The 55,152-nt window shown below is 60.8% G+C and carries 55 protein-coding genes (2 of these 55 running past the window's edge); 30 read left to right on the top strand and 25 right to left on the bottom strand.

The genetic code is table 11. The features are described from left to right. From kdsA to ispD, 4 genes are all read left to right on the top strand, one after another. On the top strand, positions 1–222 hold the 3' end of the coding sequence (kdsA, locus tag IOD17_RS05715) for a 3-deoxy-8-phosphooctulonate synthase (protein WP_233684106.1). It extends 624 nt beyond the left edge of the window; only the last 222 of its 846 coding nucleotides appear in the window; its start codon lies beyond the left edge, outside the window; it ends in the stop codon at positions 220–222. Between the two features lie 145 nt (positions 223–367). After that, positions 368–1,657, top strand: coding sequence for a phosphopyruvate hydratase (gene eno / locus IOD17_RS05720; protein WP_233684107.1), 1,290 nt, complete (start codon positions 368–370; stop codon positions 1,655–1,657). A 65-nt stretch (positions 1,658–1,722) separates the two neighbouring features. Then, a complete protein-coding gene (gene ftsB / locus IOD17_RS05725; protein WP_090248365.1) occupies positions 1,723–2,004 on the top strand; it encodes a cell division protein FtsB in 282 nt (93 codons plus the stop codon). Next, a complete protein-coding gene (gene ispD / locus IOD17_RS05730) occupies positions 2,001–2,711 on the top strand; it encodes a 2-C-methyl-D-erythritol 4-phosphate cytidylyltransferase (RefSeq protein ID WP_233684108.1) in 711 nt (236 codons plus the stop codon). The genes ftsB and ispD overlap by 4 nt, the downstream gene beginning before the upstream one ends. Positions 2,712–2,763: 52 nt before the next feature. Here ispD and IOD17_RS05735 read toward each other — a convergent pair whose 3' ends face one another. Beyond that, positions 2,764–3,651, bottom strand: a complete 888-nt coding sequence (locus tag IOD17_RS05735; RefSeq protein ID WP_233684109.1) for a LysR substrate-binding domain-containing protein — start codon at positions 3,649–3,651, stop codon at positions 2,764–2,766. Positions 3,652–3,775: 124 nt separating this feature from the next. On the opposite strand from IOD17_RS05735, the gene IOD17_RS05740 reads away from it, so the two are divergent. The 9 genes from IOD17_RS05740 to rpoS all read left to right on the top strand — a co-directional run bounded on the left by IOD17_RS05740 (position 3,776) and on the right by rpoS (position 11,795). Next, complete coding sequence (locus tag IOD17_RS05740; protein ID WP_233684110.1) at positions 3,776–4,888, top strand: S-(hydroxymethyl)glutathione dehydrogenase/class III alcohol dehydrogenase; 1,113 nt, start codon at positions 3,776–3,778, stop codon at positions 4,886–4,888. A 40-nt stretch (positions 4,889–4,928) separates the two neighbouring features. Beyond that, the gene (gene fghA, locus IOD17_RS05745) at positions 4,929–5,774 is read left to right on the top strand and encodes an S-formylglutathione hydrolase (protein ID WP_233684111.1); all 846 of its coding nucleotides are present in this window, start codon (positions 4,929–4,931) and stop codon (positions 5,772–5,774) included. 89 nt (positions 5,775–5,863) lie between these two features. Next, positions 5,864–6,337, top strand: coding sequence for a 2-C-methyl-D-erythritol 2,4-cyclodiphosphate synthase (gene ispF / locus IOD17_RS05750; RefSeq protein WP_233684112.1), 474 nt, complete (start codon positions 5,864–5,866; stop codon positions 6,335–6,337). Next, positions 6,334–7,392 (top strand): tRNA pseudouridine(13) synthase TruD, encoded by a 1,059-nt coding sequence (gene truD, locus IOD17_RS05755; RefSeq protein WP_233684113.1) that lies wholly within the window; start codon positions 6,334–6,336, stop codon positions 7,390–7,392. The genes ispF and truD overlap by 4 nt, the downstream gene beginning before the upstream one ends. Then, positions 7,380–8,129, top strand: a complete 750-nt coding sequence (surE, locus tag IOD17_RS05760; RefSeq protein WP_233684114.1) for a 5'/3'-nucleotidase SurE — start codon at positions 7,380–7,382, stop codon at positions 8,127–8,129. Before truD ends, surE begins: the two co-directional genes overlap by 13 nt. A gap of 41 nt (positions 8,130–8,170) precedes the next feature. Continuing rightward, the gene (locus IOD17_RS05765; RefSeq protein ID WP_233684530.1) at positions 8,171–8,806 is read left to right on the top strand and encodes a protein-L-isoaspartate(D-aspartate) O-methyltransferase; all 636 of its coding nucleotides are present in this window, start codon (positions 8,171–8,173) and stop codon (positions 8,804–8,806) included. A 23-nt stretch (positions 8,807–8,829) separates the two neighbouring features. After that, positions 8,830–9,768 carry a DUF368 domain-containing protein gene (locus IOD17_RS05770; protein WP_233684115.1) on the top strand — a complete coding sequence of 313 codons (939 nt, stop codon included), beginning with the start codon at positions 8,830–8,832 and terminating at the stop codon, positions 9,766–9,768. A 50-nt stretch (positions 9,769–9,818) separates the two neighbouring features. Beyond that, the gene (locus IOD17_RS05775) at positions 9,819–10,679 is read left to right on the top strand and encodes a peptidoglycan DD-metalloendopeptidase family protein (RefSeq protein WP_233684116.1); all 861 of its coding nucleotides are present in this window, start codon (positions 9,819–9,821) and stop codon (positions 10,677–10,679) included. A gap of 105 nt (positions 10,680–10,784) precedes the next feature. Continuing rightward, entirely contained in the window at positions 10,785–11,795 is a 1,011-nt protein-coding gene (rpoS, locus tag IOD17_RS05780) for an RNA polymerase sigma factor RpoS (protein ID WP_233684117.1), read from the top strand. A 505-nt stretch (positions 11,796–12,300) separates the two neighbouring features. Here rpoS and fdxA read toward each other — a convergent pair. Both fdxA and mutS read right to left on the bottom strand, forming a co-directional pair. Continuing rightward, positions 12,301–12,624: a ferredoxin FdxA gene (gene fdxA, locus IOD17_RS05785; RefSeq protein WP_090248347.1), complete on the bottom strand. Its 324-nt coding sequence runs from the start codon at positions 12,622–12,624 to the stop codon at positions 12,301–12,303. A 138-nt stretch (positions 12,625–12,762) separates the two neighbouring features. Beyond that, positions 12,763–15,336 carry a DNA mismatch repair protein MutS gene (gene mutS, locus IOD17_RS05790; RefSeq protein ID WP_233684118.1) on the bottom strand — a complete coding sequence of 858 codons (2,574 nt, stop codon included), beginning with the start codon at positions 15,334–15,336 and terminating at the stop codon, positions 12,763–12,765. Between the two features lie 77 nt (positions 15,337–15,413). Between mutS and IOD17_RS05795 the strand changes: the two genes are divergently transcribed. From IOD17_RS05795 to recX, 3 genes are all read left to right on the top strand, one after another. Continuing rightward, entirely contained in the window at positions 15,414–15,926 is a 513-nt protein-coding gene (locus IOD17_RS05795) for a CinA family protein (protein ID WP_233684119.1), read from the top strand. Positions 15,927–16,016: 90 nt separating this feature from the next. Beyond that, positions 16,017–17,066, top strand: a complete 1,050-nt coding sequence (gene recA / locus IOD17_RS05800) for a recombinase RecA (protein WP_233684120.1) — start codon at positions 16,017–16,019, stop codon at positions 17,064–17,066. Positions 17,067–17,077: 11 nt separating this feature from the next. Then, the gene (gene recX, locus IOD17_RS05805; protein WP_233684121.1) at positions 17,078–17,542 is read left to right on the top strand and encodes a recombination regulator RecX; all 465 of its coding nucleotides are present in this window, start codon (positions 17,078–17,080) and stop codon (positions 17,540–17,542) included. 180 nt (positions 17,543–17,722) lie between these two features. Here the strand turns inward: recX and IOD17_RS05810 are convergent, their stop codons facing one another. Both IOD17_RS05810 and IOD17_RS05815 read right to left on the bottom strand, forming a co-directional pair. Next, positions 17,723–18,793 (bottom strand): LOG family protein, encoded by a 1,071-nt coding sequence (locus IOD17_RS05810; RefSeq protein WP_233684122.1) that lies wholly within the window; start codon positions 18,791–18,793, stop codon positions 17,723–17,725. Positions 18,794–18,925: 132 nt separating this feature from the next. After that, positions 18,926–20,329, bottom strand: a complete 1,404-nt coding sequence (locus tag IOD17_RS05815) for an MBL fold metallo-hydrolase RNA specificity domain-containing protein (RefSeq protein ID WP_233684123.1) — start codon at positions 20,327–20,329, stop codon at positions 18,926–18,928. Positions 20,330–20,458: 129 nt separating this feature from the next. Between IOD17_RS05815 and IOD17_RS05820 the strand changes: the two genes are divergently transcribed. After that, positions 20,459–22,861, top strand: a complete 2,403-nt coding sequence (locus tag IOD17_RS05820; RefSeq protein WP_233684124.1) for a xylulose 5-phosphate 3-epimerase — start codon at positions 20,459–20,461, stop codon at positions 22,859–22,861. 35 nt (positions 22,862–22,896) lie between these two features. Next, on the top strand, positions 22,897–23,097 hold the full coding sequence (locus tag IOD17_RS05825; RefSeq protein WP_233684125.1) for a hypothetical protein: 201 nt from the start codon (positions 22,897–22,899) through the stop codon (positions 23,095–23,097). Positions 23,098–23,105: 8 nt separating this feature from the next. Here IOD17_RS05825 and IOD17_RS05830 read toward each other — a convergent pair whose 3' ends face one another. Next, the gene (locus tag IOD17_RS05830; RefSeq protein WP_233684126.1) at positions 23,106–23,504 is read right to left on the bottom strand and encodes a quorum-sensing-regulated virulence factor family protein; all 399 of its coding nucleotides are present in this window, start codon (positions 23,502–23,504) and stop codon (positions 23,106–23,108) included. Between the two features lie 206 nt (positions 23,505–23,710). Here IOD17_RS05830 and IOD17_RS05835 point away from each other — a divergent pair, with 206 nt between their 5' ends. Further along, complete coding sequence (locus IOD17_RS05835; protein WP_233684127.1) at positions 23,711–24,421, top strand: tRNA-uridine aminocarboxypropyltransferase; 711 nt, start codon at positions 23,711–23,713, stop codon at positions 24,419–24,421. Positions 24,422–24,423: 2 nt separating this feature from the next. Here IOD17_RS05835 and IOD17_RS05840 read toward each other — a convergent pair whose 3' ends face one another. Then, positions 24,424–25,305, bottom strand: coding sequence for a DMT family transporter (locus tag IOD17_RS05840; protein WP_233684128.1), 882 nt, complete (start codon positions 25,303–25,305; stop codon positions 24,424–24,426). A 200-nt stretch (positions 25,306–25,505) separates the two neighbouring features. On the opposite strand from IOD17_RS05840, the gene erdR reads away from it, so the two are divergent. Both erdR and IOD17_RS05850 read left to right on the top strand, forming a co-directional pair. Further along, positions 25,506–26,165, top strand: coding sequence for a response regulator transcription factor ErdR (gene erdR / locus IOD17_RS05845; RefSeq protein ID WP_233684129.1), 660 nt, complete (start codon positions 25,506–25,508; stop codon positions 26,163–26,165). Positions 26,166–26,232: 67 nt separating this feature from the next. Further along, a complete protein-coding gene (locus IOD17_RS05850) occupies positions 26,233–26,598 on the top strand; it encodes a diacylglycerol kinase (protein ID WP_233684130.1) in 366 nt (121 codons plus the stop codon). Between the two features lie 8 nt (positions 26,599–26,606). Here IOD17_RS05850 and IOD17_RS05855 read toward each other — a convergent pair whose 3' ends face one another. After that, the gene (locus IOD17_RS05855) at positions 26,607–27,533 is read right to left on the bottom strand and encodes a LysR family transcriptional regulator (protein ID WP_233684131.1); all 927 of its coding nucleotides are present in this window, start codon (positions 27,531–27,533) and stop codon (positions 26,607–26,609) included. Between the two features lie 124 nt (positions 27,534–27,657). Here IOD17_RS05855 and fpr point away from each other — a divergent pair, with 124 nt between their 5' ends. Then, positions 27,658–28,437: a ferredoxin-NADP reductase gene (gene fpr / locus IOD17_RS05860; RefSeq protein WP_233684132.1), complete on the top strand. Its 780-nt coding sequence runs from the start codon at positions 27,658–27,660 to the stop codon at positions 28,435–28,437. A 50-nt stretch (positions 28,438–28,487) separates the two neighbouring features. On the opposite strand, the gene IOD17_RS05865 is transcribed toward fpr, so the two are convergent. From IOD17_RS05865 to IOD17_RS05915, 11 genes are all read right to left on the bottom strand, one after another. Then, positions 28,488–29,822 (bottom strand): GGDEF domain-containing protein, encoded by a 1,335-nt coding sequence (locus tag IOD17_RS05865; RefSeq protein ID WP_233684133.1) that lies wholly within the window; start codon positions 29,820–29,822, stop codon positions 28,488–28,490. Between the two features lie 141 nt (positions 29,823–29,963). Next, entirely contained in the window at positions 29,964–30,377 is a 414-nt protein-coding gene (locus IOD17_RS05870; protein ID WP_233684134.1) for a VOC family protein, read from the bottom strand. An 89-nt stretch (positions 30,378–30,466) separates the two neighbouring features. Beyond that, complete coding sequence (gene tsaA, locus IOD17_RS05875; protein ID WP_233684135.1) at positions 30,467–31,162, bottom strand: tRNA (N6-threonylcarbamoyladenosine(37)-N6)-methyltransferase TrmO; 696 nt, start codon at positions 31,160–31,162, stop codon at positions 30,467–30,469. A 39-nt stretch (positions 31,163–31,201) separates the two neighbouring features. Continuing rightward, positions 31,202–31,972: an SDR family oxidoreductase gene (locus IOD17_RS05880; protein ID WP_233684136.1), complete on the bottom strand. Its 771-nt coding sequence runs from the start codon at positions 31,970–31,972 to the stop codon at positions 31,202–31,204. Between the two features lie 120 nt (positions 31,973–32,092). After that, positions 32,093–32,554, bottom strand: a complete 462-nt coding sequence (locus IOD17_RS05885; protein WP_233684137.1) for a DUF1456 family protein — start codon at positions 32,552–32,554, stop codon at positions 32,093–32,095. A 50-nt stretch (positions 32,555–32,604) separates the two neighbouring features. Then, a complete protein-coding gene (locus tag IOD17_RS05890) occupies positions 32,605–33,315 on the bottom strand; it encodes an rRNA pseudouridine synthase (RefSeq protein ID WP_233684138.1) in 711 nt (236 codons plus the stop codon). A 154-nt stretch (positions 33,316–33,469) separates the two neighbouring features. Then, positions 33,470–34,171 (bottom strand): ABC transporter ATP-binding protein, encoded by a 702-nt coding sequence (locus tag IOD17_RS05895; RefSeq protein WP_233684139.1) that lies wholly within the window; start codon positions 34,169–34,171, stop codon positions 33,470–33,472. Then, a complete protein-coding gene (gene livG, locus IOD17_RS05900) occupies positions 34,171–34,938 on the bottom strand; it encodes a high-affinity branched-chain amino acid ABC transporter ATP-binding protein LivG (RefSeq protein ID WP_233684140.1) in 768 nt (255 codons plus the stop codon). The genes IOD17_RS05895 and livG overlap by 1 nt, the downstream gene beginning before the upstream one ends. Next, the gene (locus IOD17_RS05905; RefSeq protein ID WP_267925311.1) at positions 34,935–36,203 is read right to left on the bottom strand and encodes a high-affinity branched-chain amino acid ABC transporter permease LivM; all 1,269 of its coding nucleotides are present in this window, start codon (positions 36,201–36,203) and stop codon (positions 34,935–34,937) included. The genes livG and IOD17_RS05905 overlap by 4 nt, the downstream gene beginning before the upstream one ends. Then, positions 36,200–37,123 (bottom strand): high-affinity branched-chain amino acid ABC transporter permease LivH, encoded by a 924-nt coding sequence (livH, locus tag IOD17_RS05910; protein ID WP_233684141.1) that lies wholly within the window; start codon positions 37,121–37,123, stop codon positions 36,200–36,202. Before livH ends, IOD17_RS05905 begins: the two co-directional genes overlap by 4 nt. A gap of 117 nt (positions 37,124–37,240) precedes the next feature. Next, positions 37,241–38,362 (bottom strand): branched-chain amino acid ABC transporter substrate-binding protein, encoded by a 1,122-nt coding sequence (locus IOD17_RS05915; RefSeq protein ID WP_233684142.1) that lies wholly within the window; start codon positions 38,360–38,362, stop codon positions 37,241–37,243. A 310-nt stretch (positions 38,363–38,672) separates the two neighbouring features. On the opposite strand from IOD17_RS05915, the gene IOD17_RS05920 reads away from it, so the two are divergent. Beyond that, entirely contained in the window at positions 38,673–38,990 is a 318-nt protein-coding gene (locus IOD17_RS05920) for a DUF2288 domain-containing protein (protein WP_233684143.1), read from the top strand. Positions 38,991–39,063: 73 nt separating this feature from the next. After that, complete coding sequence (locus tag IOD17_RS05925) at positions 39,064–39,432, top strand: DUF5064 family protein (protein WP_233684144.1); 369 nt, start codon at positions 39,064–39,066, stop codon at positions 39,430–39,432. A 42-nt stretch (positions 39,433–39,474) separates the two neighbouring features. On the opposite strand, the gene IOD17_RS05930 is transcribed toward IOD17_RS05925, so the two are convergent. Then, positions 39,475–40,326 (bottom strand): putative selenate ABC transporter substrate-binding protein, encoded by an 852-nt coding sequence (locus tag IOD17_RS05930; RefSeq protein ID WP_233684145.1) that lies wholly within the window; start codon positions 40,324–40,326, stop codon positions 39,475–39,477. Positions 40,327–40,449: 123 nt separating this feature from the next. Here IOD17_RS05930 and IOD17_RS05935 point away from each other — a divergent pair, with 123 nt between their 5' ends. Beyond that, positions 40,450–41,355, top strand: a complete 906-nt coding sequence (locus IOD17_RS05935) for an NAD(P)-dependent oxidoreductase (RefSeq protein ID WP_233684146.1) — start codon at positions 40,450–40,452, stop codon at positions 41,353–41,355. Beyond that, on the top strand, positions 41,352–42,134 hold the full coding sequence (locus IOD17_RS05940; RefSeq protein ID WP_233684147.1) for a hydroxypyruvate isomerase family protein: 783 nt from the start codon (positions 41,352–41,354) through the stop codon (positions 42,132–42,134). Before IOD17_RS05935 ends, IOD17_RS05940 begins: the two co-directional genes overlap by 4 nt. Before the next feature lie 47 nt (positions 42,135–42,181). Here IOD17_RS05940 and IOD17_RS05945 read toward each other — a convergent pair whose 3' ends face one another. After that, on the bottom strand, positions 42,182–44,386 hold the full coding sequence (locus IOD17_RS05945; protein WP_233684148.1) for a hypothetical protein: 2,205 nt from the start codon (positions 44,384–44,386) through the stop codon (positions 42,182–42,184). 310 nt (positions 44,387–44,696) lie between these two features. Here IOD17_RS05945 and IOD17_RS05950 point away from each other — a divergent pair, with 310 nt between their 5' ends. After that, on the top strand, positions 44,697–46,025 hold the full coding sequence (locus IOD17_RS05950; protein ID WP_233684149.1) for a spinster family MFS transporter: 1,329 nt from the start codon (positions 44,697–44,699) through the stop codon (positions 46,023–46,025). Positions 46,026–46,134: 109 nt separating this feature from the next. Continuing rightward, positions 46,135–48,093 carry an HD domain-containing phosphohydrolase gene (locus IOD17_RS05955; RefSeq protein WP_233684150.1) on the top strand — a complete coding sequence of 653 codons (1,959 nt, stop codon included), beginning with the start codon at positions 46,135–46,137 and terminating at the stop codon, positions 48,091–48,093. A gap of 12 nt (positions 48,094–48,105) precedes the next feature. On the opposite strand, the gene IOD17_RS05960 is transcribed toward IOD17_RS05955, so the two are convergent. The 4 genes from IOD17_RS05960 to rapA all read right to left on the bottom strand — a co-directional run bounded on the left by IOD17_RS05960 (position 48,106) and on the right by rapA (position 54,373). Then, positions 48,106–48,996, bottom strand: a complete 891-nt coding sequence (locus tag IOD17_RS05960) for a M48 family metalloprotease (protein WP_233684151.1) — start codon at positions 48,994–48,996, stop codon at positions 48,106–48,108. Positions 48,997–49,011: 15 nt separating this feature from the next. After that, positions 49,012–49,515 carry an SH3 domain-containing protein gene (locus IOD17_RS05965; protein WP_233684152.1) on the bottom strand — a complete coding sequence of 168 codons (504 nt, stop codon included), beginning with the start codon at positions 49,513–49,515 and terminating at the stop codon, positions 49,012–49,014. Then, entirely contained in the window at positions 49,508–51,355 is a 1,848-nt protein-coding gene (locus IOD17_RS05970; protein WP_233684153.1) for a CHASE2 domain-containing protein, read from the bottom strand. Before IOD17_RS05970 ends, IOD17_RS05965 begins: the two co-directional genes overlap by 8 nt. 174 nt (positions 51,356–51,529) lie before the next feature. Next, complete coding sequence (rapA, locus tag IOD17_RS05975) at positions 51,530–54,373, bottom strand: RNA polymerase-associated protein RapA (protein ID WP_233684154.1); 2,844 nt, start codon at positions 54,371–54,373, stop codon at positions 51,530–51,532. A 173-nt stretch (positions 54,374–54,546) separates the two neighbouring features. Between rapA and IOD17_RS05980 the strand changes: the two genes are divergently transcribed. After that, a complete protein-coding gene (locus IOD17_RS05980; RefSeq protein WP_090248302.1) occupies positions 54,547–54,846 on the top strand; it encodes an aspartate-semialdehyde dehydrogenase in 300 nt (99 codons plus the stop codon). A gap of 41 nt (positions 54,847–54,887) precedes the next feature. Next, positions 54,888–55,152, top strand: the 5' end (the start) of a protein-coding gene (locus tag IOD17_RS05985; RefSeq protein ID WP_233684155.1) for an alpha-ketoglutarate-dependent dioxygenase AlkB family protein. The gene runs 338 nt beyond the window's last position; only the first 265 of its 603 coding nucleotides appear in the window; its start codon is at positions 54,888–54,890; its stop codon lies off the right edge, out of view.

Genomic DNA, 55,152 nt, shown 5'->3' on the forward strand with positions numbered 1-55,152 from the left:
GCCGACTCCGCAGGTGGTCGCCGTGCTCAGGTTACCGACCTGGCCAAGGCGGGTATGAGCCAGGGCCTGGCTGGTCTGTTCCTCGAAGCCCATCCGGACCCGGACAGCGCCAAGTGCGACGGCCCTTGCGCCTTGCGCCTGGACAAGCTGGAGCCGTTCCTCACCCAGCTCAAGCAGCTGGATGATTTGATCAAGAGTTTTGCGCCGATTGAGACTGCCTGAAACGGCAAATCTTCGGTAAAGTGCTGCTTGTATACAATCTGACTAAATAGTCAGTACATGTTGTGCGCTGGAGTCACTGCCAGTGCGTAATGAGTGTGCAACTCGGTACTACCCTTTTCGTCAATTTTTTGGAGTGCTACACGCAATGGCAAAGATCGTCGACATCAAAGGCCGTGAGGTTCTCGATTCCCGTGGTAACCCGACTGTGGAAGCCGATGTAATTCTCGACGGCGGCATCATCGGCAGCGCCTGTGCGCCGTCCGGTGCCTCCACCGGTTCGCGCGAAGCGCTGGAACTGCGTGATGGCGACAAGAGCCGTTACCTGGGCAAGGGTGTGCTGAAGGCCGTGGCCAACATCAATGGCCCGATTCGCGACCTGCTGCTGGGTAAAGATGCTGCCGATCAGCAAGCTCTTGACCAGGCGATGATTGCCCTTGATGGCACTGAAAACAAAGCCACCCTGGGCGCCAACGCCATCCTCGCTGTATCCCTGGCTGCGGCCAAGGCTGCTGCGCAGGCCAAGGGCGTGCCGCTGTACGCACACATTGCCGACCTGAACGGCACACCTGGCGTTTACTCGATGCCAGTACCGATGATGAACATCATCAACGGCGGCGAGCACGCTGATAACAACGTCGATATTCAGGAGTTCATGGTTCAGCCGGTTGGCGCCAAGACCTTCGCCGACGCATTGCGCATGGGCACCGAGATTTTCCACCACCTCAAGGCTGTGCTGAAGGCCCGTGGTCTAAGCACCTCCGTGGGTGACGAGGGTGGCTTCGCGCCGAACCTGGCTTCCAACGAAGATGCGCTGGCCGCTATCGCCGAAGCCGTGGCCAATGCCGGCTACAAACTGGGTGATGACGTGACCCTGGCACTGGACTGCGCTTCCAGCGAGTTCTTCAAGGACGGTCAGTATGACCTGGCTGGCGAAGGAAAGGTGTTCAGCGCCGAAGGTTTTGCCGACTACCTGGCGGGCCTGACCCAGCGTTACCCGATCATCTCCATCGAAGATGGCATGGATGAGTCCGATTGGGCTGGCTGGAAAGTGCTGACCGACAAGATCGGCGAAAAGGTGCAATTGGTAGGTGATGACCTGTTCGTCACCAACACCAAGATCCTCAAGCGCGGCATTGATGAGTCGATCGGCAACTCGATCCTGATCAAGTTCAACCAGATCGGCACCCTGACCGAAACCCTGCAAGCCATCCAGATGGCCAAGGCTGCCGGTTACACCGCCGTGATTTCGCACCGTTCGGGTGAAACCGAAGACAGCACCATTGCTGATCTGGCGGTCGGTACTGCTGCTGGCCAGATCAAGACTGGCTCGCTGTGCCGCTCGGACCGCGTGTCCAAGTACAACCAACTGCTGCGTATTGAAGAGCAGCTGGCGGGTAAGGCACCGTACAACGGCCGCGCCGAGTTCCGTGGTTGAACCCAGGCATGGTAAAAGAGGGGCGGCGCGAGTCGCCCCTTTTTCGTTCGGAAGCTTTCTACGCTATGCGCAATAACTTTTACTGGGTATTTATCGTGCTGATTGCCGTGTTGGCAGGCCTGCAGTATCGCCTGTGGGTCGGCGATGGCAGCCTGGCGCAGGTGGCCCAGTTGCAGCAGCAGATCGCCGATCAACAGGGCGAAAACCAGCAGCTGCAAGAGCGCAATCGGATTCTTGAAGCCGAAGTGCTGGAGCTGAAAAGCGGGATGGAAACCGTCGAAGAGCGTGCGCGCCATGAGCTGGGCATGCTTAAAGAGGGCGAAACCCTCTATCAGTTGGCTGAATGAATACGTCCGTATTACCCCCTTTCTGGGCGTTGATCCCTGCTGCCGGTATTGGCAGCCGGATGCGCGCCGACCGGCCCAAGCAGTACCTGCAACTGGCCGGCAAAAGCATTATCGAACATACCCTGGCGTGCTTTCTTGAGCATCCGCAGCTGCGGGCCGTGGTGGTCAGTCTGGCGACGGATGATCCCTACTGGCTGACCCTGAGTTGTGCCCATGATCCGCGCATCCATCGTGCCGATGGTGGTGCCGAGCGCGCTGATTCGGTGCTTAGCGGCCTGCTGCGCCTCACTGAACTGGGTGCTCAAGAGCAGGATTGGGTGCTGGTGCACGATGCGGCGCGGCCCAACCTGGCGCGCAGCGATCTTGACTTGCTGCTCAGCGAACTGGCCGATGACCCGGTCGGCGGCCTGTTGGCCGTGCCGGCGCGCGATACGCTCAAGCGTGCTGGTGCTGATGGCCGGGTGCAGGCTACGGTGGATCGCTCAACCATCTGGCAGGCTTTTACCCCGCAGATGTTCCGCCTTGGCGAGTTGCAGCGTGCCTTGGCTGATGCCTTGATTGCCGGTGTGGCGATTACCGATGAGGCCTCCGCTATCGAGTGGTCCGGACAGGCACCGCGCCTGATCGAGGGGCGTGCGGATAACCTGAAAGTCACTCGCCCGGAAGACTTGCGCAGTCTGGCCAGTCTTTGGCACCTCAAGAGCTAAGAGCCTGTTTTTAACGCAGCAGGGCCGACGCGTAGCAGATCGTAAACAGGTTCTAGCGATACTCGCTGCGCTGAGCCAACCCCTGCTTAAGAAACTCCACCAGCTGGCGTACCTTGGGCGACAGGTGACGTTGCTGTGGATACAGCGCCCACACCGCAGTATCCGGCGGTTGTTGGTTATCCAGTAATGAGACCAGTGCGCCGCTGCGCAAATGTTCCAGCACGTAATAGTCCGGCAGTTGGCACAGGCCAATGCCGCGCAGCGCCGCTTCCAGCACCGCCTGGCCGCTGTTGCAGCGCCAGTTGCCTTGCACCCGCAGGCTTGAATCGCGGCCGCTGGCCTGAAAACTCCAGAGATCCGAACTGCCGATCAGGCAGTTGTGCCGCGCCAGTTCCGACAGCGAATGCGGCCTGCCATAGCGTTGCAGGTACGCCGGTGCAGCGCACAAGTACATCTGCCGTGGCGCCAGACGTGTGGCTACCAGGCGCGAGTCCTGCAAGCGACCGAGGCGGATGGCCAGGTCGAGGCCTTCATGCAGCAGATCCAGGGTGCGATTACTCAGCTCGATGTCCACCCGCAACTGAGGGTGCAGCACCATAAAGTCGGTGACCAGCGGCACGATAAAGCGCTCGCCATAGGCCACGGCGCAGGTCATGCGCAGCAGCCCCTTGGGCTCACTACCCAGATCGCCGACGGCGCGTAGGGCTTCCTCGCGGGCATCCTGCAGGCGCTGACAGTGCTGCAGAAAGGTTTGCCCTGCCTCGGTCAGCGCCACGCGGCGGGTGCTGCGGTAGAACAGGCGGGTTTGCAGGCGCTCCTCCAGTCGCGCTATCTGCCGGCTGACCTGGGAGGATGACAGGCTCAGGCGTTCGGCGGCAGCGGTGAACTGGCCGCATTCAGCGACCGCGACAAATTCATCAAGGCCTTCCCAGCGATTCATGGCAGATGTCCTGTTGCGAATTGATTGTCCCTGTATAGCAAGAATGTTTTGTTTTTTGTTCGATTATCTATCTGCATCACTGATCTACACTCTGCGCCACCGTCGAATCTGCTGGAGAGCGATCATGATCAAGTCCCGTGCTGCCGTAGCCTTTGCCCCCAATCAGCCGCTGCAAATCGTCGAGGTCGACGTAGCGCCGCCCAAGGCCGGTGAAGTGCTAGTGCGCATTGTCGCCACCGGCGTGTGCCACACCGATGCCTACACCCTGTCGGGGGAGGATTCCGAAGGGGTATTCCCGGCGATTCTCGGTCATGAAGGCGGTGGCATCGTCGAGGCCATCGGTGAGGGTGTGACCTCGGTCAAGGTGGGTGACCACGTGATTCCGCTGTACACCGCCGAGTGTCGTGCCTGCAAGTTCTGCAAGTCCGGCAAAACCAACCTGTGCAACTCGGTACGCGCTACTCAGGGCAAGGGCCTGATGCCGGATGGCACCAGCCGCTTCAGCTACAACGGCGAGCCGATTTACCACTACATGGGCTGCTCGACGTTCTCCGAATACACCGTGTTGCCGGAAGTTTCCCTGGCGGTGATCCCCAAGGAGGCGCCGCTGGAGAAGGTCTGCTTGCTCGGTTGTGGCGTGACCACCGGGATTGGTGCCGTGCTCAACACCGCCAAGGTGGAAGAGGGCGCTACTGTGGCGATCTTCGGTCTCGGCGGTATCGGTTTGGCCGCGATCATCGGCGCGAAGATGGCCAAGGCCTCACGCATCATTGCCATCGACATCAACCCGGCCAAGTTCGAGGTGGCCCGTGAGCTGGGCGCGACCGATTTCGTTAACCCCAAGGATTTCGCCAAGCCGATTCAGGACGTGATTATCGAGATGACTGACGGCGGCGTGGATTATTCCTTCGAGTGCGTGGGCAATGTGCAGCTGATGCGCGCCGCGCTGGAGTGCGCGCACAAGGGCTGGGGGGAGTCGGTGATTATCGGCGTGGCCGGTGCCGGTCAGGAAATCAGTACCCGTCCGTTCCAGCTGGTGACCGGCCGCGTCTGGCGCGGTTCAGCCTTCGGTGGCGTCAAGGGCCGCACCGAACTGCCGAGCTATGTGGAAAAGGCGCAAAAGGGTGAAATTCCGCTGGATACCTTTATCACCCACAACATGCCGCTGGACGACATCAACAAGGCCTTCGATCTGATGCATGAAGGCAAGAGCATCCGCACGGTTATCCACTTCTGATCACGCTGGGCGGCTGTGATGGCCGCCCACTGGAGGCCTTATGACCTTGGAAAATATTTCCTGCCAGAAGAGTGCCGGTGGTTGGCACAAGCGCTATCGCCATCGTTCGGCGGTGCTGGGTTGCGACATGGTGTTTGCTGTGTATCTGCCGCCGCAGGCTGAGCAGGGCGGCACATTGCCGGTGCTGTACTGGCTGAGCGGGCTGACCTGCACCGATGAGAACTTTATGCAGAAGGCCGGCGCGCACAAGCTGGCGGCCGAGCAGGGGTTGATCATCGTTGCGCCGGATACCAGCCCACGTGGTCCCGATGTGCCGGATGATCCGGACAAGGCCTGGGATTTCGGTCTGGGTGCCGGCTTCTACCTGAACGCCACCCAAGAGCCCTGGGCGCGGCATTACCGCATGTACGACTACGTGGTGCAGGAACTGCCGGCGCTGATCGAGGCGAACTTTCCCGTATCCGACAAGCGCGGTATCAGCGGCCACTCCATGGGCGGGCACGGTGCATTGGTCTGCGCCTTGCGCAATCCGGGGCGCTATCAGTCGTTGTCGGCCTTTGCGCCGATCAGCAACCCGAGCAACTGTCCCTGGGGTGAGAAGGCGTTTTCGCGCTATCTCGGCGATGAACGTTCGCGCTGGCGCGAATGGGACGCCTGCGTCTTGCTCAGCGAAGCCACGGAAAAGCTGCCGATTCTGGTCGATCAGGGTGATCGTGATGACTTCCTGGAAAACCAGCTCAAGCCGGATGCGCTGAAGGCTGCGGCGCAGGCCGCAGGTCATCCGCTGACTCTGCGTCTGCAGCCGGGCTACGACCACAGCTACTACTTTATCGCCAGCTTTATCGATGACCACCTGCGTCATCACGCCAAGGCGTTGTTGGGCTGAACCGCTACTGACCGACGGCCAGCTAGCCGGGTTGATCCTGTAGCTTTCAGTTAGAATCACGCCCTGACTTTTTCAGGGCGTTGTTTCTTATGCGTATTGGCCACGGCTACGATGTGCACCGCTTCGGTGAGGGCGACTTCATCACCCTGGGCGGCGTGCAGATTCCCCATAAATTCGGCCTGCTGGCTCACTCCGATGGTGACGTGCTGCTGCATGCCCTGAGCGATGCTTTGCTCGGCGCGGCCGCGTTGGGTGATATCGGCAAACACTTCCCCGATACCGACCCGACCTTCAAGGGCGCCGACAGTCGCGTGCTGCTGCGCCATGTGCTCGGTCTGGTGCATGCCAAGGGCTGGCAGGTGGGCAATGTCGACGCCACCATCGTCGCCCAGGCGCCGAAGATGGCACCGCATATCGAGACCATGCGCGCGCGGATTGCCGAGGACCTGCAGGTGAGCCTGGATCAGGTCAACGTCAAGGCCACTACCACCGAGAAACTCGGCTTTACCGGGCGTGAAGAAGGCATTGCCGTGTATGCTGTCGCGCTGTTGGTCGCTCGATGAATGAACTCGAATTGCTCGGCCCGCGCGCCTATGGCGAACCTTGTGGCACGGCGGTGCTCAAGGCTGTGGCGGAAGATTTTCAGGTCGATGAAGTACTGGATATTCCCCTGGCAGGCGAGGGTGAGCACCTTTGGCTATGGGTGGAAAAGCGCGAGCTGAACACCGAGGAAGCGGCCAAGCGTATTGCCCGCGCGGCCGGCGTGCCGTTGAAGTTGATCAGCTACGCCGGGCTCAAGGATCGTCAGGCGCTGACCCGTCAGTGGTTCAGCCTGCACTTGCCGGGCAAGGTCGATCCCGACCTGAGCGCCGCCGAAGATGCCAGCTTGAGCATCCTCAAGCAGGTGCGGCATACCCGCAAACTGCAGCGCGGCGCTCACGCGGCCAATGGTTTTACCCTGCGCCTGACCCAGCTGGCTGCGGATCGCGAGGCGCTGGATCAGCGTCTGACCCAGATCGCCGCTCAGGGCATTCCCAATTATTACGGCTTGCAGCGTTTCGGCCATGAAGGCGGCAATGTCGCCCATGCCCGGCACTTTGCGGCGAACAAGAGCCTGCCGGAGAAGCGCAATGTGCGTTCGCGGGTGCTCTCGGCAGCACGCAGTTATCTGTTCAATCAGGTGCTGGCTGAGCGGGTCGCCGCCGGCACCTGGAATCAGGCGCTGCTGGGGGATCTGCTGGCCTTTACCGACAGCCGCAGCTTCTTTTCGGCCGGCGAGGCGGAGTGCAGCGATCCGCGTCTGGCGATTCTCGATCTGCACCCAACGGGCCCGCTTTGGGGCGCAGGCGTCTCTGGCGCTGCGGGTATCGCGCAAGCGCTGGAGCAGGATCTGGCCGCACGCGAAAGCGTCTTGGTCGACTGGTTGGCAGAAGCAGACATGACGCACGAACGGCGTATCCTGCGCCTCCCCATTGGCGGCCTGTCGTGGCATTATCCCGAGCCTGACATTCTGCAACTGGAATTCGTCCTGCCGGCTGGATGCTTTGCCACCGTTTTGGTGCGTGAGCTCGTCGATCTGTTGCCTGCAGGGCAGACGGACAACCCATGCGTATTCTGATTTCCAATGATGACGGCGTTGCTGCGCCAGGCCTGGCTGCGCTGCATGCGGCGTTGGCCGACTATGCCGAGTGCACGGTGATTGCCCCCGATCAGGACAAGAGCGGCGCGAGCAGCTCGCTCACCCTCGATCGCCCGCTGCACCCGACCACGCTGCCTAATGGCTATATCAGCCTTAACGGTACGCCGACCGATTGCGTGCACCTGGGCCTTAACGGCCTGCTGCCGCAAGTCGCGGATCTGGTGGTGTCCGGCATCAACCTGGGCGCCAATCTGGGCGACGACGTGCTGTATTCCGGCACCGTTGCTGCAGCTCTCGAAGGGCGCTTTCTGACGCGTCCGGCGTTTGCCTTCTCTCTGCTTTCACGCCTGCCGGATAACCTGCCGACTGCTGCCTATTTCGCCCGCAAGCTGGTCGAGGCGCATGAGCAGCTCGATCTGCCGCCGCGCACCGTACTCAATGTGAATATTCCCAACCTGCCGCTGGAGCATATCCGTGGCATCCAACTGACCCGCCTGGGACACCGCGCCCGCGCTGCGGCGCCGGTCAAAGTGGTCAATCCGCGCGGAAAAGAGGGTTACTGGATCTCGGTGGCCGGTGATGCCGAAGATGGCGGCCCCGGTACGGATTTCCATGCGGTAATGCAGGGCTATGTTTCGGTCACCCCGCTGCAGCTGGACCGTACTTTTGCTGATGGCTTCAACAGCCTGCAGCCCTGGCTGGAGGGGCTGCTGTGATCCGCCGGGAACAGGATGAGTTGCACCATCGCGGCATCGGCATGACCTCGCAGCGCACCCGCGAGCGGCTGATTCAGCGACTTTACGAGGAAGGGCTGTCCAACGCCCATGTGCTGGAAACTATTCGCCGCACGCCCCGTCATCTGTTTGTTGATGAAGCCCTTGCCCATCGCGCCTATGAAGACACCGCCCTGCCAATCGGCAACAACCAGACCATCTCGCAGCCCTATATGGTTGCGCGCATGAGCGAGCTGTTGCTGGCGGCAGGTCCTTTGGACAAGGTACTGGAGATCGGTACCGGCTCGGGCTATCAGACCGCGATTCTGGCGCAGCTGGTTGAGCGCGTATTCAGCGTCGAGCGCATCCAGGGCCTGCAGGAAAAAGCCAAGGAGCGCCTGGCCCAGCTCAATCTGCGCAATGTGGTATTTCGCTGGGGCGATGGCTGGGAGGGCTGGAATGCTCTGGGCCCATACAACGGCATCATCGTCACGGCAGCGGCGGCCAATGTGCCGCAAGCGTTGCTCGACCAGCTGGCTCCAGGTGGGCGTCTGGTGATCCCGGTCGGTGCGGGAGATGTGCAGGAATTGTTGCTGATTGTCCGCGAGGACGACGGCTTCTCCCGGCATGTGCTCGATGCGGTGCGTTTTGTACCGCTGCTAAATGGGCCGCTGGCCTGATTCGATTGTTTACGGATGAACCCATGAAGAAGTATTTCCTGCTCTACGCCAAAGGCATTGCCATGGGCGCTGCTGACGTCGTGCCGGGTGTGTCGGGTGGCACTATCGCGTTTGTCAGTGGTATCTATGACGAACTGCTGCGTTCGATTGCCAGTGTGCCAATCGCTTTGGGTCTGCTGTTGCGCGGGCGTATTGCCGAGGCCTGGAAGGCCGCCAATGCAACATTTCTGCTGGTGCTGCTGCTGGGCATCATGACCAGTGTGTTGAGCCTGGCGCGCTTGATCACCTATTTATTGGCCGAACAGCCGATTCCGGTCTGGTCATTCTTTTTTGGCCTGATTCTGGTGTCCACCCACCTGGTGGTCAGGGAAATTCAGCGCTGGAACTGGACACGGGTGGTCAGTCTGCTGCTGGGTGTGGCGTTCGCCTACTGGATTACCGTTGCCGCTCCGTTGCAGTGGGGGCATGACCCGTTGAGCCTATTCCTGGCGGGTGCCATCGCCATCTGCGCGATGATTCTGCCAGGCATTTCCGGCAGCTTTTTGCTGGTACTGATGGGCCTTTACAGCTTTGTGTTGGGAGCGGTGAAGAGCCTGGACATCACTGTGTTGTTGATCTTCGCCAGCGGTTGCCTGGTGGGGATTGTCAGTTTTGCCGGTTTCCTGCGTTGGTTGCTGGCTCGCTGGCGTGACCTGACCCTGGCATTTCTGACTGGGCTGATGGTCGGCTCGCTGAACAAGATCTGGCCCTGGAAGGAAACCCTGAGCTGGCGTACTGACAGCCATGGTGCACAGGTGCCTGTATTGCAAAACAACCTCTGGCCTGAGCGTTTCGCAGAGGTCAGCGGGCAGGATCCACAGGTGCTGTTAGCCATTGTGTTGGCCGTTGCCGGTATTGCCCTGGTGTTGGGTCTGGAGTGGTTGGCAAGTCGTAGCCTGCAAAGCGCTGGTGATAACCCATAATTGCGGCACAATGCATGCCAGCAAGATGTAGTCAGTTTCGGGAGACGCAGGTGAGTTTCACAGCCATTCAATTGCCGAATCGCGTCAGCGGTGCCCGTAGCCTGTTGAGTGGCCTTGTCCTCAGTGCGCTGCTTAGCGCCTGCGCGAGCCCGCCACCGGGTGGGGTGAAAGTGGTTGATCGCAACCATGGAGGTGGTGCCAGTCAGGCGCCGCAGCGTCAGCCGGTCAGTAGTGGGCAATACCAAGTGCAGCGTGGCGATACCCTGTACTCCATCGCGTTCCGCTTTGGCTGGGACTGGAAAGCACTGGCGGCCCGTAACGGTATTGCGCCGCCTTATCTGATTCGGGTTGGCCAGGTCATTCGTTTTGACGGCCAGCCGGCCAGTCGACCGCCAGTTGTCGCGACTGCACCTGTGGTAGTTGCTCAGCCGTCCAGTCGTCCAAGCACACCGGTGCAGGGCCGGCCCGTACAGACCACGCCGCCAGCACCGGTGAAGACAACCCCAAGCGTGACTGCGCTGCCGCCAACTCAGCGTTCTGCTTCCGGATGGTTATGGCCCTCCAATGGCCCGGTTATCGGGCGATTTTCCTCAAACGGCAGTTTGAATAAAGGCATTGATATCGCCGGAGAATTGGGCCAGCCTGTTTTAGCTGCGTCTGATGGTTCAGTGGTCTACGCCGGGAGTGGTTTACGGGGCTACGGCGAATTGGTAATCATCAAACATAGCGATACCTACGTAAGCGCCTACGGTCATAACCGCAGGCTGTTGGTGCAGGAGGGGCAACAGGTCAAAGCCGGGCAGAAAATTGCCGAGATGGGTTCCACAGGAACCGACCGGGTGAAGCTGCATTTTGAAGTGCGCCGCCAGGGTAAACCTGTAGACCCGCTGCAATACCTGCCACGACGTTGATCTAGCGCTAGCCTGTCTCCACCACGTGGGAGGGACAGGCTTTGGTGTAACCAGGGACTTGGTCACGCTAGGGCTTGCTGTCGAACTCAGCAAGGAATAACAAAAATGGCTCTCAATAAAAAAGAAGCGCCGGAGTTTGACGTCGATGATGAAGTGCTCCTGATGGAGCCCGCTATTGTCCTTGACGATGATTCAGACGAAGAAGCGCAACCGCCACTTTCCCGCAGCAAAGCAAAAGCGTCCGCTACCAGCAGCAAGCAACACAAATATATCGATTACACCCGTGCACTCGACGCCACTCAGCTGTACCTCAATGAAATCGGCTTTTCCCCTCTCCTGACTCCTGAAGAAGAAGTGTTCTTCGCGCGCTTGGCGCAGAAGGGTGATCCCGCCGGCCGCAAGCGCATGATCGAAAGCAACCTGCGCCTGGTAGTGAAGATCGCCCGTCGTTACGTCAATCGCGGTTTGTCCCTGTTGGATCTGATTGAAGAGGGTAACCTCGGTCTGATTCGTGCGGTCGAGAAGTTCGACCCTGAGCGTGGTTTCCGTTTCTCGACCTATGCAACCTGGTGGATCCGTCAGACCATCGAACGGGCGATCATGAATCAGACCCGTACCATTCGTTTACCCATTCATGTGGTCAAAGAGCTCAACGTCTACCTGCGTGCTGCTCGCGAATTGACCCAGAAGCTCGACCATGAGCCCTCGGCAGAAGAAATTGCCAACCTGCTGGAAAAACCGGTGGGTGAAGTCAAACGTATGCTCGGCCTGAACGAGCGGGTTTCCTCGGTAGATGTCTCCCTAGGTCAGGACTCTGACAAAACCCTGCTCGATACCCTGACTGATGAACGTCCAACAGACCCCTGTGAGTTGCTGCAGGATGATGACCTGTCGCAGAGCATTGACCAGTGGCTGTCTGAGCTCACCGATAAGCAGCGCGAGGTGGTGATTCGCCGCTTCGGTCTGCGTGGCCATGAAAGCTGCACCTTGGAAGAAGTTGGCCAGGAAATCGGCCTGACCCGTGAACGGGTGCGGCAGATTCAGGTAGAGGCTCTCAAGCGGCTGCGGGAGATTCTGGAGAAGAATGGGCTTTCGAGTGATTCACTGTTCCAGTGAGTGTCAGGCGGTAACCTGAGAACCCGGCTTAGGCCGGGTTTTTTATGGCTTGCAGTTTGTTGGTGTAGGTGTGTTTTGTGAGTGCTTATGTAAGCCATTGCTTACAAGGGGCGTAAGCTATCGGTGCTTTAGTAGGGTAGAAAAGCGTCATTTAATTTTATAAGTATTTGTTTTAATTGATTTATTTTTATAGTCGTAAAGTCGGGAATGTCGCCGCCTGGGTATTTTCGCTGCTTGTTCAGGGCGTCGAAGTGGCTAGTATTACACCTGTGCTCAGGGACAAGCACAGGTTGTCAGGATGACAATCAGGACATCGCAGGACGCGATTCATCAGGACGATGAGCTGGGAAATACAGGGACTAGGGACAAAAGAGTGGGCGACGCGAGTCGCCCCTTTTTTTGCCTGCGTTTTATGCCCTGCGCCTGCTCTTGGCATTTTCTGGCAGCAGAAAAGTAAAAACCCGCGCAAGGCGGGTTTTTAGTGTGCAGCGCACAAATGTAGCGACTAGCGCTCCAGGTACTGCAGTTTGTCTTTCACGCCATCCCACTCTTCAGCGTCCGGCAGGGACTCTTTCTTCTCGGTGATGTTTGGCCAGACTTCGGCCAGATCAGCGTTCAGCTCAATGTATTCCTGCTGGTCTTCCGGCACCTCATCTTCGGAGAAGATGGCTTGTGCAGGGCACTCAGGCTCGCAGAGTGCGCAGTCGATGCACTCGTCCGGGTGAATCACCAGGAAGTTCGGGCCTTCGTAGAAGCAGTCCACCGGGCAGACTTCTACGCAGTCGGTGTATTTGCATTTGACGCAGTTGTCGGTAACGACGAAGGTCATCTCTGATTCTCTCCTCGGGCGCCAGCCTGCCCCGTTCTATGCGGGTTTCAGCAGGCTAGGGGTAATGGCCACGGCTCAGGCTTGAAGTCGGGCTGTCGTAAAAATGCGCGCGATTCTAACAGTTTGCGCGCAATAACGTTAGAAGCGTGTTTTCCATGTATATAACAGCTCCAGCGCTTTTCGCGGAGTCAGATCATCAGGATTGATCTTCTGCAATTCCTCCAGCAGTGGGTGCGGCAGGCTGGCGAACATATCGCTTTGCAGTGGCGCAGCGCTCTGGCCTGGCTGTGTTGGGGGGAGTTCGTGGGGCAGGCTGGTGGTTTCCAGACGCGCCAAGTGCTCGCGTGCACGCAGAATAACTTCGCTCGGCACCCCCGCCAGTTGTGCCACAGCCAGGCCATAACTCTGGCTGGCCGGGCCGGGCAGCACGTGGTGAAGGAACACGATGCGTTCATTATGCTCGGTAGCATTCAAATGCACGTTGGCCACGATAGGCTGGCTTTCCGGCAGTACCGTCAGCTCGAAATAGTGGGTGGCGAACAGGGTGTAGGCACGCAACTTGGCCAACTGCTCAGCAGCAGCCCAGGCCAGCGACAGGCCGTCGAAGGTGCTGGTGCCGCGGCCGACTTCATCCATCAGCACCAGGCTGCGCTCGCTGGCGTTGTGCAGGATGTTGGCGGTTTCGCTCATCTCCACCATAAAGGTCGAGCGGCCGCCCGCCAGGTCATCGCTTGAGCCGATACGGGTAAAGATGCGGTCAACCAGTGACAGCTCACAGCTTTTCGCCGGCACGAAGCTGCCGATATGCGCGAGCAGTACAATCAGTGCGGTCTGGCGCATATAGGTGGATTTACCACCCATGTTCGGCCCGGTAATGATCAGCATGCGCGTGTCATCGTCCAGGCTCAGGTCGTTGGCCACAAATGGCGTGGTCAAGACCTGCTCAACTACCGGGTGACGGCCCTGGTCGATACGCATGCAGGGCTCATCGACAAAGCGCGGGCGATTGAGATCCAGATTCAGCGCACGTTCTGCCAGGTTGCTCAGTACATCCAGCTCGGCCAGAGCGGCTGCGCTGTCCTGCAGTGGGCCGAGGTGACTGATCAGGCGCTCCAGCAACTCGTCATAGAGCATCTTCTCGCGGGCCAGGGCGCGGCTCTTGGCCGACAGCGCCTTGTCTTCGAACTCTTTCAGTTCGGGCGTGATAAAGCGCTCGGCGCCTTTCAGAGTCTGCCGGCGGATATAGTCGGCCGGCGCCGATTCGGCCTGCTTGCTCGGCAGCTCGATAAAGTAGCCGTGCACGCGGTTGTAACCGACCTTGAGGTTGGCCAGGCCGGTGCGGGCTTTCTCGCGCGCTTCCAGGTCCATCAGGTATTGGCCGGCGTTCTCGCTAAGCGATTGCAGCTCATCCAGCTCGGCGTCGTAACCGGTTTTCATCACACCGCCGTCGCGGATCACCGCTGGCGGGTTATCGATAATCGCCCGGGCCAGCAGCTCAGCCAGTTCTGGGTAGGTGCTGACCACACCCGCCAGCTCACTCAGGTGCGGCGCTTCCAGATTGGTCATGGCCATCTGCAGCGTGGGCAGGGCCGCGAGGGCATCACGCAGGCGCGCCAGGTCGCGCGGGCGCGCATTGCGCAGGCCGATACGGGCGAGGATGCGCTCCAGATCGCCAATTTCCTTGAGCTGCGGCTGCAGGGTTTCGAAGCGGTAGCGCTCCAGCAAGCAGGCAATTGACTCCTGACGCGCTTCGAGAATATTGCGGTCGCGCAGCGGGCGATTTAGCCAGCGGCTGAGCAGGCGGCTGCCCATGGCGGTTTGGCAGCGGTCGACTACCGACTGCAGGGTGTTGTCGCGTCCGCCGGCGAGGTTGATGTCCAGCTCCAGGTTGCGCCGGCTGGCACCATCGAGAATCACTGTGTCATCTAGGCGCTCATGGCGCAGGCTGCGCAAGTGCGGCAGAGCAGTGCGCTGGGTTTCCTTGGCGTAGGCCAGCAGGCAGCCGGCAGCGCCGATGGCCAGGGTCAGACTCTCGCAGCCAAAACCCTTGAGGTCCTGCGTGCCGAACTGTTGGCACAGGCTCTTATGTGCGGTATCGCGTTCGAAGTCCCAGGGCGCGCGACGGCGTGAGCCCCGGCGTTTTTCTGCTGGCAGATCCTGTGGCCAGTCATCGGGGATCAGCAGCTCAACCGGATTGAGGCGTTCAAGCTCGGCCAGCAGATTTTCCCAGCCTTTGATCTCCAACACGCTGAAGCGCCCGCTGGTGATATCCAGTACGGCCAGGCCGAACAAGCGCTCATCGCCCAGCACGGCAGCCAACAGGTTATCGCGGCGCTCATCGAGCAGGGCTTCGTCACTGATGGTGCCGGGGGTGATGATACGCACCACCTGGCGCTCCACCGGGCCTTTGCTGGTGGCCGGGTCGCCGACCTGCTCGCAGATCACCACCGACTCGCCCAGCTTGACCAGCTTGGCCAGGTAGCCTTCCAGAGAATGGAATGGGATTCCGCACATGGGGATCGCCTGGCCGGCAGACTGGCCACGGGCGGTCAGGGTGATGTCCAGCAGTTTGGCGGCCTTTTTTGCGTCCTCGTAGAAGATCTCGTAGAAGTCGCCCATGCGGTAGAACATCAGTTGTTCTGGATGCTGATTTTTCAGTTTCCAGTACTGCTGCATCATCGGCGTGTGAGAACTGAGGTCGCTTTGGCTCATCGTTTTAGCTGTCCGGCTGAATCGCAAAAGCGCCTAGTGTAGGGTATCCAGCTTGTCGGTTTCATCCCGGAGTGCAGATGACTGCGAATGAACAAGGCCTGACCCAGCTGGCCACTGATTTGGGTGCACAACTGAGTGCCGCAAAGTCTCAGGTAACCACTGCCGAGTCTTGTACCGGCGGTGGCATTGCAGAAGCGATTACCCGTGTTCCCGGTAGCTCGGCCTGGTTTGAAGCCGGGTATGTCACTTACTCCAATGCGCAGAAGAGCAAACAGCTCGGTGTGCCCGAGGGCCTTTTCGCTACTGTCGGGGCGGTCAGCCGGGAAGTGGTCGAGGCCATGGTGCGGGGCGCGCAGGCCCATAGCGGGGCGCGTTATGCAGTGGCGGTCAGCGGTGTGGCAGGACCCGATGGTGGCTCATTGGATAAACCGGTAGGCACGGTCTGGCTGGCTTGGGGCGATGGTGAGCAGCAGTACAGTGTGCGCCGACAGTTTGTCGGAGATCGCGCCGAAGTTCGCCGACAAACGGTTGAGGCCGCACTGGCGGGGCTGTTGCGCCTGCTTGCGCAAGAAAATCCAAACGCGGGGTAGGCGGGCGACTTGCCCTGTGGAATAATACTGTCTACTTATACAGTTGTTGGTGGCCGCTAGCTGGCCCTTCTTGATTACGTGAGGACTCAAATGGACGAGAATAAGAAGCGCGCCTTGGCGGCAGCCCTGGGCCAGATTGAAAAGCAATTCGGCAAGGGCGCGGTGATGCGCATGGGCGATCATGAACGCCAGGCGATTCCGGCCATTTCCACTGGTTCTCTGGGGCTGGACATTGCCCTGGGCATCGGCGGTCTGCCGAAAGGCCGCATCGTCGAAATCTACGGCCCTGAGTCCTCCGGTAAAACCACCCTGACCCTGTCGGTGATCGCCGAAGCACAAAAACTCGGTGCCACCTGTGCCTTCGTCGATGCCGAGCATGCGCTTGACCCAGATTACGCCGGCAAGCTCGGCGTCAACGTCGACGACTTGCTGGTATCGCAGCCTGACACCGGCGAGCAGGCCCTGGAAATCACCGACATGCTGGTGCGCTCCAACGCCATTGACGTGATCATTGTCGACTCCGTGGCGGCCCTGGTGCCGAAAGCGGAAATTGAAGGCGAGATGGGCGATATGCACGTGGGCCTGCAGGCCCGCCTGATGAGCCAGGCGCTGCGCAAGATCACCGGCAATATCAAGAACGCCAACTGTCTGGTGATCTTCATCAACCAGATTCGCATGAAGATCGGCGTGATGTTCGGCAGCCCGGAAACCACCACTGGTGGTAATGCGCTGAAGTTCTACGCCTCGGTACGTCTGGACATCCGCCGTACCGGTGCGGTGAAGGAAGGCGACGAAGTGGTTGGCAGCGAAACTCGCGTCAAAGTGGTGAAGAACAAGGTCGCACCGCCGTTCCGTCAGGCCGAGTTCCAGATCCTTTACGGCAAGGGCATCTACCGCAACGGCGAGATCATTGATCTCGGTGTGCAGCTTGGCTTGCTGGAAAAATCCGGCGCCTGGTACAGCTACCAGGGCAACAAGATCGGTCAGGGCAAGGCCAACTCGGCCAAGTACCTGGAAGACAACCCGGAAGTGGCACGTACCATCGAAGGTTTGATCCGCGAGAAACTGCTGGTCAGCAATGTGCCGGGCAAAACCAACGCGGCTGTTGACGAGCTGGCTGACGCCGAACTCGACGCCTGACCCACGCGCCCATGTCCATAGCTCTGGATAACCCCGTCGCGGTGCGGCGGGCGGCCATGGATCTGCTGGCCCGGCGTGAACATGGCCGGGTCGAGTTGACCCGCAAATTGCGCAGTCGCGGGGCGACAGATGAGTTGATCGAAGCCGCTCTTGATCGGCTGGCTGAAGAAGGGCTGTTGTCTGAGGCGCGTTACCTGGAAGCTTTTGTCAGTTATCGCGCGCGTGCCGGCTATGGGCCATTACGCATTCGTGAAGAGCTGACCCAGCGCGGTCTGGCCCGCAGTGATGTTGAGCAGGCCTTGCGCGACAGTGCTATCGACTGGCGTGAACGGCTGCAGGAAACCTGGCAACGCAAGTTTGCCGGTACGCTGCCCCATGATGCCCGCGAGCGGGCTCAGCAAGCACGTTTTCTCAGTTATCGGGGGTACCCCGCTGACCTGATTGGGCGATTGTTGCGTGGCGCGATGGACGACTAACCCGCCGTTGCTTACAGCTTCAAGGCGTTCACCTGCATTCACCATTCCCTGTTTTCTGAGCATGCGTTGATACTGCAGCAGTACCAGCGTGTGTTGCTGTCTGCCCTCGCTGTGTCGGTGGCGCGGTGCCATGCCGAACCGTGAGCGGATGGAGGACGTCGGCAGGTCTGCTCAAGTGTTCTATGCCCAGTTTTGCGGCTGATTGGTAAAGTCCAGCAACTCGCGCAAGCGCCCATGGCTACGGCCGTTGAAGGCAAAGGCCAGGCGCGTCATGTGGCACAGTTCGGGTTCATCAAGTTCTGAGTCGCAATGACCTTGCTGTTGGTAGTCGCCGTTTTTGCACAAATCGTGGAATTCACGGTTGAGCTGCTGCATGGCCTGTTCACTTAGCGCATGGTTGAGACGGATCACGTAGCGCTCGTTGAGCCAGCGACTGGAGTGGTAGTTGCGGTAGAACTGGGCAATTTCCTCGGCGGCTTCTTCGGCGCTGTGCACCAGGCGCATCAGGCGCATGTCGCTGGGCAGGATATAGCCGTTGTCCTGCAGTTGCTCCTGAAGAAAGGTCAGGGCGCTGGTCCAGAAGCTGCCACCGGGCTGGTCGAGCAGCACCACGGGCACCATCGGACTTTTGCCGGTCTGAATCAGGGTCAGCACTTCCAGTGCCTCATCCAGCGTGCCGAAACCGCCAGGGCAGAGTACCAGGCCGTCGGCTTCCTTGACGAAGAACAGCTTGCGCAGAAAGAAGAAGTGAAAGGACAGCAGGTTATTGCTGCCTTGCATGGTGGCATTGGCGTTCTGCTCGAAGGGCAGAGTGATATTGAACCCAAGGCTGTTTTCCTGGCCGGCACCGGCATGTGCGGCAGCCATGATGCCGCCGCCGGCACCGGTGATGACCATCAGGTTGTGCTTGGCCAGCGTGGCGCCGAGGTCATGGGCCAATTGATAGACCGGATGATCGGTCGGGGTGCGGGCCGAGCCGAAGACGGTGACCTTGCGCCGCCGTTTAAACTGTTCCAGCGTGCTGAAGGCATGCTCCATTTCACGCAGGGTTTGCAGCATGATCTTGGCATCCCAGCGGCTGCGATCCGCCTGGGCCATGTGGATCACAGTGCTGAGCATTTCTCGGTAGAGTTTGAGGTTGGGGCTGTCAGGTGGAGTGGCCAGGTTGCTCAATTCTTCCACTTTGCTGTTCAGGTCTATGCCATTGATCTGAAAATGCCGGGACAGGTAGTCGTCCGCTTCATGAGGCATACAACGTCTCCTTCTGGTTGCAGGCCGGGCAGTCTGTTGCTGCAACGGCCGTGTCCTGAGTATGGCCGGCAGCAGCGGATTTGTGCTGTGCGGGCTGCTACAGCCTAACCTGCTGCCAGGCTCAGGCCTGCATCAGAGGGCAATTTGTTCGCCAGGTTCAGGAATATTGGCGATCCAGTTCAGGCGCTCACGCAAGGCCAGTTGCAGGGCCTGCATCTTTTCCAGTTCGCCGTGCACCAGATACAGCTCGGGGTGATGCTCGAAGTGGCTGACCCAGTCGAGCAACTGGGATTGTCCGGCGTGTGCGGAAAAGCCGCCCAGGGTGTGGATCTTGGCTTTCACGGCAATGCGCTGATGGAGGATCTTCACGTACTCGGCACCGTCCACCAGGGTGCGGCCGAGAGTGCCTTTGGCCTGGAAGCCGGGGAAGATCAGGTGGCAGTCGTCACGCCACAGGTTGTGCTTGAAGTGATGGACGATGCGTCCGCCAGTGCACATGCCACTGCCCGCGATAATGATTGCGCCGCTTTTTATCCGGTTGATCACCATCGATTCCTCGGCGGTCGCGGTGCAGCGCAGGATCGGCAGCCAGTCCTCGATGCGCTTGCTACCGCGGGCTTGAAAGGCGGCACGGTCTTCGGCCGCAAACTGCTCTTGAAAGCGCGAGTAGATGGCGTTGGCGCGGATGGCCATGGGGCTGTCGAGAAATACGGCCTGCTGCGGCAGACGGCCTTCGTGATAAAAGCGCCCGAGGTAGTAGATCAGGTCCTGGGTACGGCCGACCGCGAAGGAAGGAATCAGTACGTTACCGCCGTCGCGATGGGCCTGTTGCAGGATGTTCGCCAGCTCTTCCAGGGTGTCTTCGCTGCAGCGGTGGTCACGGTCGCCATAGGTGGACTCCAGCAACACCACATCGGCCTGGTTCAGGGTGCTGGGGTCACGCAGCAGGGGTGAGCAGGTGTTGCCCAAGTCCCCGGAAAACACCAGACGGCGGGTCAGGTGGTGATCCTGCACCGCGATGTCGACAATCGCCGAGCCGAGGATGTGCCCAGCATCGTGAAAGGTGATCTGCACCCCTTTGGCCACCTCGCAGGCTTGCTGATAGGGCAGTGCGCGCCTCTGGCTGAGCGCCTGTTCGGCATCGGCAATGGTGTACAGCGGGCGGATTGCCGGTTTGCCCATGCGGGCGCGCCATTTGTTTTCCCACTCGGCGTCCTTCTCCTGGAGAAATGCGGCATCGAGCAGCATCAGCTCCATCAGTTCGCAACTGGCGTCAGTGGCAAAGATCGGCCCACGGTAGCCGGCCGCCGTGAGTTTGGGCAGCAGGCCGGTGTGGTCGATGTGCGCATGGGAGATCACCACGGCATCCAGGCTCTGCGGATCAAAGGCGAACGGCGCATGGTTACCGTCTTCCTCCTCGCGGCGGCCTTGGCGCATGCCGCAATCGAGCAGCACCCGAGCGCCATCACGGCTTTCGATCAGGTAACAGGAACCGGTGACTTGTTGAATCGCGCCGAGGAAATTGAGCAGGGCCATGGTGAGTCCTTGGTCGAGTAAAGGGGCACTTGTAAGGCTGGTCTATGGCGGGGGCGAGTGTCTTGATGCAGGTCAGCATCCACTTGTGTCTCGGCTTCTAGACTCGTTGCATCTCTATGGAGCAAGCCCATGACTCAGCTATTTCCCAGTGCCAGTGAGTTGGCTGAACACGCCCGGATACAGCCAGACTTTGCCGCCTGGCAGCGTGGCTATGGTCCGTTACAGCATAGTCAGCAGACCTGTGCGGCGGTGTACCGCTTGGCTCATCAACTGGTACAGGCTGGCCAGCAAACCGACCTGGCCACGGTCTATCGACACTTTTATGCACTGGACCGGCTGACCGCTGCCGGCCTGTGGCTGGTGGTGCACATGACCTATGCCCGGCGTGTGCGCCTCGACGGTGTGGCGCTGGCTGCCGAGGATTTCAAAATCACGCCTGAAGGCCATACCGGTGGCGCGTTGAACATGGTGCCGGCTTATGCCGGTTACCTGGCGTTGAACAACCTGAGCGGTGAAACCCGCGGCTGGCTGATGGGGCAGGGCCACTGCGTGGCGGCCATCGAGGCGCTCAACCTGCTGACCGCCAATCAGCAGCCGGAGCAGGCCGTCCGTTACACCTGTGACGAGGCCGGTATGAGCCAGCTGGTGGCGGATTTCTACAGCTATGCGCAGAACGCCGCTGGGCAGGTCAGTGCGCCGCTGGGCAGCCACGTCAACCCGCACACGGCGGGCGGGATTGCCGAAGGCGGTTACCTGGGCTTTGCCGAGTTGCAGTACGCCCACCTGCCACTCCCGGGTGAGACGCTGGTGGCTTTTCTCTCCGATGGCGCTGCCGAAGAGCAGCGCGGCAGTGACTGGATGCCGCGTTGGTGGCGGGCCGAGGACTGTGGCCTGGCCTTGCCGGTGATGATTGCCAACGGCCGACGTATCGAACAGCGCACGGAGCTGGCGACGCCGGCGGGGCTCGACAATTTTCGCGAGCATCTGCGCCAGTGTGGATTTGACCCTTTGAGTTTCGATGGCCGCGATCCGGCCGCGTTTGTCTGTGCCTTGTGGGAGATGGAACAGCGCCTGGGCCGGCGGGTGCAGGAGCTGCACGATGGCGTGCTGAACTACCCACTGCCGATGCCATACGGTATTGCCGAGACCGTCAAGGGCTTCGGTTTCTACGGGGCCGGCAGCAATGCAGCGCATAACTTGCCCTTGCCGGCTAGCCCACACAGCGATGCTGAGTCTCGCGCCCTGTTCAATCAACATGCGGCGCAGTTGTGGGTCGCCCCAGATGAGTTACGTGCGGCCTGTGCGCTGTTTGCCGACCGCGGTGACCGTCCTCTTGAGCGCGATAATTCCTTGGCGCAGTGCCGTCCGGTGTTGCCGCAATTGCCCGCGTTGCAGTATCAGAACCGCGCCTGCTCACCGATGCTGGCGCTGGATCGGTTTTTTGTCGATCTGGTGCAGGCCAACCCACACCTGCGTCCGCGCGTCGGCAACCCGGATGAACTGGCCAGCAACCGCCTGGGCGGAGTGCTCAATGCACTCAAACATCGCGTCAGCGCGCCGGAAAGCGCCTTGGAGGCTGTGGATGGCGCGATTATCACGGCCCTCAATGAAGAGGCGGTGGTGTCCGCCTGCCTGGCCAATCAGGGTGGCTTGAACCTTGTGGCAAGTTACGAAGCCTTCTGCGTGAAGATGCTTGGCGCTGTGCGCCAGCGCATCATCTTTGCCCGCCAGCAAAAGGAAGTGGGACGACCGGCCGGCTGGTTGGGCTGGCCGCTGGTGGCCACCTCGCACACCTGGGAAAACGGCAAGAACCAGCAGTCGCATCAAGACACTACGTTCTGCGAGGCCCTGCTTGGCGAGATGGGCGACATGCTGCGGGTATTGCTGCCGGCCGATCACAACTCGGCGCTGGCGCTGTTGCCGGGCATTTACCAGGCGCGCGGCCAACTGGCCTGTATGGTGATTGCCAAGCGTGAGCAGCCTTGCGTATTCAGCCCCGCACAGGCCGAGCAACTGGCCCGTGACGGTGCCCTGGTACTGGCCGAACACGCGGGCGAACAGCCTTTGCTGCTGATAGCCAGTGGCAGTTATCAGCTGGCGGCCATGCAGCGGGCGGCCGTTCGTCTGAGCGCGGCCGGATGTGCCTGGCGTCTGATTTACTTGCAGGAGCCCGGCCGTTTTCGCGCCCCGCGCGATGCCTGGGAAGAGGCCTCGGTCGCTACTGCCGCGCAGGTGGAACAGCTGTTCCCCAGCACCTGCCCGCGGCGTGTGTTGCTGACCCACATGCGCCCGGAAGTGGCGCGCGGGCACCTTTGGCCAATCCTCGGCGATGCGCGCAACAGCCGCGTGCTCGGCTACCGTAATCGGGGTGGCACGCTGGATGAGGCCGGCATGCTGTTCGCCAATCAGGCGAGCTGGGCGCATGTACTGCAGGCTGCCTCCGGGTTGCTGGACAAGCCCGTTGCGGCGCTGCTCAGCACTGAGGAACTGGCGGCTGTGCAGGGGCGGGGCGATCCGCGCTGCCTGCGTTAGCCACCGGCTGTGCACGCTGGAAGGGAGGGGCAGGTATGCCTAGGTTGATTCTGGAACTTGATGTGGAACTGTACCGTCTGCTGCAGCAGGCGGCTCACAGTAACCAGCTGAGTCTTGAAGAGGAGTGCTTGCGTCGGTTGGAGGGGGCGACAAGGCGTTCACAGTACATGCACGCCTTGCTGGCTGATCTACGTGCCGATGATGCACAACGCCGCGCCGATCAGGAGGGTGGCTGAGGGGCGGCTTACAGGCCGCAATCAGCCTTGCTGAAGCGCTCGGTGGTGACCGGGCGATTGCTCTTGTACTCGCTGAACTCGTAGCGCAGTGCTGCGCCACGGGCGAGCAACTGGCGGTAGCCAGGGTTACGGCAAACGCTATTGGCCAGTTGCACCCTTACCGCGTCCGGGTTGCCGCGCATCTGGGCGGCATGCCCGCTGCGCACGCTGAGGTGGTTGACCAACTCGCTGCCGTCGACGGTATAACCCTGATCGAGAATGTCTTCATTGATCGCCCGTGGCGTGCCGACGCTGCTTTCGCGGGCAACCTTTTCCAGCATCTTGTTCAGTTCGAAGTCTTTCAGCGTGGCGGCATGGGCAAATAGGGGCAGGCTCAGCGCCAGGGTCAGGCTGATAAAACGCAGCATGGGGTTCTCCAAAGTCGATTCGCTCCTCTGACCGGCAAGCCCTGGCAGAGGTTCAGTGGCGTTATCTTACTCGCCTGCCGGTGCTTGCGGCAGCTGCCCTGGGGACGCACGGTTGAATAACCCGCCGCAGGCTTTGTTAGACTGCCGCGCCTGCCGCCCCCTGGATAAGCCATGTCGTACGTTCGTTACCCTCAGGTGCATACCTGATGAGCCATGCTGTAGCACGGCTGCGCGCCGAGCGGATTGCCCGCAGTGCCAAACCCTTTCTTGCCCGTGGCAGTCGTGCCATACGCTGCAACGACTGTCGCTTAGCCCTCAGTCACTGCCTGTGCGCCTGGCGCCCACGGATTGAAGCGCGGTCCGCCATGTGCCTGCTGATGCACGATGTTGAAGCGCTCAAACCGAGCAACACTGGCTGGTTGATTGCCGATGTGGTGGCTGATACTTCGGCGTTTGGTTGGTCGCGGGTCACGGTTGATCCGGGCTTGCCGGCCTTGCTTCAGGATCCGCAGTGGCAGCCGTATCTGGTCTTCCCCGGTGAGTATGTGGCGGCTGAGCGAGTGGTCAGTGAGGTGATGCCGGCTGCGGGCAAGCGGCCGTTGTTCGTGTTGCTGGACGCGACCTGGAGCGAAGCGCGCAAGATGTTTCGCAAAAGCCCCTACCTCGACAGCCTGCCGGTACTCAGCCTGCAGGCCGAACAGCTGTCGCGCTACAAGTTGCGCCGTTCCAAGCGCGATGATCATTTCTGCACCGCAGAAGTCGCCGCGCTGTGCCTGGAACTGGCAGGTGATCAACGGGCCGCCGATGGGCTGAATGCCTATCTGGATGTCTTCAGCCAGCACTACCTGGCGGCCAAGGCCCCGCGCGCCGTGGCCCTGGATGACCCCTTGCATCAGCGGCTGCGCGAGTTTCTGTAAGGCTAGGCGAGCTTTTTTGGCCATAGCTGCGCGAGCAGCATGCCGGCGAACATCAGCGCGCAACCGAAGTAGCCGCGCAGCTCCAGCGATTCGCCGAGCAGCCAGGCACCGGCGATGGCGGCAAACACCGCCTCGAGGGACAGAATGATGGCGGCGTGGGAGGCGATGGCATCCTTCTGCGCCACTACCTGCAAGGTAAAGCCGACAGCTACACCAAAGATTCCGCCGTAGAGAATCGCCGGGCCCGCAGCGATGATCGACTGCAACTGAATTTCCTCGAAGATCACCGCCAGTACCAGGCTGATCACCGCGCAGGTGATGAACTGCACCAGGGCCAGGCGTAGCGGATCATGGCGGCCGGCGAAGAACCCCACCAGCAGCACATGCACGCCCCAGACAAAGGCCCCGGCCAGTTGCAGCCAGTCACCGGAGGCCACGGTAAAGCCTTCACCGACACTCAGCAGGAACATCCCCACCACCGCCAGGCAGGCGCCTAACCAGATGCCCAGGCCGGTCTTGTGGCCGATAAACAGGCCCAGCAGTGGCACGATGATCACGTACAGCCCGGTGATAAAGCCGGAGTTGGTCACGCTGGTAAACAGCAGGCCCACCTGTTGCAGGTTGATCCCCAGTGCCAGAGCCAGGCCCATCAGCACGCCACCGCGCAGCAACTGGCGATTCAGCGGTGCCACCGGCGCGCTGCTGCGGCCTTCCAGCAGATGCAGCACTGGAAGCAGAATCAGCGCCGCCAGGGCGAAGCGTAATCCGCTATAAAGAAAGGGGCCGATGGCATCCATGCCCAGGCGCTGTGCGACAAATGCCGACCCCCAGATCATGGCGGTCAATAGCATCAACAAATCGGCGCGCAGGGCGTGGCTTCGCATTTCTAGCTCTCGTCGGCAAAGGTGCGAACTGTGCCGCAAAGCATCGTGCTTGACCACCCCGTCAGCGCTCGGCATGCTGGGCCGCTTTTCGGCGTGGTCGGAGTCGTTGGGGTTTTCGTCCGGCTCACTGCGCGCGCTGCGTTACCGTGCCCTGGACACTGCCTATCGCAGGCATCCACATAACAAAAACAGGATTCACCATGGCCGCTTTTGAAATCCTTATTGCTGATGATCACCCGCTATTTCGCAGTGCCTTGCAACAGGCGCTGACGCTTGGTCTGGGGCCGGATGTACGGCTGGTTGAAGCGGCCAGCATCGCCGAGCTGGAAGCCCGTCTGGCCGAGAAAACCGACTGGGATCTGGTCCTACTCGACCTCAATATGCCAGGCGCCTACGGCTTCTCCGGGCTGGTGCTGCTGCGTGGGCAATACCCGCACGTGCCGGTGGTGATGATCTCGGCGCAGGAAGAGGCGGCCATCGTTGCCCGTTCGCGCGAGTTTGGTGCCAGTGGTTTTATCCCTAAATCCAGCGCTCTGGAAACCATCCAGCAGGCGGTGCGTCAGGTGCTCGATGGTGAGGTCTGGTGGCCGCAGCAGAGTCAGGAAGCGATTGCCCTGTCGGCCGAGGCCAAGGCTGCCAGTGCCGGGCTGGCCAGCCTGACGCCGCAGCAGTTCCGGGTGTTGACCATGGTCTGCGATGGCCTGCTGAACAAGCAGATTGCTTATGAGCTGAGTGTGTCCGAAGCCACGGTAAAAGCCCATGTGACGGCGATCTTCCGTAAGCTGGGCGTACGTACCCGCACTCAGGCGGCTTTGCTGCTGCAACAGCTGGAGTCGATTCCTGCGCAAACGGACGGTTAAGCCTGCGTTAATCTTTGCTCGGCAGACTTGCTGCGCTGTTTTCTCCCTCTTGTTGTGATGATCCCCAATGTCGCCATTCAAGGGCCAGACCGGCCTCAAACGTATTCTCAATGCCACAGGCTATTCGCTGGCTGGCCTGCGCGCGGCCTTCACTGGCGAAGCGGCATTTCGCCAACTGCTGCTGATCAATGTGCTGCTGGTGCCGCTGGCCTTCTACCTGGACGTCAGCCGTGTCGAACGCGCCCTGATGGTGGCAGTCTGTCTGCTGGCGCTGATCGTCGAGTTGCTCAACTCGGCGGTGGAAGCAGCGATTGACCGCATCTCCCTGGAGCTGCACCCACTGTCAAAAAATGCCAAGGACATGGGCAGTGCCGCGCAGTTCACCGCCCTGACGCTGATTGCCCTGGTATGGGCGATCATTCTGCTGGGCTGACACGTCGATCAGGCAATCGTCGGCAGGACGATCTGGTCACTGCGCGTCACGCCAGCGGTGAGGGCGCGACACAGTTCGATGAACTCGCGCATGGCTGCGGTCTGGTATTTCTGTTTGTGCCAGATGAAATAGAACTGCCGGCGCAGGTCCAGCTGCGGCGTTTCCACTGCCACCAGGCTGCCTCGGCGAAATGCATCGCGTAGCGCCAGGCGGGAAATACAGCCGATGCCCAGACCGGACTCCACTGCGCGTTTGATCGCCTCGGTATGCTCCAGCTCCAGGCGCACATTCAGGCTGCTGGGGTGATGGCGCATGGCCTGATCGAAGGTCAGCCGCGTACCTGAGCCTTGCTCACGCAGAATCCAGGCCTCGCGGGTCAACTCCTCCAGGCTCGCCTCGCCGCGTTGTGCCAGGGCGTGTTGCGGCGCGCAAAACACCACCAGTTCATCCTCGACCCAAGGTTGTACCTCGATATCCGGGTGCTGGCAGTCGCCTTCGATCATGCCCATGTCCAGCTCGTAGTGGGCTATTTGTTGCACCACATGGGCGGTGTTGTGCACCTGCAGTTTCACCCGACATTCCGGGTGGCGCTGCATAAAACTGCCAATCAGCAAGGTTGCCAGGTAGTTGCCCACTGTCAGCGTGGCGCCGACATTCAGCGAGCCGTAGCCGCTCTTGCCGCCGAGCAGGCGTTCGATTTCCTTGGCTTGGTCGAGCAGTGCCACGGCTTGCGGCAGCAGTTGCAGGCCGAGTGCGTTTAGGCTCAGGCGCTTGCCGGCACGGTCGAATAGCTGGCAGTCGGATTGGCGTTCCAGCTCGCTCAGTGAGGTACTGGTCGCCGACTGCGACAAAGCCAGGTAATCAGCGGCGCGGGAAACACTTTCCTGCTGAGCTACGGCCACAAACACCTGCAGTTGCCTAAGTGTAAATCGCATATCTATATAACCGATAACCCATATCTTGATAATCAAGTTAACAGATATTATGCCGCTCTTTACAATGTTGTCCAATTCGCGCGCCTGCGCACAGGACCTTACATTCGTCGGAGCCCCCGAGCACATGAGCAACCTCAATTCCGAGCGCATCCTCAGCGTCCACCACTGGAACGATACCCTGTTCAGTTTCAAGTGCACCCGCGATCCGGGTCTGCGCTTCGAGAATGGCCAGTTCGTGATGATCGGCCTACAGCAGGACACTGGTCGTCCGCTGATGCGTGCCTACTCCATCGCCAGCCCGAACTGGGAAGAGCACCTGGAGTTCTTCAGCATCAAAGTGCCGGACGGCCCGCTGACCTCGCAGCTGCAGCACCTCAAGGAAGGTGACGAGATCATCATCAGCAAGAAGCCTACCGGCACCCTGGTGCTCGATGACCTCAATCCGGGCAAGCATCTGTATCTGCTCAGCACTGGCACTGGCCTGGCGCCGTTTATGAGCGTGATTCAAGACCCGGAAACCTATGAGCGTTTCGAAAAGGTGATCCTGGTCCACGGCGTGCGTTATGTGAACGAAGTGGCTTACCGTGAGTTCATCACCGAGCATCTGCCGAAAAATGAATTCTTCGGCGATGCGTTGAAGAACAAGCTGATCTACTACCCGACCGTTACCCGCGAGCCGTTCGAGAATCAGGGCCGTCTGACCGACCTGATGCGCAGTGGCAAACTGTTCCAGGACATCGGTCTGCCGCCGATCAACCCACAGGACGACCGCGCGATGATCTGCGGCAGCCCGAGCATGCTCGATGAAACCAGCGAAGTGCTCAACGAGTTCGGCCTGAAGATTTCCCCGCGTATGCGTGAGCCGGGTGACTACCTGATCGAGCGCGCCTTCGTTGAGAAGTAAGCGTGACTGAATAAAAGAGCCCGCCAATCGGCGGGCTTTTTCATGTCTGGCTAGCTCTGCTCAGGCGCGCTGTGAAAGCGATTGCCGCCGTTCTGCTTGGCACGGTACATGGCGTTGTCGGCGTGCAGCAGTAACTGCTGTGCGTCCTGGGCATGTTGCGGGTAAAGGGCGATGCCGATGCTCGGCAGGATGGTCTGGTTCTGCCCGCACAGCTCGAAGGGCTGATTGAGGCTCTGGCGGATTTTTTCCGCCACCACGCTGGCGTGGTCGGCCGAGTGAAAGTCTTCCAGCAGTACGACGAATTCATCACCAGCAAAGCGCGCTACGGTATCGGCCTCGCGCAGGCACAGCTGAATACGCTGGGCGACGCCTTGCAGCAGCTGATCGCCAGCGGCGTGGCCGAGGTTGTCATTGACCTGCTTGAACTTGTCCAGATCGAGGAACAGCAGCGCCACTTGCGATTGCTCGCGACGCGCGCGGGCCAGGGCTGTATGCAGGCGATCGCGTAGCAGCTCGCGGTTGGGTAATTGGGTCAGTGAGTCGTACTGCGCCATGTACTGCAGGCGACTGAGCATCTGCTGACGCTCGATGGCGGCGGCCACCTGGGTCGAGACAAATTGCAGCAGCTCCTGATCACGCTCGCTGTAGCGCGTGGCGGCGCTGCTTTGCACCAGCAGCGCGCCGATAATTCCACGGTGCGAGCGCAGCGGTACGCCAAGCCAGCTATGTGGCGTTGCAGTTAGTGCCTGGCCGGCGTTGGGCAGCAGCAGGGTGTTGCCGCTACGAATCACCTGCGCGCTCAGCGTGGCGGCATTCAGTGGCGTTTCGACAGTCGTTGCTGGCGGCTGTTCGGCGGGGTAGGGGAAGCTCAGCTCGTCGTTCTGCTCATCGTACAGCGCTACTGAGAAACTGATGGTCGGCAACAGTTCGCCAATGATCTGGTGCACCTGCTGAAACAGCCCGAGCAGGTTCTTGGCCGAATGGGCCGCTTCGGAAATACCGTATAACGCGGCCTGCAGGGCTTCACTGCGTTTGCGCTCGCTGATGTCATGGGCCACGGCAATGCGCACCTGATCATCCTCGGACCAGCGCGCGGACCAGAGGATATGCACGGTGCTGCCATCCTTGCGCAGGTAACGGTTTTCGAAGTGCGGGTGAGCGATGCCAGCCATGATCTCCCTGGCTGCCTGCAGGGTTTTCGCGCGGTCTTCCGGGTGGACCATGTCGATCATGCGGCGGCCGATCATCTCATCGGCGCGGTAGCCGAAAATATGCTGGCAGGCGGCGCTGACAAATACGAAATAGCCTTGTTGGTCGACCACACAGATGGCATCGAGCAGCAGGTCGACGAGGTTCTCGGTCGGCGCGTAGGTGCTGGTTTGCATAGTTTCACTGGGTGTTGAGTCGTGAGGGAGCAGCGGCTGCTGGCTATTTGCAAGCATAGCCGCAGCTGCTCAGCTTACCCACATGATGATCAACAAAGAATGTTTGCCGCAGGCCGCCGGCAAACGGTTGCTCTAGGTGCGCTAATCGGCCTGGCTGAAGCGTTGCCCGGAAACCGCAGGGTGGTAAATCGGCTGCACCTTGTTGCCGGCAGGGTCGAGCAGGTGAAAGCTGTGCGCGCCGTCGCCATGGGCAAACGGGCGGTCGAGCAGGGTGACGCCTTGTGCCTTGAAGTAGGCATACCAGGCGTGCAACTCATCGATGCTGTCGACGATAAAACCGTAGTGATCCACCGCCTGCTCGCCGCTGCTGGGCACGCAGGCCCGGCCCAGCGAGAGGTTATCGTTACCACAGGTCAGGTAGACCAGGTCTTCATTGGCGCGGTGCAGCACCTGCATGCCAAGAATGTCCACATAGAAGCGCTCGCAGGCTTCCAGATTAGGGACCAGCAGGGCGATATGGCGTAAGCCGTTAAGGCGACCGGGGCGTTCAAGCATGGCTAGCATCCTATTTTGTATACATTTATCTGTTAAATATAAGACAAAATTGCTTGTCGGCCTATGCGTGCGAACGGGTGTGGCTCAGATCAAGTGGCCGGTACGACCTCCAGCACGCAGATGCTGCCGAGCTGCGGGTAGTGCCAGTGCACGTCGATATCCCAGAAGCGCACACCGTAACGGCGCTCAGGGCTGGGCTGCTGGTAGGCCGGGCGCGGGTCCTGGGCCAGGCACTGCTCGATCAATTCGACCAGCGGTTCATCCAGGCGCTGCCCGTGTTCGTTTGCCTGGATCAGTGCGCTGTCCTGCCAGCTGACGTCGATCCGCGCCGGTGCGTTGTCAGCAATGCGGTTGTAAGCATCGGCAACGCTGTCGGCATAGGGCACGTAGGGTTTGATATCCAGCACCGGGGTGCCATCGAGCAGGTCGATGCCAGAGAGCCACAGTTTGCCGGCTTCGACCCGCTCCAGCTTGACCACCGACTGGCCGATGCCATTGGGCCGGTGCGTGGCGCGGGTGCTGAACACGCCGACCGATTGATTGCCGCCCAGGCGTGGCGGGCGCACCTTGAGCCGTGGTTTGTCTTCCAGCGTCTGGTGAAACAGGAACAGCAGCCAGACATGGCTGACTTGCTCCAGCCCCTGCACGGCATCGCCGTTATCGAACGGAGCGACTAGCTCCAGCACGCCACGGGCCGCTGGGGCCAGTTGCGGCTGACGGGGAATGGCGAACTTCTCCTTGAAGCAGGAGCGGACAAAACCGATGGGCGAAACCGAGTAGGACATGGCGGCGTGATCGAGTGAAAACGCCGCCATAGTACGCGATTACAGGTGGAAACCGCCGTCGATCGGGATGATCGCACCGGTCATATAAGCCCCGGCGGTGCTCGCCAGGCTGATGGCCAGGGCGGCCATTTCTTCCTCGCGGCCCCAGCGCTGCATCGGGATCAGCGCACAGTCCTCGGCCATGGCCGCTTCATCCTGGGCAATAAACTGGGTCATCTTGCTTGGGAAGCGGCCCGGGGCGATGACGTTGACGTTGATGTGCTGGCCCACCAGCTCGCGGGCGAGCATGCGTGACAGCTGGTGCAGCGCCGCCTTGCTCGGGCCGTAGGCGTAGGCGTCTTCGCCGTGCGAGGTGATCCCGGCCACCGAACCGATATTGATCACCCGTGCCGGGTTGGCCGCGCTGCCGCCCTTGCGCAGCAGTGGCAGGAGTTTCTGGATGCAGCTGAACACTGACGTCACGTTAAGCTGCATGACCTTCTCCCAGCCCTTGGCCGGGTAGTTTTCCAGCGGGGCGCCCCAGGTGGTGCCGGCGTTGTTCACCAGAATATCCAGGCTGCCGATCTGCCCTGTCAGCTGCTCGGCCAGTACCTGCACACCGTCTTCGCTGGCCAGGTTGGCGGCAATACCGTGGCAGGTGCCGAAGGCCGATAACTCGGCGGCAGTTTGCGCGCAGGCCTCGCCATCACGGGCGCAGACGTAAACGGTGGCGCCGGCTTCGACAAAGGCTTTGGCGATCATCTTGCCGATACCGCGGGTGCCGCCGGTGACCAGGGCGGTGCGGCCTTGCAGACTGAAGTAGGGGTGCATGACTAATCCTTGTGGCGGATAAAGGTCATTACCCTAACGCGATGCCTGCTTGGCGGCAGGCACTATTGCCCGTGGAAATACGCTGCCATGCGGGCAGGCATGGCAGCGAGAGGGCGCGACTCAGCCGCGAACGCGCAGGGTTAGACCCTTGAGGAAATTACGCAGGAACTGATCACCGCAGGGGCGGTAGTTGCTGTGGCCGAACTTGCGGAACAGCGCGCTCATCTCCGGCTTGGACACCGGGAAGTCAACGCTTTGCATGATCGCGTGCATATCGTCTTCTTTCAGCTCGAAGGCCACGCGCAGCTTTTTCAGCACCATGTTGTTGGTGATCGGCAGTTCAAACGGCTGGGCCGGACGGCTGTCATCCTTGCCGCGTTTGAAATACACCAGGCCGTCGAGAAAGTGCGCCATCAGTTCGTCGTCGCAAGGGCTAAAGCCGTCTTCATCCTCTTTCTTGAGTATCGCGGCGAGGTCGTCGAGGGCGACCTGCTTGCCGCTGAGCTGGATGATCTCGAGCAATTCTGCGTCGCTGATGTCGAGGGTGTAGCGCAGGCTGCGCAGGATGTCGTTGTTAAGCATGGGGATGTCCTGAAGTGCGCAGCAGCCAAGGGCTGCCGCTGGAAAAATCGTTAGAAGCGTTCTTTTGCGGCCAGGTAGCGCCATTGTCCCGGTTGGACCTTGGCCATTGGCACGCCGCCGATACGGATGCGTTTCATGCTCAGCACCTTGAGGTCGACGCTGTTGCACATAAAGACGATCTGCCCGGGCAGTGGGTTCTTCAAGGCGAAGCGCAGGCGGGTTTCGTTCTGCCAGCTGACCTTGCAGGGCGGCAAGGCGACGCCGTTGAAGGTCAGGCCGTGGGCCAGCTGCTTGAGCTGACTGGCACTCAAGGTGCCGACGACTTCGACCACGTATTCCTGTTCAAGCTTGCTCAGGTCTTCCCTGAGCTTGCGTTCGATGCGCCAGTCCTGAGTCAGTACATGCAGGCCATCGGCACCGGCTTGCAGCGGGATGCAGGGCGTCAGTCGATTGAAGTGGCTTTTCAGTACGCGGATGGTCGAACCATCGTCAGCCCAATGAGTGGCTGGGCTGATGCTTTCAGCTGCGCGCTCCGGGTTGTGCCCGCTGGGTACGTGCAGCAGCAGAGTGACCGGTTCGATTGGCGCCAGAACTGCACCCGGCAGCAACTCGACACGCTGTTCGGCTACTTTGAATTGCGGCTCTTCCACCACCACGCCATCCACCGTGACCCAGCCGCCTTCGATATACAGCTCGGCCTCGCGGCGCGAACAGCCGATCACTTCGATCAGGCGTTTGGACAGGCGAATGGGATCGGTCATAGAAACGGTCATCGGCAAAAAAGGGCGGCCATTGTAACTGCCCGGGGCTGGCATGCACGGAACATCGGGCGAACGGTGGCGATAAAAATGACCGGTGATAAAAAAACCGCTCCTGGGAGCGGTTTCTATTAAGCATGGCCGAGCGCAGTAGTTTTTAGCCGCCCAGATAGGCGTCGCGCACCTTTGGATCATTCAGCAGCTGTTCGCCGCTGCCCTGCATAACGATCCTCCCGTTCTCCAGCACGTAACCGCGGTCTGCCAGCTTGAGCGCCTGGTTGGCGTTCTGCTCAACCAGGAACACCGTCACGCCATCCTTGCGCAGCTGTTCGATGATGTCGAAGATCTGCTGGATGATGATCGGCGCCAGGCCCAGCGACGGCTCATCGAGCAGCAGCAGGGTTGGCTTGCTCATCAGCGCGCGGCCGATGGCGAGCATCTGTTGTTCACCGCCGCTCATGGTGCCGGCGCGCTGGGCAAAGCGTTCCTTCAGGCGCGGGAACAGGTGCAGGACCTTGTCCATCTGCTCCTGATTGTCGGCTGTGCTACCAAAGAAGCCGCCCATCACCAGGTTCTCTTCCACCGTCAGGCGGGAGAATACGCGGCGGCCTTCCGGCACCACGGCGATGCTTTTGCGCATGATGCTCGGAGTGTCCTGGCCGATCAGCTCTTCACCCTGGTAACGGATGCTACCGCTGGCCGCCTGCGGGTTGCCGCACAGGGTCATCAGCAGCGTCGATTTACCGGCACCGTTGGCACCGATCAGGGTGACGATCTCGCCTTGCCGTACTTCGACGCTGACGTTATGCAGTGCCTGGATCTTGCCGTAGAAGGTGGAAACGTTCTCGAAATACAGCATCACGCTTCCCCCAGGTAGGCTTTGATCACGTCCGGGTTTTCGCGGATCTGCTCCGGTGTACCGTTCGCCAGGGGCGTGCCCTGGTTGATCACATAGATATGGTCGGAAATGCTCATGACCAGCTTCATGTCGTGCTCGATCAGCAATACGGTGACGTTGTGCTGATCGCGCAGTACGCCAATCAGCGCCTTGAGGTCGTCGGTTTCGCGCGGGTTTAGACCAGCAGCGGGCTCGTCGAGCATCAGAATTCGCGGGCGGGTCATCATGCAGCGGGCGATTTCCAGGCGGCGCTGCTGACCATAAGCCAGGGTACCGGCGGGGCGGTTGGCGAATTCGGTCAGGTTGACCTGATCCAGCCAGTGCGCGGCATATTCCATGGCTTCACGTTCGCTGCGGCGAAACGCCGGAGTTTTCAGCAGGCCGGAAAGGAAGTTGGTGTTGAGGTGGCGGTGTTGCGCTACCAGCAGGTTTTCCACCGCCGTCATGTCCTTGAACAGACGCACGTTCTGGAAGGTGCGCACCACGCCTTTGCGGGCGATCTTGTGGCCGGGCAGGCCTTCGATGCGCTCACCATCGAGGCTGATGCTGCCCGAGGTCGGCTGGTAGAAGCCGGTCAGACAGTTGAATACGGTGGTCTTGCCGGCGCCGTTCGGACCGATCATCGACACCACTTGTTTTTCATTGACGGACAAGCCCACCCCGTTGACGGCCAACAGGCCGCCGAAGCGCATGGACAGGCCGCTTACTTCTAGAATCGGGCGGCTCATTGTTTCAGCTCCAGGTGTGGGCGCTGCATGGGCAACAGGCCCTGCGGACGCCAGATCATCATCAGCACCATCAGGGCACCGAACATCAACATGCGGTACTCGCTGAATTCACGCATCAATTCCGGCAGCAGAATCATCACGATGGCCGCGAGGATGATGCCCAGCTGCGAGCCCATGCCACCCAGTACGACGATGGCGAGGATGATCGCCGACTCGATAAAGGTGAAGGATTCCGGTGTGACCAGGCCCTGGCGTGCGGCGAAGAAGCTGCCGGCAAAACCGGCGAAGGCGGCACCCAGGGTGAAGGCCGAAAGCTTGATCACGGTGGGGTTCATGCCCAGCGCGCGGCAGGCGATCTCGTCTTCGCGCAGGGCTTCCCAGGCACGGCCGATCGGCATGCGCAGCAGGCGGTTGATCACGAACAGGGTCAGCAACACCAGCAGTAGGGCGATCAGGTAGAGGAAGATCACCTTGTTGATGCCGTTATAGGCAATCCCGAAGTACTCGTGGAAGGTCTGCATGCCCTCGGCGGCGCGGCGCTCGAAGGACAGGCCGAACAGGCTTGGCTTCTCGATGTTGCTGATGCCGTTGGGGCCGCCAGTAATGTCGGTCATGTTGCGCAGCAGGATGCGGATGATCTCGCCGAAACCCAGGGTCACGATGGCCAGGTAGTCACCACGCAGACGCAGCACCGGGAAACCGAGGATAAAGCCGAAGAACGCTGCCATCAGGCCGGCAATCGGCAAGCAGATCCAGAAACCCAGGCCGTAGTAGTGCGACAGCAGCGCGTAGCTATAAGCGCCGACGGCGTAGAAGCCGACATAACCCAGGTCGAGCAGGCCCGCCAGGCCGACCACGATGTTCAGGCCGAGGCCGAGCATCACGTAGATCAGGATCAGCGTGGCAATGTCCACAGCGCCGCGGCTGCCGAAGAACGGCCAGGCCAGAGCAACCATGATCAGACCCAGGATTACCCAGCGCTGGGTGGAGGGCAGGGTGAGAAAGTTGCTGGCCTTGCTCGGTACGCTCGGCAGCTTCGGTGCGTGGCTCCAGGCGGCGCTCAACTGGCTACGGAACAGCTGCCAGAAGAACATGGCGATGGCGCAGCCGGCGATGGTCCAGAGGATGGCCGGGCTGGCGCCATGGACTTCCAGCTTGATGCCGACCGTGGTCAGCTTGAGACCCAGCACCGGGTAGGCCACGGCCAGCACCAGCAGGGCGCTGAAAATCGCGGTCTTGAGATTTTTCGTAATGGCAGTACTCATACTTTTTCAACCTCCGGACGACCCAGAATGCCCGTCGGACGGAACAGCAGAACCAGGATCAACAGGCTGAAGGCCACCACGTCCTTGTACTGGTCGCCGAAGATATCGGCACCAAAGGCTTCGGCCAGGCCGAGCAGCAGGCCACCCAGTACCGCACCCGGAATACTGCCAATGCCACCCAGTACTGCGGCGGTGAAGGCCTTGATCCCGGCGAGGAAGCCCAGGTGTGGGTTGATCACGCCGTATTGCATGCCCAGCAAGACCGCCGCGACGCCTGCGAGGGCGGCACCGATGACGAAGGTCAGGGCAATGATGTTGTTGGTGTTGATGCCCAGCAGGTTGGCCATCTTCAGGTCTTCGGCACAGGCGCGGCAGGCGCGGCCCAGACGCGAGCGCGAAATGAATGCGGTCAGCGCCAGCATCACCACGAAGGTGACGACGAAGATCAGCACCTGCATGTAGGAGATCACCACGCCATTCATCGCGCTTTCACCCAGCACGAAATTGCCAGGCAGCAGGTTGGGGATGGCCTTGTCTTTCGAGTCCTGAGCCAGCAGCACTTCGTTCTGCAGGAAGATCGACATGCCGATCGCCGAGATCAGCGGGATCAGGCGGTTACCACCGCGCAAGGGCCGGTAGGCCACCCGTTCGATGCTGTAACCGTAGGCACTGGCGATAATGATGCTGCCGGCGAAGGCGGCGATCATCACCAGCGGTAAACTGTCCAGACCCATCAGGGTCAGGCCGGCTATGACAATAAAGGCTACGTACGAGCCAATCATGTAAACCTCGCCGTGGGCGAAGTTGATCATGCCGATGATGCCGTAGACCATGGTGTAGCCGATGGCAATCAGGGCATAGGTACTGCCAACAGTCAGACCGTTGATCAGCTGTTGCAGGTAGTGATAAAGATCAGGCATTGCCTAACTCCTGGGTTGTCACGCAAGGCAGCGCTTGTGGCGCAGCATGCAACCGGAATTCTTCTAATAAACAAAGCCCACTGCATGGGCAGTGGGCTTTGGGTTCAGGCGGGGAGCTTACTTGGCTTCGGTTTTGGTACCGTCCTGGTGCCACTCGTAAACCACGAAGCTGAAGTCTTTCAGGTCACCCTTCTCGTCGAACGCCAGGTTGCCGGTCGGGGTGTCGAAGCTGTTGGCACGCAGTGCAGCAGCCACTTTGGCGGTGTCGGTGTCGCCCGCCTTGGTGATGCCTTCAGCGATGACTTGCACGGCAGCGTAGGCCGGGAATACGAACGGACCGCTCGGGTCTTCGTTCTTGGCCTTGAACGCATCAACCAGTGCCTGGTTGCGTGGGTCCTGGTCGAAGGACTTCGGCAGGGTTACCAGCAGGCCTTCGGAAGCCGGGCCAGCAATGGCCGAGATTTCCTTGTTGCCGACGCCTTCAGGACCCATGAACTTGACCTTCAGGCCTTTTTCCGAGGACTGACGCAGCAGCAGGCCCAGCTCTGGGTGGTAGCCACCGTAGTAGACGAAGTCGACACCGGCTTGCTTGAGCTTGGCGATCATCGCGGAGAAGTCCTTGTCGCCGGCGTTGATGCCTTCGAACAGGGCGACTTTGGTGCCTTTGCTTTCCAGGGTCTGCTTGACCGCGGTGGCAATGCCTTCACCGTATTGCTGTTTGTCGTGGATTACCGCAACCACTTTCGGTTTGACGTGGTCGGCAATGAAGTTGCCGGCGGTCGGGCCTTGCAGGCTGTCCAGGCCGATGGTGCGGAACACCAGCTCGTAGCCACGGGCGGTGATGTCCGGGCTGGTGGACGCCGCGGTGATCATCAGGATGCCTTCGTCTTCGTAGATGTCGGACGCCGGCTGGGTGGAGCTGGAGCACAGGTGGCCAACCACGAACTTGACGTTGTCGTTGACGATCTTGTTGGCCACAGCCACCGCTTGTTTCGGATCGCAGGCATCGTCATAAACCACGCCTTCGAGTTGTGCGCCGTTTACCCCACCGGCCTTGTTGATCTGCTCGATGGCCATTTTGGCCCCGATGAATTGCATTTCACCGTATTGCGCGACGGCGCCGGTGACCGGGCCAGCCAGGCCAATCTTGATGGTGTCAGCCGCTACCGAGTAGCTGGCAACGCCAGCCATGGCCATGGCGGCAAACAGTTTGGAAATCTGCTTAGTAGCCTTGTTCATAGTGCTCCACTCTTATTGGTTTTGATTGTTGTAGTTCTGGCGGCCAAAGCTGCAGAACCGGGTTGTTCCCCGGTCATTCCCCCGGCAACTGTACCGGTGCAGTGTAGAGCGCGGCTTTACGGCTTGAAAAGCGGCTTACTGGGGGCAAAACCTGAGGGTGTCGCTTTAACACAACAAACGTATAGAAAAACGGCGTGTCTTGGTTGGCTTGGCCAGCGTCGCGAATTTGCCTGCTGGCGGCTCGACGTTATCATGCTGGCCGACTCGTTAACGGCTACTGATAACAGGGCAATCCATGTCTGAGCTACCCATGACAGAACAACCTAGCACCCTCTATGCCAAGCTGCTTGGAGAAACAGCGGCGATCCGCTGGCAGGAGTTGCAACCTTTCTTTGCCCGTGGCGCTCTGCTGCTGGTTGAAGGCACTCAGGATCTGATCGAAGTGGCGCAGGCCGTGGCGCAGAATGATCAGGAGAAAGTCGCCGCCTGGCTGGCTGCGGGCCAGTTGCGCAAGGCCGATGACCGCCAGGCCGAAGACCTGCTGCAACGCGATCCCGAGCTGTGGGCCGTGGTGGTTGCTCCCTGGGTGCTGGCGCAGGAGCGCAGTGAGCGCGCAGCGCTGCACTGATCTGGCGCGTCGTTCGCCCCGCTATCAGCGGCTATGCTGGCAGCACCACCGGCTGACTAAGGGAGCTGCCAGCATGTTCGAACCCGGCCATCTGCATCGCGCCAACACCATTGCCAGCGGCGATATGCCGTTGTTCAGTGTCGATCTCTTCTATGAGGTGCGTCAGGACCCCAGCGAAGGCCCGATGTTGCACATGCGCCTGCAAGGGCAGGTGAACGGTCAGGCATTCGAAGAGGTGTTCGAACTGCACCGTGACACGGCCTTCAACTTTGCCAGTGTGGCCAGCCGGCTGGCGCATAAGCATGGTTTGCCGATCAACAACAGCTTGATCATGCGCAGCCATGCCGAATATGACCTGATGTTTGAGGACATCCGCAGCAAGCTCGGCGCCCACAGCGGCGAGCCGGTCAACCTTGATCATCTGCAACAGGATGGGCTGTAGCCGCTGGCGTGATGCCGCCGCAGTGGGCTCCGTGCGTCGCTGCTAACGCAGCAGCCCGGCAGCATGGGCGGCCTGTTCCAGCTCGGCGTAGTTTTCCGGGCGGGTTTCGATAAAACGGCTGGCGCCTTGCAGTTCGAGGATGGCCTGGTGTTGCGCGTTGTCGGGGTTGAGCTGGAGAAAGGCCTGGCGGATCTGCTCGCGCAGAGCCGGTGCGAGTTTGTCGCGTACACTCCAGCTGTAGTCGAAGTAGGGCGCGGTGGTGGCAATCACGCGTACGCGCTCGGGGTCGACCTGGCCGGTCGCCAGTAACTGCTCCCAGGCGCTGCTGCTCAGGGCACCTGCATCGGCTTTACCCTCCTGCACCCAGCGGGCGGTCGCTTCTTGCGCGGCGGAGTAGGCGGTGTGGCTGAAGAAGGTTTCCGGTCTGATGCCGTGCTGCAACAGGAAGTAGCGCGGCATCAGGCTGTCGGACGTCGACGACAGTGAGCCGAAGGCAAATGTCTTGCCTTGCAGGTCCTGCAGGTTTTGCACGGCTGGGTTGGCGCTGATGATCTTGCTGGTGAATTTTTCATCTTCAGCGCGTTGCACCAGTGGCAGCACATCGCGGCGCTTGAGGCGCGCCTGCACCAGGTTGAAACCGCCCAGCCAGGCCAGGTCGATACGCTCATCGGCCAGAGCGTCGACTACAGCGTCGTAGTCGGTGAGGGCGACAAACTCAACGCGCATACCCAACTGCTGGCTCAGATAACTGCCCAGCGGTTTGAATTTGCGCAGCAGCTCTGCCGGATTTTCATCGGGGATGGCCGACACCCGCAGGGCATCGGCAGCGCTGACAAGAGGACCTGCCAGGCTCAAGGCAGCAGCAAGGGTGACGGCCACGATACGGCTCAGCATGGGGGCTCCGGTTCAATCCTGGTCAGGGCGTTCTGAGTAGAGGTAAGCAGGCGTCCGGCAGTGGCGCGGGCAGGCGTGCAACCTACGTTAAGATAGCGCCCATCATTGAGTCGGAGTCTGCATATGTCCACATCTCTTCCTGCTTTGGCGTTCGCCGGTATTGGCCTGATGGGGTTGCCCATGACCCAGCGCCTGCTGGCTGCCGGTTATCCGCTGACGGTCTGGAACCGTTCTGCCGACAAGTGCGCACCCTTGCAGACACTGGGTGCTCAGGTGGTTGCTCAGCCATCTGCGCTGTGTGCGGCAGCGGATATCGTCATGCTCTGTTTGGCCAACACCGAGGTGGTGCGCGAGGTGGTGTTTGGCCCCGGCGGGATTGTGGAAACGGGCAAGCCTGGGCAATTGCTGGTGGATTTCTCCAGCCTGGAACCGGCGGCCACCCGCGAAATGGCCGCCGAGCTGTATGCCCGTTGTGGCATGCATTGGGTTGATGCCCCGGTGTCCGGTGGCACACCCGGCGCAGCCAACGGCACGCTGGCGATCATGGCCGGTGGCCGGGTTGAGGATATCGAGCGGGTGCGGCCGGTGCTTGCCCATCTGGGGCAACGCCTGACGCGTATGGGCGACGTTGGCGCCGGCCAGGTGACCAAGGTGTGCAACCAGATGATCGTCGCCTGTAACGCCTTGGTAATTGCTGAGGTGGTGGCGTTGGCCGAGCAGGCCGGGGTCGATGCCAGCCTGATTGCCCCCGCGCTGGCCGGTGGCTTTGCCGATTCCAAGCCACTGCAGATTCTTGCGCCACAGATGGCCGAGAGTCAGTTTGAACCGGTCAAATGGCACGTGCGCACCTTGCTCAAGGACCTTGATACGGCGGTGAAGCTGTCGCAGCAGATCGGCTCGGCTACGCCGCTCAGCGGCCTGGCTGCACAGCTGATGCGTCAGCACGGCAGTCAGGGCAATCTGGAACGTGATCCGGCGACCCTGGTGCAGCTGTACCGAGCGCCAGAGTCCCAAGGGCCAAAATCATGAAGATTGCGGCCAACCTGTCGCTGCTGTTTACCGAGTTGCCGCTGATCGACCGCGTGGTGGCTGCCGCTGCTGCGGGCTTTGATGGCGTGGAAATCCAGTTTCCCTACGAGCTGCCGGCGCTCCGCCTGAAAGAGGCGCTGGAGGCAGCGGGCATGCCGCTGCGTCTGATCAACCTGCCAGCTGGTGATTTGATGAGTGGCGGTGCCGGCCTGGCCGCCGTGCCTGTACGTCAGGCCGAGTTTGAGGCTGCGTTGCAGGAGGCGCTGAGTTATGCCGCCATGGCGCGGCCAGCGTTGGTCAACGTGCTGCCGGGGCGCTTGGCTGAGGGCGTTGAGCCTGAAAAGGCGAAGGCTTTTCTGATCGACAACTTGCGCAAGGCCGCCGAGGCCTTTCAGCGATTGGGCATTGGCGTGGTGGTGGAAGCAATCAACCCGCTGGATATGCCAGGCTTTCTGATCAACACCCCGGCGCAGCTGGATGCGTTGCTCAAGGCGGTGGCTCACCCTAACCTGGCAGCGCAGTACGACCTTTACCACATGGCGCGCCAGGGCCTGGATGTGCCGGCGGGTATGGCGTTGTTGGCCGGGCGTATCGGCCATGTGCAGTTTGCTGATTACCCTGGGCGTGGCGCGCCGGGTACAGGCGAGTTGCACTTTGCGCCGTTGCTCAAGGCGCTGCGTGACAGTGGTTATCAGGGCTGGCTGGCGGCCGAGTATCGACCGGGAGAGGCGGGCACCCAGGCCAGCCTGAGCTGGCTGAGTGAATGGCAAGAGGCCTGAGGCACCATCTGCAACCCGATTGAGCTCGGGTTGCAGATGGCAGTGACTTACTCGGGCTTGTCTTCGGCGTACTTGTTGAGCGAGATGACGCGGGTCTTGCCGATGCGGTGGCGGTAGATCTCGCGCAGGTACTTGATGGCTTTTTTCACGCTGTCACGGGATAGGCGGATGTCGTTGATCGAGACGAACTTGTCTTGATCGTGGATCAGCTCGCGGTACTTCTTCTCGTACATCGGTTTGATCGCGTACCAATTGGTATCGAGGATCTTCGCCGGGTTCTCGTACTCGTTGAGCATGGCATCGAGCCGTTCATCATCGAACTCGTCAGAGACGATGAAGTCGAGCATGGCGTTGTCCAGCGTTTCATCGAAGCGATGCGGGTCGCGGGCGAAGCAGCGCTTGATAAAGGCCACGATCAGGGTCAGGAAGTCATCCGACAGGCACGGGCTCTTGGCGATCAGAGTGGTCAGCGAGAGGTTGGCCGAGGCACCGATTACCAGTGCGTAACGCTTCAGCGTGGTGTTGGGGAACAGACTGTTGAGGTGGGTCTTGAGCCGGTTCAAGTCCATGTAGGACAGCTTGTAGTCTTTCGGCAGCGAGACGATCGACACCACCGAGGAGCAGTTCTTGAAGAAGTGCAGGTCGCTGAGTTTGGCGGCGTTGTAATCGGACTTCTTGTAGTCATCCAGGGCTTCGCGATAACGCTTGGACTCGATCGGCAGCAGGCTGATGCCTTCGATGGCCTGGGTGACCTTGTTGAAGTGCGGCAAGTCGATTGAACGGAAGAACAGGTCGTCGATGTTCAGGCGCGACGGTTCCTTGTCCAGTACGCGGAACTTGTCCAGCGCAGCAGCGCTTTGTTCCGGCACCACCGACTCTGCATAGGCCACCGCAACCGGGCCAGCCAGGCTCATAAATAGGTCGTTGGCATCCAGGCGAATGGTTTCGCCGATGTCGATCCCGGCGCGGCGGAAGTAGTTCTGGTCGTAATCGGTGGTCACCGCCTGGGCGGTGAGGATGTTGAAGATCTGCTGCGAGATGTACTGGTTGGCGTGCCGCTCCATGGCGTTGACGTCGATGTTCTGGATATTTCCGTCATCGCTTTCTTCGGCATAACGCATGATGTCGTTGGAGATCAGCATCATGGCGTTCCATGGGCGGATGCGGCGCATCACGCTCTCTTCGCTGTTCTCTTCGTTGTCGAAGTTGTAGGAGAAGTCCCACTCCTCGGCGAGGTACTTGCACAGCAGGCGTCCGGCGTTGATATGCAGGGCTTCGGACATCTCGCTGCGCTGGTCGGAGATGTTCGGCAGGATGCAGATACCGCTGGTGAAAATCGGCTCGAAAACGAAGCTGTGGTCGCGGTTTTCCAGGCTTTCGTCGAAGTTCTTGGTGTCGAACGTCTTGCTCATGTAGGCGAATTGCTGGGCCAGGCCGAATTCCGACGCCATGCCCGAACCGGTGCCGCCGCCGGCGCTGAAAATGTAGAAGTACAGGCGCGACTGGTTGGCCTTGATGCCGCAGGAGTCGATCAGGTAGCTGTGGATGAACTTCCAGTCTTCGTTGGTGAAACGCTGGGTGTCCTTGTTGAGGATGATCTTGGCCAGGTACTGGCCGAGGATCGGCGCGTTACCCGCCCCCCCGGCATGCACCTCGGAGAGGTCCATGATCTTCATCTTGCTGTAGTCGCTGAGGAAACCGCTGGTTTCGCCCTTGCGCGAGAAGCGGATGCGCCCCTCGATGTCCTTGTCCAGGTCGCCGAGCATCACCAGTGGCTCGATCAGAAAGACTGGTTTGCTGTCGCGGCTGGGTGCACGCAGCAGGTTGCTGCGGATCCAGCGGGTGGGGCGGAAATCCTGTTCGGCAACGGTCTTTTCTTCGCTCTTGAACTCACTCAGGTAGAACTGCCGGGCGTTATAGACCAGGGAGGCAACATCCAGGGCGATGTTCGAGCCGCAGCGGCCGAGGCCAATCAGGCACACCGACGGGAAGTGCTGTACTCGCCGGTCGTTCTCTTCGTCATGCGGCGCCGGCGGGAACACCAGGCTGCGCAGACCGTCGAGGTTATCGAGGATGCGGTCGATGTCGCGCTCGGTGAAATACATGTATTGCTCACCAGTGCTGTCGATGCGGACAGGTACCAACGGCGCGGGCGGCGGCAATGGCTCCAGCGGTGCCAGCAGCGTATCAGCCAGGTCAGCCAGAGTGGCTTCGGTCGCAGGGGAGGTCACAGCGTTTTTTTTTGTTTTCATTTGGAGACAGTCCGGCGGCTAGCAGGGGTGGAGGGGCAAATGGCCACATTGCACTCAACAGGCTTGTTTGTAGCATGAAAAATGGAAAATCTCGCTGTTTTGCATGGTTTTACTGAGTCATATCCGGAGTTTTTCTGAGCCACTTTGTGACGCCGGTGCTTGCCGACCCACCGATTACTCGGCATACACACTACAAATAGTCACAGACAGCCCTGGCGAGAGGCTCTAGATTGCACCGGCACGTGCTGGGCACGACAGCTGGCCAAGGGCCGCGGACGTGTTTCGATAACAACAATTAGAGATGGATTCCATGCAGCAGTCCCAACAAGCGGCGAATGCCTGGCGCATTCTGTTCCTGCTTTTCCTGGCCAATTTGTTCAATTTCTTCGATCGCACCATTCCGGCGATCATCATCGAACCGATCCGTATGGAGTGGAGCCTCAGCGACCTGCAGCTGGGCCTGATCGGTACGGCCTTCACCATTGTCTATGCGATTGCCGGCATTCCGCTGGGTCGCATGGCCGATACCGGCGCACGGCGCAAGATCATGGGCTGGGGCCTGGCGGTCTGGAGCGGCCTGACGGCGGTGAACGGCATGGCCTGGAACTTCTGGAGCTTTTTGCTGATTCGCATGGGCGTCGGCATTGGTGAGGCCAGCTACGCGCCGGCAGCCAATTCGCTGATTGGCGATTTGTTCCCGGCACACAAGCGGGCACGGGCCATGGGCATCTTTATGCTGGGCCTGCCGATTGGCCTGCTGCTGGCCTTCTTCACTATTGGCGCGATGGTTAAGGCGTTCGACAGCTGGCGCGCGCCATTCTTTATTGCCGCAGTGCCGGGGCTGATCCTCGCGGTGTTTATGTTCTTTATCAAAGAGCCCAAGCGCGGCGCAGCCGAACAGGTGCAGTCGTTGAGTGCACCCGTGGAGAAACCACTGCGCAAGGTTCTGGCGATTCGCACCTTCTGGTGGCTGGTGGTAGCCGGCCTGACCTTCAACTTCGCCACCTATGCCTGCAACTCGTTCATGGTGCCGATGCTGCAGCGTTACTTCCTGCTGCCGCTGGAGCAGGCGGCGATGGCCACCGGGGTGATCGTAGGTCTTACCGGTCTGGTTGGCTTGACCCTGGGTGGGTGGCTGGCGGACAAGATCCACCAGCGCTGGCAGACAGGCCGACTGCTGTTCGCTGCCTTGAGCATGCTGATTGCCTCACTGGCTACAGGTTATGCGCTGCTCGCCGGGCGGGTTGAAATCGCCGTGTTTGTGGCGCTGTTCAGCATCGGCTGGCTGTTTGCCTACAACTTCTACACCTGTGTTTACACAGCCATTCAGGACGTGATCGAGCCGCGTCTGCGCGCCACGGCGATGGCGCTGTTCTTTGCTGGCTTGTACCTGCTCGGGGGGGGGCTGGGGCCGGTGGCCGTGGGCATGCTGTCGGACCACTACTCGCAGGCAGCGATGCTCGCGGCCGGCGCCAGTGAAATGAATGAAACCTTCAAGGCCGTTGGCCTGCACAACGCCATGTACCTGATTCCGGTGGCGCTGCTGCTGACCATGCTGGCGCTGCTGCAGGCTTCGCGCTGTTTTGTCAGCGACGCTGCCAGAATGCAGCAGGGCATGCAGTTGCAGACCGCCAGCTAAGGCATGTTGCCCGGTCATCTGGCCTGCGTTGGCTGACCGGTCAGCGGTTAAATCCTGTGCAATACTCAGTCGCACTTCTGTCACGCAACTGCGACTGAGGACAACCACCATGGGCGCTTCCCCCCTGGTGCTGGGCCATAGCCACGCGCTGGGCGAGCACCCGCTGTTCACTGTGTTGGGCCAGTGCCCACTGACTCTGCAGAGGGTCGATTCGCCCGATGGCTTGCCAGACGGGCTGGCGGTGATTTTGCTGGACGACAGCTTGCTGGCGCTCAGGCCTCTGGCCGACTGGCTGGGCTGTGGGGCGATTCTGGTGGGCTGTATGGATCAGCCAGGTGTATTGCCGTTACCGCCCACGGCCAGCCGTGATGAGCTGTCGGCACTGCTGCGTTTTGCTGGCGAGCAGTACAGCCTGCGTCATCAGACTGAGCAATTGGCCGCCGCCCTGGCGGGTAAACACGATGACCTGAGCAAACTGGTCGATGTTGGCCTGGCGTTGTCGGCTGAGCGCGACCTTGATCGTCTGCTGGAAAAAATCCTGGTTGAGGGGCGGCGCTTGTCCAACAGCGATGCGGCCTCGCTGTTTCTGATCAGTCGACGTGCGGATGCGCCGGCGCAGCTGATCTTCAAACTGACGCAGAACGGCACGCTCAGCCAGAACAGTTTTCAGGATCAGCGCATGCCGCTGAGCAAAGCCTCGATTGCCGGCTATGTGGCGCTGACCAGCACCGAGCTGAATATTGAAGATGTGTATGCGATTGCTGCCGATGCACCCTATCGTTTCAACCGCTCCTTCGACTTGCAGATGGGCTATCGCACCATGTCGATCCTGGCGATTCCCATGCTCAATCACCGACATGAAGTGGTTGGGGTGCTGGAATTTATCAACCGTCAGCGCAAGGGCAGTGAGTCGTTCGAGCCCGAACTGATTGCCTTCGATGAAGAAATCGCCGTGTCCCTGCGCGCCCTGGCCAGCCAGGCGGCGGTGGCCATCGAGAATCGGCAACTGCTGGATGACATCAGCCGGTTGTTCGATGGTTTTGTGCAGGCCTCGGTATTTGCCATTGAACAGCGCGACCCGACCACCAGTGGTCATTCCTTCCGGGTGGCCGAACTCTGCCTGACCCTGGCCAATCAGCTGCCGCATGCGCCGAGCAGCCGTCTGCGTGAGCAGGCCCTGGCTGATGACGGTCTGCGAGAGCTGCGTTATGCCGCTTTGCTGCATGACTTTGGCAAAGTCGGAGTGCGTGAGCATGTGCTGGTCAAGGCCAAGAAGCTGCCCGAGCAGGTGCTGGAGAACCTGCGTTACCGAGTGGCCCTGGCGCAGGAGAACCTGCATAACCAGACCCTGCGCAAGATGCTTCAGGCCTACCGCCAGCAGGGTGGTCTGAGTGAGGAGCGGCGGTTGCAGTTGGAAGCCGAGCTGGCCTACGAATGCGAGCGCCTGGAACGCTACCTGAGCAACATCATCCAGGCCAACGAACCGAGCATGCTCAGCGAAGGGGATTTTCAGCACTTGCAGGAGGTGCAGGGCGAGTTGGTCAAGGCGCCTGGTAATTGCCTGGTCAGCCTGCTCAGCGAAGGCGAGTTCAGTGCTCTTGCCGTGCGCAAGGGCAGCTTGACCAAAGCCGAGCGTGAAGAGATCGAGCGGCATGTGGTGCACACCCAGCAGTTCCTTAGCCTGATTCCCTGGACGCCAGATCTGCAGGGGGTACCGCACATCGCCGGGGCGCACCATGAAAAGCTCGATGGCAGCGGCTATCCCAAAGGCCTGATCGGTGATGCGATTCCCTGCGCGTCACGGATCATGACCATCTGCGATATCTACGACGCCCTGACGGCTGCGGATCGACCCTACAAACCGGCGATGCCACTCGAACGTGCCCTGGATATCCTCAAGAGCGAGGCACAAAGCGGCTTGCTCGATGCCGAACTGGTGCAGCTGTTTATCAATAACCGCTGCTTCCAGGTTACGGGGGCACCGGGTTCGCATACCACCGCGCCGTTCAGTCATCACGTGTGTGATTACGAACCCTCATGCACCCGCGAACACCCCCACTCGCACTGACGTGGGGTGGATTTAGCGATTGCTTTTGAGCGCCTGCTGATAGCGGGCGTCGAGGCTCTGGGTCGGGCCGCTGGCGGTTTTATCGATATACAGATAGACCGGTTGCAGGCGTTGCAGGCGGTCATCAATGCCCGGGTGCACCTTGAGGAAGCTGCTTAGCGCTGCATCATCCTGACGTGTGGTCCCCAGTGTCTGCAGCACCCCGGCCAGACCGTAGGCATCGTAGCCGGCACGTGCAGCAATCACCGCGCCCATGGCATCGGCTTCATACTCGTCGCCACGGTCCAGGCCGCGGCTGTACAGGTCGGCCACGCTGCGGCTGAAACGGTCAGTCAGCTCGCCGGCATGGCTGCCACCCTTGTCAGCTGCGCCGGCTTGTACGGCCAGGGTGGCCAGGTCTGTCAGCAGACCGGTCTGGGCCTGTTGCTGAATGGCCTGGAGGTGATGCTTCTGCACTACATGGGCGACTTCGTGGGCCAGTACGCCGGCCAGTTCGGCTTCGCTGTTCATCCGCGTGAGCATGCCGCTGGTGATGAATACGTAACCGCCGGGGGCGGCGTAGGCGGCCACCTGCGGGCTGTCGAGCACAACGAAACGCCAGGGCAGATCTGGCCGTTCGCTGTGCTGCGCAACCCACAGGCCGACGCGGTTGACGTAGGTCTGCAGTGGTGGGTTGTTGAGCACGGCGGCCTTGCTAAGCAGGATGGTGGCGGTGTTCTGCCCGATCACTCGCTCTTCATCGACGCTTTTCTGGCCCATGTTGGTCAGGTGTTGGCCGGCACTGGCCAGTTTGCCCAGGTCAACCCCTTGCACCTGTACGCCTTCCAGCCCCTGGCAGGCACTGAGGCTGATGATCAGGCCGAGCAGGCCGGCATATTTGAGCACTGAGATAGCTGTTGGCATGTCGTATCCTCCCGGTTAGCGCGCGTAGGGCAGGTTCTGGCTGCGCAGGCCGCCTTGCTGGGCAAAGCTGCGCGCCTCGCTCGGGCTGGCGGCAAAGGCATCCAGGCTCTGTACGCTGGCTGAGGTGTTGGCGGCACCGCTGCGCAGTTCTTCGTCGCTGATGCCGCGTATACCTGTGGCCACACCGCCTGTGGGTGAGGTCTGGTTGCCGAGCTTGAGCAGGCCGCCGAGATCATTGCTGCGTCCGGCCTGGGCATCCTTGGCGAAGCGAAGGCTGAGCAGGGGCAGCCAGCCGCGCTGACCGCTGGCCGTTTCGACCTGATACCAACCGCCCTGACGTTCCAGAACCTGAACCTGGCTCTGCTTGCTGACCTGGCCCACGCTGGCCGCAGCGGCGCTGGGTTCGGCGCGCAGGGCGCTGTCTTGCAGGGTATGGGCCTGGCGCACATCGGCCAGGGTGGCCGTGGCGCAGAGGCTGAGAGTCAGCGCCACAAGGACACCGGATAAGCGCTTATTCATCATTTCTCCTTTGTGGTTCGTACAGCATGACAGCCTCGGCACGCCCTTTGACCTGGTGCTCGCCCATGGCTACGAAGTCCAGGTTGAGCGTGCAGGCCTCACGGGTGGCGGCGGAAACCAGCAGATGGGCACGGCCTTTGGTCAACCCTTCGATGCGGCTGGCCAGGTTCACCGTGTCGCCTATTGCAGTGTAGTCATAGCGCTGCTTGGCGCCGACCAGGCCGACCACCGCTGGGCCGGTATGCAGACCGATACCGATATCGAAGTCCGGGCAATTGTATTCACGGCGGAAGGCGTCGAGGTTATCGAGCATTTCCATGGCTGCCAGAATGGCCTGATCGGCCTGCTGCGGGTTGTCCAGCGGCGCGCCCCAGAAGGCCATGATGGCGTCGCCGATAAACTTGTCGAGGGTGGCCTGGTGCTTGAACAGCACCTCCACCTGGCTGCTGAAGTAGCCTTCGAGCAGGCGTACGATTTCTGCCGGCGTATGCTGTTCGGATAAGGTGGTGAAGTTGCGAATATCGGAAAACAGCACGGTCAGCTGACATTCCTTACTGGCCAGCAGGGCCTCGGGATCATCGCGGGTGACCAGTTGGTTGACCACCACTGGGTCCATAAAGCGGCTGAACAGGCGGATGGTGTCCTGCAGCTGCTGGCGGCGACGCAGGTAGAACAGTGCCAGTGCCGCGGCCAGTAATAACCACAGGCAGATCAACCCTGGCAACACACCCAGCAGTGTGCCTTGTAAGGCCAGCCAGTAACTGCCGGCAAACAGCGCCAGGCTGCCGCCCAGGCACAGGGCGAACGCAGCGGGCAGTTGCTCGCGCAGCAGCAGGGTGCTCAAACCAAGCAACAGCAGCAGCGGACCGAGCAGCTCCAGCCAACTGTCGGCCTCATGCAACTGGCTGTGGTTGAGCAGGTTGTCGATCGCGGTCATCAGGATAAATGGCGCAGGATACAAAGTATCCAGCGGTGTTGGCCGCAGGTCGTGTAGACCGGCGGCAGTGGTGCCGATGACGATGATGCGGTCCTTGAACAACTCGGCGGCCAGTGGCTGGCCCTGGCCGCGCGCGGCGGCCAGTACTGCCGCGTAGGGCAGGCGCGGGTAGGGCAGACGGCTGCTGCCGGGCCAGTCCAGCAGCAGGCTCTGTTGCGTTGGCAGGCTGCCACCGAGGTCATGCACGATGCGCGCGGGCAGGCTGGGTAAACGCCAGTCGGCAAAGCTGCGGTACAGCTCATAGCGGCGGCCGATGCCGTCGGCGTCGGGGCGAAAGTTGATGCTGCCCAGACGCCACAGCTCACTGGGGATGGCATTGGGCAGTAAGAGCAGACCGCGTTGTTCAGCAGCGCCTTGTTGTCCGGGGGCTTGCCAGGTGGTTGCAGGGTAATCGCGCAATAGCGGGGCCTGGCTACTGTCATCTGCCTGCTGAACCAGGGCGGCGAGGTAAGTGTTGGGACTGCGTTGCAGCACTTCGGCAAAGTAGCTGTCGGCATCGGGGTTGAACTGATCCGGCTCGCTGAACAGAACGTCGAAGGCTACGGCCTTGGGCTGTTGGCTCAGCAGGTATTCCAGCAGTTCGCCATGCAGCGAGCGCGGCCACGGCCATTTACCGGCTTCACCGGCCAGCACTTGCAGACTCAAGTCGTCGATATCGATCAACAACAGGCGCGGGTCGGGTGTCTGCTCGGCGGCGCGCTGGCGAATCAACCAGTCGAGGTGGGCATTGTTCAGCCCGCTTAGCGCGGGCCATAGGTGCAATAGAGGGAGTAGGAGCAGCGCCAGCAGGCAGAGCCCGCCGAGGCTATGGCGAAACCGGCGCGAGGCGGCGCGTGCAGGCACAGAAAGCTCCTGTGAGGGGTATTAACAGAAATGTTTTTTCTGACTTTAGCAGCCCGTTGAAACTACCTGCACCTAGGTTGGGTTGAGTCGCAAAGCGATGAAGCCCAACTAGGACCATTCAATACCTGTTGGGCTTCGCTGCGCTCAGCGCCCCCTACCTGCGGGCGCCTGATGTTAGCCAGCAACCAGTACGCGAATGGCCTCCAGGCGCAATGCCGCTTTATCGAGCATGGCCAGGCCTTGCTCGCGCAGTTGGCGCAGGGCGTTGAGTTCGCTGTCACGCACGCTCGGGTTGACCGCTTGCAGGGCGATCAGGCGGGCCAGCTCTTCATCGGTTTCGGCCGCCAGGCGGCGTTTGGCCTCCTCGACACGCTCGTTGTGGCGCGGCGCCACCTTGCTTTCACCGGCGTTGATCAGCGGGTTGAGGCTGTCGCGCTGAGCCTGGACGAACTTGTTGGCGCTGGCGCGTGGCACAGGCTCCAACTGTTCGTTGAGCTTCTCGAAGGACACCTTGCTGGCCAGGTCATTGCCGTTGGCATCGAGCAGGCAGCGCAGGGCGATCGGCGGCAGGTAGCGGCCCAGTTGCAGGGTGCGCGGCGCCACCACTTCACTGACATACAGCAGTTCCAGCAGTACGGTGCCGGGCTTCAGCGCCTTGTTCTTGATCAGCGCGACGCCGGTGTTGCCCATCGAACCGGAGCGCACCAGGTCCATGCCGCCTTGCACCATGGGGTGTTCCCAGGTGAGGAACTGCATGTCCTCGCGGGCCAGGGCCAGGTCGCGGTCATAGGTGATGGTCACGCCTTCATCGTCGCCGAGGGGGAAGCTGGCATCCAGCATCTTCTCGCTGGGACGCAGGATCAGGGCGTTGTCGGAGTGGTCTTCACTGTCGATACCAAAGGCGTCGAACAGCTGCTCCATGTAAATCGGCAGGGCGAACTGGTCGTCCTGCTCGAGAATCGCCGCTACCAGCGCTTCACCTTCACCTGCACCGCCGGAGTTGAGCTCCAGCAGGCGGTCGCGCCCGGCGTGCAGCTCGCCTTCCAGGCGAATGCGTTCGGCTTTGGCTTCATCGACCAGGGCTTGCCATACAGCGTCGTCGCCGCTTTCCAGCAGCGGCAGCAGGCGGCTACCGAACTGGTGCTGCAGAGCGTTACCGGTTGGGCAGGTGGCGAGGAAGGCGTTTAGCGCCTGGTGATACCACTGGAACAGGCGCTCCTGCGGACTGTTTTCCAGGTACGGCACGTGCAGCTGGATACGGTGCTTCTGACCGATGCGGTCAAGACGGCCGATGCGCTGCTCAAGCAGGTCCGGGTGAGCCGGCAGGTCAAACAGCACCAGATGGTGGGCGAACTGGAAGTTACGACCTTCCGAGCCAATTTCCGAGCAGATCAGCACCTGAGCACCGAATTCTTCGTCGGCGAAGTAAGCGGCGGCGCGGTCACGCTCCAGAATGCTCATGCCTTCATGGAACACCGTAGCCGGGATGCCCTTGCGCACGCGCAGGGCGTCTTCCAGGTCCATGGCGGTTTCGGCATGGGCGCAGATCACCAGCACCTTGAACTTCTTGAGCATCTTCAGGGTGTCGATCAGCCACTCGACGCGTGGGTCGAATTTCCACCAGCGCTGTTCTTCATCGACATCCGGCTGCGCCTGGTAGCTGACCTCCGGGTAGAGGTCGGCGTGCTCGCCAATCGGCAGCTCCATGTATTCGTCAGGGCTGGCCAGCGGATAGGGGTGCACTTCACGGTCCGGAAAGCCCTGTACGGCAGCGCGGGTATTACGGAACAGCAGGCGACCAGTGCCATGGCGATCCAGTAGCTCGCGCACCAGGCGCGCCGAGGCTTCGCTATCACCGGCATTCACCGCGGCCAGCAGCTCTTCACCGCCGGCGCCGAGGAAATCGTGGATGGTCTTGTGCGCGGCATCTGATAAACGGCCCTGATCGAGCAGTTCCTGCACGGCTTCGGCAATCGGCTTGTAGTGCTCACTCTCGGCACGGAACGCGGCCAGGTCATGGAAGCGGTTCGGGTCGAGCAGGCGCAGGCGGGCGAAGTGGCTGTCCTGGCCGAGTTGTTCCGGGGTGGCGGTGAGCAGCAGCACGCCGGGGATGACCTGGGCCAGCTGTTCAACCAGCGCATATTCCGGGCTCGAATGTTCCGGGTGCCAGACCAGGTGGTGCGCTTCGTCGACCACCATCAAGTCCCAGCCGGCGGCAAACAATGCGTCCTGGGCTTTTTCGTCTTCGCACAGCCATTCCAGGGCGACCAGCGCCAGTTGGCAGTCTTCAAACGGGTTACTGGCATCGCTCTCGATAAAGCGTTCTTCATCAAACAGTGCGACATCCAGGTTGAAGCGCCGGCGCATCTCCACCAGCCACTGGTGCTGGAGGTTTTCCGGCACCAGGATCAGTACGCGGCTGGCACGCCCGGAGAGCAGTTGGCGATGAATCACCAGGCCGGCTTCGATGGTTTTACCCAGGCCCACTTCGTCGGCCAGCAAGACGCGCGGGGCAATGCGGTCGGCTACTTCGCGGGCGATGTGTAGCTGGTGGGCAATCGGTTGCGCCCGCACGCCACCCAGGCCCCAGAGGTTGGATTGCAGCTGGCGGCTGGTGTAATCCAGGGTGTGGTAGCGCAGGGCGAACCAGGGTAGCGGGTCGATCTGCCCGGCAAACAGGCGATCACTGGCCAGGCGGAACTGGATAAAGTTCGACAGCTGGGTTTCCGGCAGGCTGACGCTTTCATGCTGGGCATTGAGGCCGTGGTAAACCAGCAGACCGTCAATGTCGTCGACTTCCTGCACGGTCAGTTTCCAGCCTTCGAAGTGGGTGATTTCGTCACCTGGCGAGAAGCGCACGCGGGTCAGCGGTGCATTGCGCAGGGCGTACTGGCGGGTTTCGCCGGTGGCCGGGTAGAGCATGGTGAGCATGCGGCCGTCCTGCATCAGAACGGTCCCCAAACCCAGCTCCGCCTCGCTGTCACTGATCCAGCGTTGCCCCGGTTCATACTGCGCCATGCTTGTCTCCCGCGTAAAAAAGCCGACTATGTTAACGGAACCCAGGGTTCAGGCCCAAGGCGCATTGCTGGGTATTGGGCACTTTGTGTGTTCAGATCACTCAAAAGTGTAGTGAGGCATGGCTCAAGTCGCGGCTTGGCTGGCCGACAGTCTGACCAAAGGAGGGCTAATAGATGCTGCCGCCGATCCCCCACAGCCTGGTACCGGTGACTGTCCAGCAGGACGTGGTCAAGCCGCGCCCGGAGATCCCGCCGGTCACCGCCTCTGCGGAAAGCTCCAAGGAAAGTGGTGTGAGCCTCGACAAGCGCCACCCGCAAGAGGCCGAGATGCTGTTGCGTGAAGAGCAGCGCCGCCGCCAGCGCCGTCACGGCTACACCCCAGAAGAGTTGGCCGAAGGCGAAGTGGCCGAGGCCGACGAGGCGGTGGTCAGTGAACTGCCACGCCAGGGTTTGTGGGTGGATGTGGAAGTCTGAGCTGGGCACACTAGGTGCTCCGTCTGCTCGAGTCTTGTTTCGTGGATCTATTTGCCGACAGCCCTCTGCAGTTGCCTGACGCCGAGTTGCAGTTGCATGCGCCGTGGCTGGATCTGGCGACCGCCGACCAATGGCTGGCCGCGTTAACCACGCAGACGCCCTGGCAGCAGCCGCAGGTGCAGATTTACGGGCGGCAACTGCCGGTACCGCGTCTGGTGGCCTGGTACGGAGACGCCGAGGCCAGCTACCGCTATTCGGGGTTAACCCATCAGCCGTTACCCTGGACGCCGCTGCTGGCGCAGATTC

The organism is Pseudomonas anguilliseptica, assembly GCF_021375795.1.
In the GTDB taxonomy this organism is placed as follows: domain Bacteria; phylum Pseudomonadota; class Gammaproteobacteria; order Pseudomonadales; family Pseudomonadaceae; genus Aquipseudomonas; species Aquipseudomonas anguilliseptica_A.

Coding starts and splice junctions, on each gene's coding strand:
- eno (WP_233684107.1), top strand. CDS start 368: ATGGCAAAGATCGTCGACATCAAAGGCCGTGAGGTTCTCGATTCCCGT.
- ftsB (WP_090248365.1), top strand. CDS start 1,723: ATGCGCAATAACTTTTACTGGGTATTTATCGTGCTGATTGCCGTGTTG.
- ispD (WP_233684108.1), top strand. CDS start 2,001: ATGAATACGTCCGTATTACCCCCTTTCTGGGCGTTGATCCCTGCTGCC.
- IOD17_RS05735 (WP_233684109.1), bottom strand. CDS start 3,651: ATGAATCGCTGGGAAGGCCTTGATGAATTTGTCGCGGTCGCTGAATGC.
- IOD17_RS05740 (WP_233684110.1), top strand. CDS start 3,776: ATGATCAAGTCCCGTGCTGCCGTAGCCTTTGCCCCCAATCAGCCGCTG.
- fghA (WP_233684111.1), top strand. CDS start 4,929: ATGACCTTGGAAAATATTTCCTGCCAGAAGAGTGCCGGTGGTTGGCAC.
- ispF (WP_233684112.1), top strand. CDS start 5,864: ATGCGTATTGGCCACGGCTACGATGTGCACCGCTTCGGTGAGGGCGAC.
- truD (WP_233684113.1), top strand. CDS start 6,334: ATGAATGAACTCGAATTGCTCGGCCCGCGCGCCTATGGCGAACCTTGT.
- surE (WP_233684114.1), top strand. CDS start 7,380: ATGCGTATTCTGATTTCCAATGATGACGGCGTTGCTGCGCCAGGCCTG.
- IOD17_RS05765 (WP_233684530.1), top strand. CDS start 8,171: ATGACCTCGCAGCGCACCCGCGAGCGGCTGATTCAGCGACTTTACGAG.
- IOD17_RS05770 (WP_233684115.1), top strand. CDS start 8,830: ATGAAGAAGTATTTCCTGCTCTACGCCAAAGGCATTGCCATGGGCGCT.
- rpoS (WP_233684117.1), top strand. CDS start 10,785: ATGGCTCTCAATAAAAAAGAAGCGCCGGAGTTTGACGTCGATGATGAA.
- fdxA (WP_090248347.1), bottom strand. CDS start 12,624: ATGACCTTCGTCGTTACCGACAACTGCGTCAAATGCAAATACACCGAC.
- mutS (WP_233684118.1), bottom strand. CDS start 15,336: ATGAGCCAAAGCGACCTCAGTTCTCACACGCCGATGATGCAGCAGTAC.
- IOD17_RS05795 (WP_233684119.1), top strand. CDS start 15,414: ATGACTGCGAATGAACAAGGCCTGACCCAGCTGGCCACTGATTTGGGT.
- recA (WP_233684120.1), top strand. CDS start 16,017: ATGGACGAGAATAAGAAGCGCGCCTTGGCGGCAGCCCTGGGCCAGATT.
- recX (WP_233684121.1), top strand. CDS start 17,078: ATGTCCATAGCTCTGGATAACCCCGTCGCGGTGCGGCGGGCGGCCATG.
- IOD17_RS05810 (WP_233684122.1), bottom strand. CDS start 18,793: ATGCCTCATGAAGCGGACGACTACCTGTCCCGGCATTTTCAGATCAAT.
- IOD17_RS05815 (WP_233684123.1), bottom strand. CDS start 20,329: ATGGCCCTGCTCAATTTCCTCGGCGCGATTCAACAAGTCACCGGTTCC.
- IOD17_RS05820 (WP_233684124.1), top strand. CDS start 20,459: ATGACTCAGCTATTTCCCAGTGCCAGTGAGTTGGCTGAACACGCCCGG.
- IOD17_RS05825 (WP_233684125.1), top strand. CDS start 22,897: ATGCCTAGGTTGATTCTGGAACTTGATGTGGAACTGTACCGTCTGCTG.
- IOD17_RS05830 (WP_233684126.1), bottom strand. CDS start 23,504: ATGCTGCGTTTTATCAGCCTGACCCTGGCGCTGAGCCTGCCCCTATTT.
- IOD17_RS05835 (WP_233684127.1), top strand. CDS start 23,711: ATGAGCCATGCTGTAGCACGGCTGCGCGCCGAGCGGATTGCCCGCAGT.
- IOD17_RS05840 (WP_233684128.1), bottom strand. CDS start 25,305: ATGCGAAGCCACGCCCTGCGCGCCGATTTGTTGATGCTATTGACCGCC.
- erdR (WP_233684129.1), top strand. CDS start 25,506: ATGGCCGCTTTTGAAATCCTTATTGCTGATGATCACCCGCTATTTCGC.
- IOD17_RS05850 (WP_233684130.1), top strand. CDS start 26,233: ATGTCGCCATTCAAGGGCCAGACCGGCCTCAAACGTATTCTCAATGCC.
- IOD17_RS05855 (WP_233684131.1), bottom strand. CDS start 27,533: ATGCGATTTACACTTAGGCAACTGCAGGTGTTTGTGGCCGTAGCTCAG.
- fpr (WP_233684132.1), top strand. CDS start 27,658: ATGAGCAACCTCAATTCCGAGCGCATCCTCAGCGTCCACCACTGGAAC.
- IOD17_RS05865 (WP_233684133.1), bottom strand. CDS start 29,822: ATGCAAACCAGCACCTACGCGCCGACCGAGAACCTCGTCGACCTGCTG.
- IOD17_RS05870 (WP_233684134.1), bottom strand. CDS start 30,377: ATGCTTGAACGCCCCGGTCGCCTTAACGGCTTACGCCATATCGCCCTG.
- tsaA (WP_233684135.1), bottom strand. CDS start 31,162: ATGTCCTACTCGGTTTCGCCCATCGGTTTTGTCCGCTCCTGCTTCAAG.
- IOD17_RS05880 (WP_233684136.1), bottom strand. CDS start 31,972: ATGCACCCCTACTTCAGTCTGCAAGGCCGCACCGCCCTGGTCACCGGC.
- IOD17_RS05885 (WP_233684137.1), bottom strand. CDS start 32,554: ATGCTTAACAACGACATCCTGCGCAGCCTGCGCTACACCCTCGACATC.
- IOD17_RS05890 (WP_233684138.1), bottom strand. CDS start 33,315: ATGACCGATCCCATTCGCCTGTCCAAACGCCTGATCGAAGTGATCGGC.
- IOD17_RS05895 (WP_233684139.1), bottom strand. CDS start 34,171: ATGCTGTATTTCGAGAACGTTTCCACCTTCTACGGCAAGATCCAGGCA.
- livG (WP_233684140.1), bottom strand. CDS start 34,938: ATGAGCCGCCCGATTCTAGAAGTAAGCGGCCTGTCCATGCGCTTCGGC.
- IOD17_RS05905 (WP_267925311.1), bottom strand. CDS start 36,203: ATGAGTACTGCCATTACGAAAAATCTCAAGACCGCGATTTTCAGCGCC.
- livH (WP_233684141.1), bottom strand. CDS start 37,123: ATGCCTGATCTTTATCACTACCTGCAACAGCTGATCAACGGTCTGACT.
- IOD17_RS05915 (WP_233684142.1), bottom strand. CDS start 38,362: ATGAACAAGGCTACTAAGCAGATTTCCAAACTGTTTGCCGCCATGGCC.
- IOD17_RS05920 (WP_233684143.1), top strand. CDS start 38,673: ATGACAGAACAACCTAGCACCCTCTATGCCAAGCTGCTTGGAGAAACA.
- IOD17_RS05925 (WP_233684144.1), top strand. CDS start 39,064: ATGTTCGAACCCGGCCATCTGCATCGCGCCAACACCATTGCCAGCGGC.
- IOD17_RS05930 (WP_233684145.1), bottom strand. CDS start 40,326: ATGCTGAGCCGTATCGTGGCCGTCACCCTTGCTGCTGCCTTGAGCCTG.
- IOD17_RS05935 (WP_233684146.1), top strand. CDS start 40,450: ATGTCCACATCTCTTCCTGCTTTGGCGTTCGCCGGTATTGGCCTGATG.
- IOD17_RS05940 (WP_233684147.1), top strand. CDS start 41,352: ATGAAGATTGCGGCCAACCTGTCGCTGCTGTTTACCGAGTTGCCGCTG.
- IOD17_RS05945 (WP_233684148.1), bottom strand. CDS start 44,386: ATGAAAACAAAAAAAAACGCTGTGACCTCCCCTGCGACCGAAGCCACT.
- IOD17_RS05950 (WP_233684149.1), top strand. CDS start 44,697: ATGCAGCAGTCCCAACAAGCGGCGAATGCCTGGCGCATTCTGTTCCTG.
- IOD17_RS05955 (WP_233684150.1), top strand. CDS start 46,135: ATGGGCGCTTCCCCCCTGGTGCTGGGCCATAGCCACGCGCTGGGCGAG.
- IOD17_RS05960 (WP_233684151.1), bottom strand. CDS start 48,996: ATGCCAACAGCTATCTCAGTGCTCAAATATGCCGGCCTGCTCGGCCTG.
- IOD17_RS05965 (WP_233684152.1), bottom strand. CDS start 49,515: ATGAATAAGCGCTTATCCGGTGTCCTTGTGGCGCTGACTCTCAGCCTC.
- rapA (WP_233684154.1), bottom strand. CDS start 54,373: ATGGCGCAGTATGAACCGGGGCAACGCTGGATCAGTGACAGCGAGGCG.
- IOD17_RS05980 (WP_090248302.1), top strand. CDS start 54,547: ATGCTGCCGCCGATCCCCCACAGCCTGGTACCGGTGACTGTCCAGCAG.